This is a genomic window from Achromobacter sp. UMC46 (assembly GCF_014170335.1).
Lineage (GTDB): Bacteria > Pseudomonadota > Gammaproteobacteria > Burkholderiales > Burkholderiaceae_B > Achromobacter.
In genome coordinates this window covers 110,349-164,937 of record NZ_LZZS01000030.1, presented here as the reverse complement: position 1 = coordinate 164,937, position 54,589 = coordinate 110,349, and the positions used below count along the sequence as shown (strand labels likewise).

The following is a 54,589-nucleotide window of genomic DNA, read 5'->3' as shown; positions in this document are numbered from 1 at the left end:
GCCACGTCGCGCGCGCCGATCTGCAGCGGCACGATGTAGTTCATCAGCCCCGTGACCAGCGGCATGGCCACGAAAAAGATCATGATCACGCCATGCGCGGTGAAGATCTGGTCATAGTGGTGCGGGGGCAGGTAGCCGGCCGAATCGCCGAAGGCCACCGCCTGCTGCAAGCGCATCATGATGGCGTCGGCGAAGCCCCGCAGCAGCATCACGATGCCCAGGATCACATACATGATCCCGATCTTCTTGTGGTCGATGCTGGTGAACCATTCGTGCCACAGGTAGCCCCATTTCTTGTAGTAGGTGATGGAGCCCAGCACGACGATGCCGCCCACTGCCACCATGAAGAACGTGGCAAGCAGGATGGGTTCGTGAAAGGGGATGGCGTCCCAGGTCAGTCGACCGAAGATCAGCTTGATGAGGTCAGGTTGATCAGGCATCTCGATTCCAGCGTAAAGACCACAATTTCATGAAGCCCCTGCATCGGCCGGCCCGTGTCGCGACGGACTTGCGGCAAGCCGCTACAGCACGAGCCCTTCGGTGGACGTGCACATGGCGCCTACATACTTGCGCGGCGGCGTGCCGGTCAGGCCCAGGCGCTCGCGCGTTTCCGTGTCCAGCGTAGTGATGTTGAGCGCGCCCGGGATGCCCATGCCGCCTTGCGAGTCGATGGCCATCGCATCTTTCATGCACATGCGGTTGCCTTCGACGCAACGGTTCACGATGGCGTCGAACAGGCCGGGCGCGACCGAGGCGTAGTGCTGGACCGGGTTGCGTTCACTGGGTTGTTCAAGCTTCAGGTAGACGTCGCGGGTGAGCTTGCCGGTGGACGCGCGGGCGTCGGCCACCCACTTGTCGAAGCCCTGCTGGTCCAGGCCATGGAACTTGAAGCGCATGCCCGAGAAGCCCGATCCGCTGTAGTTGGCGGACAGGCCTTCGTATTCGCCGGGGTGGTTGATCACCGCGTGCAGCGTGGTCTGCATGCCGGGCATGGCGTAGATCTGGCCGGCCAGCGCCGGCACGAAGAAGGAGTTCATCACGGTGGACGACGTGATCTTGAACTGGATGGGGCGGTCGACCGGCGCGGCCAGCTCATTGACCGTGGCGATGCCTTGCTCGGGATACAGGAACAGCCATTTCCAGTCCAGCGCCACCACTTCGACGACAAGCGGCTTGGTGCCCGCCGGGACCTCGCGTCCTTCGGACAAGCGCGCAAGCGGCCGGTAGGGATCCAGTTGATGGGTGCTGACCCAGGTCAGTGCGCCCAGGGCGATGATGATCAGCAGCGGCGCGGCCCAGATCAGAAGCTCCAGCATCGTGGAGTGGTTCCATTCCGGGTCGTAGTGGGCCTCTTTGTTGCTGGCCCGATAGCGCCATGCGAACAGGAAAGTCAGGAAGATCACCGGCACGATGATCAGCAGCATCAAGCCGGTGGAGATGATGATCAGATTACGCTGTTGAAGCGCCACATCGCCTGATGGCGACAGCAGCACCGCATTGCATCCGGCGAGCAATGGCAGGGCGGCAATCAGGATCAATCCGCGGAGCCTGGTGAAGGACGGCATAGCCATACCTCGAAACGTAACCGTGGGAGGTAAACGCAACACTACGCTGGAAGCCGCGAAAAATCTAGGGTAAAAAGAACAAAAGTGTGCAAGGCAGTGGCGTATTCCGGACCTCCTACAGTGAGCAAACCCATGTCGACCACCACGCAATATCCCGGTCAGGCCCCTTCCGTTCCCGGTCCCGGGGCGACGGCCGGCGGGGCCAGCCATGCCAAGGTGGCCCCTGGTGAAATCGCCGTCGGCGTGGTGGTGGGACGCGCCTCCGAATACTTCGATTTCTTCGTGTTCGGCATCGCCTGCGTACTGGTTTTTCCGAAGGTCTTCTTCCCCTTCGAACCGCAGCTGGAAGGCACGCTCTGGGCCTTCGTCATCTTCTCTTTCGCGTTCATCATGCGTCCCATCGGCACCGCGTTGTCGATGGCGATCCAGCGGCGTTGGGGGCGCGCCACAAAGTTGACGGTCGCGCTGTTCCTGCTGGGAACGGCCACGGTGGGCATGGCGTTCCTGCCCAGCTACAACACCATCGGCGCGCACGCCATCACGCTGCTGGCGGTGTTCCGCTGCCTGCAGGGGCTGGCGTTCGGCGGGTCATGGGACGGGCTGCCGTCGCTGCTGGCGCTGAACGCGCCGCCCAACCGCCGCGGCTGGTATTCGATGATGGGCCAGTTGGGCGCGCCCGTCGGCTTCATGGTGGCCAGCGCGCTGTTCCTGTACCTGCACGTCACGCTGACCCAGGCCGACTTCCTAGAATGGGGCTGGCGCTATCCGTTCTTCGTCGCTTTTGCCATCAACGTGGTGGCGCTATTCGCGCGGCTGCGCCTGGTCGTCACCGAGGAATACACGCAGTTGCTGGAAGAGGGCGAACTGGAACCCATCAGCATCGCCGAGATGGTGCGCTCGCAAGGCTACAACCTGTTCATCGGCGCCTTCGCGGCGCTGGCCAGCTATGCGCTGTTCCACCTGGTGACGGTGTTCCCGTTGTCATGGATCGCCGTCAGCGCCACGCAACAGATCTCGGACGTGCTGATCGTGCAGATCATCGGCGCGGTGATCGGCATCCTGGGAACGGTGATGTCGGGCTGGCTGGCCGACCGCATCGGCCGGCGCACCACGCTGGGTCTGCTGGCCGTGCTGATCGCCGTGTTCGCGTTGTTCACGCCCTGGCTGCTGGGCGGCGGCCCGATGGGGCAGGACGCGTTCATCCTGGTGGGCTTCGCGCTGCTGGGCCTGTCGTATGGACAGGCGTCGGGCACGGTCACCGCCAACTTCACGCGCCGTTTCCGCTACACGGGCGCGGCGCTCACGTCCGATATGGCGTGGCTGATCGGCGCGGCCTTCGCGCCGCTGGTCGCGTTGGGGTTGTCGGCGCGCTTCGGGCTGGTGGCCGTCAGCGTCTATCTGCTGTCGGGAGCGGCGTGCACCTTGGTGGCGCTGCGCATCAACAAGGTGCTGGAAACGCGCGACTGAAGCGCCAAGGCCAGGGCGCTCAGCCGCCGAAGCCTTGCAGCACGTTCGCCACGTTGGTCCCCACATCGGCCACGGCATAGCCGCCTTCCATCGTGAAGACCGCGGGCAGGCCCAGGCTGGCCAGATGGCGGCCGACTTGCAGGTAGTCGGCGCTTTTCAGCTTGAACTTCGAGATCGGGTCGCCTTCAAAGGTATCGACGCCTAGCGCAATGACGACGGCGTCGGCCTTGAACGCGCGGATGGCGGCGACGCCTTGTTCCAGCGCGGCGGTCCATGCGGAAAATCCGGTGCCGGCGGCCAGCGGCAGGTTCAGGTTGGCGCCCAGGCCCGCGCCTTCGCCAAGTTCATCGGCATAGCCCAGGAAGAACGGGTATTCGGTCGTGGGGTCGCCATGGATCGACACCGTCAACACGTCGCCGCGAGCATAGAAGATGCTTTGCGTGCCGTTGCCGTGGTGATAGTCCACGTCAAGGATGGCCACGCGCTGCGCGCCCGCCTCGCGCAGGGCTTGCGCGGCCAGCGCGGCGTTGTTCAGGAAGCAGTAGCCGCCGAAGAAATCGGCGCCGGCGTGGTGGCCGGGCGGCCGCGTCAGGGCCATGGCGGCGCGCGGGCCGCCAGGCGCGGACACGGCACGCGCGGCATCGATGGCGCAGGCCGCGCCGGCCGTGGCCGCTTCCCAGGTGCCGGCCGTCAGCGGGCAGCCGCTATCGAACGAGAACAGGCCGACGCGCGCGGCGAAGTTGGTGGGCTCGATATCGTGGCGGAAGCCGCGTACCGGCCAGACCGAAGGCAGGATGTCGATGTCCGCGTTGGCCGGATCCAGTGCCACCCAGTCTTGCCAGGCGCTGGCCAGGAAGTCCACGTACCGCGGGGCATGCACGCGCTTGATCAGAGCCAGGTCGGGCGCGCCAGGGGCAAGCAGATCGCCGATGCCGCGTTGGCGCAGCGCGTCCAGCACGTATTCCAGCCTTGCCGGCGTTTCGTGGCAGGGGACCAGCTTGCCGCGGAACATCTCCTGGCGGCCAGCATGCTTGTCATGGACGGGGTTGTGGAAGATCTGCACGGCGTCGGGTCCTTGGGTTGTTCAACGCATTCTGTTTGACGGCACGAGCGCCACTATAGCGGCCGGAACGCATACCACGCCATGGCGGGCAGCTCGCGGAAAATGGAGTACGCGTCGCGCCATTCGGCGAAGCGCGGATAGCCGCCGCCGACTTCCGGCACGCCCTGGCGGCGCAGGGCCAGCATCGTGCGCGGCACGTGGAAATACTGCGTGACAGCCAGCGCGTGGGTATAGCCGTGTTCGTGCATATAGGCGCTGGCATGGCGGGCGGTGGCCCAAGTGTCGACGCCCGCGCTGTCGGTCACGATGCGGTCGCCGGGCACGCCGCGCGCCAGCAGGTAGTCGCGCATCGTGGCCGCCTCGTCGGCGCCGGCCGGGTCCACGCCGCCGCTGACGAACAGGACGCGGCATTGCGACGCCGCATAGCAATCGTAGGCGCGGTCCAGGCGGGCGGCGAGCCGGGGCGAAGGCTTGCCGTCGGCCTGCACGGTGTTGCCCAGCACGACGGCCACGTCGGCGGGGTGGGCGCTGGCCAGCAGCCCCGTGGCCGTCAGCGCGGCAGCGGCCAGCAGCAAGGCGGCCAGCGGCACGGCGAACAGCAGGAGGGGCAGGCGGCGGGCCGGACGGTATCGGACCGGGCGGGTAGCAGGCGGCACGCGGGGCGTCTTCGGAAAAAGGGGCTGCGCTTATTGCGCGGCGGGCGGCCGTTTGGGCAACGGGTAGTCGAACCCGATGTCGTTCGAGACGATCGGCTGGGCAAGATTGCCCGGGTCGGTCAAGACGGCGGCCGCACGGTACTTGCCGGGGGCCAGCGCCGGCAGGAACGGGACGCTGCCGTAGCCGTTGTCGTTCACCAGATAGGCCGGCTTGCCGTCTTCGTCCGGGGCCCAGACTACCGGGTCGCGGGCAAAGCCCAGCGGGTTGGCCGGGTGCAGCGTGTCGCCGTCGCGCTGATACAGCGGATGCACGATGCGGTCGCCTTGTGCGCTGGTCAGCAGCAGCCACACGCGCGGCGCCTTGAGGGCGGCTGGGGCGTCGCCGGTGTTGGCCACGCTGAGCATGAAGAGGCCGCCGTCTTCTCCATTCCAATCGGCCAGGGTGTCGGCAAGCTCCAACGCCAGGCCGCCTTGCGGCGCCGGCACCGCAAGCTGATGCTTGTCCACGCGCAGGTCGCCGTAGCGTATCCATTTCAGGACCTCGCCGGCCGTCTTGCTGGTGTAGCGCACTTGCAGCCAGTCGCGCGGGCGCAGCGCCACCACGTCCAGGTGCTCGCCTTCGGCGGCGGTCATCGCGGGCCGGTCGTTGACGTCGGGCGTGTCGTAGAGGTCCAGCTTGCCGACCGGCACGGTGCCGCCTTCCAGCGGCGATCCTTCGCCTTCGATGTCGATGCGCGCGATGGCGCCGTCTTCGCGGAACCGGTAGGTCAGTTCGGCTGGTTCGTTTTCCAGGCCGAACTGCGCCTGGGTGGTCCAGGTCGTGGCGTGCGCCGTGCCGTCGGGCCGCAGCACATATTCTTCGGTGCCATTGCTGGCGGCGCCGTAGCGGCAGCCTACGCGGATCAGGGCCTGCTTGTCGTCGATCACCGGGTTGATGAAGCCTCGGCAGGGGCTCGCGGGGTCGGGGTGCCGGATTTCCTGAAAGGCGCCGCTGGCGGGCCGGTACAGGAACAGGCGGGCGATGAGCTGCGTGCTGCCGCCGCTTTGTCCCAGCACCAGGTCGCGGTAGCCGTCGTGGTCGATGTCCACGGATTCCATCTGGTCGATGGCGTCGTTGTCGAAGCTGCCCAACAGTTGCTCGGGGCCGTTGCCGACGCGTACGGTTGCGCGCTGGTCGTCGCCGCCGCTGATCTTCACGATCGCCGACAGGCCGGCCTTGATGGGGTAGGGGAAGTCGCGCGGGGCGGCTTGCGCATGAACGCCCGCGCCTTGCGCCGCCAGCGTCGCCAACACGCCCGCAAGCAGTATCCGTTTCACGTGCTGTTTCACGCGCTTCCCCCAAGCTTCGAATCGAGTGGGGCAATATACCTCAGCGGATTGCGGGAAAACGAGCAGTGCGCCGCGGCGGGCGGTCCGTCATCCTGAGTAGAATTGAACGACGCGTATTGTTGACGGTTCGCGCCCGGCCGCCGTTCCGCCACTGCCCCATGAACTCTTCGTTTCCCATCCGTCAAGAATGTCCGCCGGGCGCCTGCATGTGCGACCGCGACCGGCTGCTGGCCGATCCGTCGGCGGATCTCCGCATCCTGCGGCTGACGAAAGAAGAAGAGAAGCGCCTGGTCGCGCGGCTGGAGAACATTCGCAGCCTGGATGACCTGCGGGCCATGCAAGGCCGTATTCAGGCGCAGCTGGGCATCGTGATCGTGATCACGCCCAGCGACAACGAGGTGCGCACGTCGCGCGGTATTTCGATTCAGCTGGAAGAGGCGCCGGGCCTGTGCCGCAAGACGCGCACCGCGTTGCCCGCCGCCATTCGGCGCGGCTTCGACAACACCCCTGAAATCGTCTATGCGCTGCTGAACGAGCGCGATCTGCTGAGCGGCACCTGATCAGGACGGCTTGCCGGGTTCGGGGCAGGGCGTAAGGGGCACGACGGCGGACGGCGTGCGGCCGGCTTCCGGCCGGGTCGCGGGCTTCTTGCCGCTGCGCACGGGGTAGGACAGCAGGACCGCGCTGCCCGCCGCCAGCTTGAGCGACGTCGCCGAGCCGTAGGCCACCGTCCAGCCGCGCACGGCCAGCGGCGCCAGCGTGTACTGCATGGCGGAACCGGGCGATACGTGCGCGACCTTACCCGCGAACAGTTCCTGCTGCGGTGTTTCCGCGCCGTCGACGGCGGTGTAGGTCACGATGCTGTCCAGCGCGGCCGATTCTTCATAGCGCGCCAGGATGGCCGTCTTGTACTTGCCGGGGGGAATGTCCGTCAGGCTGACGGTCAGGTTGTCCGTCGCCTGGCCGCCGGCATCCAGCCGGACGCCGGTGACGTCGACGCGCGCAAGCGGCGTCGTGCCCGTGTTGCGCACGCGCACGCTGTATTGCCCCGACGTGCCCGTCACCGTGCAGACGTCCACGCCGGAGGGGTTGGGGGTTGCCTGCGCGGGCGCCATGGGGCCTGCGGACAGCAGGGCCGCCAAGGTCAGGGTCAGGGCAGGGACAGATCGGGTGGGCACGGCACGCTCCTGGTGGGAGGCAGCGTGCCGGGTGGCGCGTTGCCAGCCTTATTACACCACTTGGCGTCCCGACGCCTCGGCCGCCTGCTGGCGCTTGCCCGCGAGCCAGTTCAGGATCAGCGCCAAGACCAGCAGGCCGACGATGACGAATCCCCAGACAATCCAGCCCAGCACCGAAATGACCGTGCCCAGGCTGCCGGCCACGGGCAGGATCTGGTTCAGGCCCTGAGCGGCCCAGACCAGGCCCCCTTGCAGCGACTGCAGCCAGGCGGGGTCGACCCACCCGGCGGCCCAGGCGGGCGCGACCCATTGCGAGGTGTCCAGTGCGGCTCCCGGCACCTGGGCGGTGGCGATGGTCGCCAGGACCCAGTCGGTCAATTGCAAGGTCAGCGCCACCAGCCCGGTCCAGAGTGCGGCAAGCACGGCAAAAGCGAGCCAGATGAATTTTTTCATTACAGAGGTACTCCGATTTCAAAAGAACGACCAGGATAGAGCCGATTCTATTTCTGAAAAACCAGCGCTGATGTGACAAACATTAAGAAAAAACCGAAGTCTTGGAATGTGCCAGCACCGCCTGGACCAGCGGATGGTGCTGGCCGCGGCGGTTGCGGATGGCGTGGATCTCTTCATGCACGTCGTCGCGGCGGGCCAGGGGACGCAAGCCGCGCAGCAGCCCGATGTCGTCGCCGCCCAGCCGGCTGAGCGGGAAAACGCCCAGGCCCCGGGCGGCAAACACCGACATCAGCGCGCTGTCTTCGAATTCGCCCACCACGTTGGGAAACACGCCTTGCTCGCTGAACCAGCGGTCCAGCGTCTGGCGCAGCACAGAATGGCCCGTGGGCAGCAGCACGGGCAGCCGTTCCAGGCAGCGGGGAAAGTCCAGCGTGTCGGCCTTGCGCACCAGCCGCGCGGGGCCGTACCAGTCCACGGGCGAGGACACCAGGCGGTCGCTGGTCAGGCGCAGGTTGGGGTTGGCGGGCGCGCCCTGGCCGGCCAGCACCAGGTCCAGGTGGTGCTGGGCCAGTTCGCCCAGCAGCTCTTCGACCTCGCCTTCGTGGCAGGTCAGGCGCAGGTCCGGGGTGTCCAGCACCGGTCCCAGCAGGGCGTGCGCGGCCAGCTTGGAGATGCCGTCGGACAAGCCCACGGACAGCCGGATGACGGGTTTGGTGGCGGCGGCGCGCACTTCCTGGGGCAGCACGTGGCCGATCTGGAAGATCTCTTCGGCCCGGGCGAACGCCGCTTTGCCGGCGTCGGTCAGCGTCACGCCCCGGCCGGCGGGCTTGAGCAACTGGTGACCCAGGTTCTTCTCAAGTTCGCGCACTTGGGCGCTGATGGTCTGGATGGCCATGTCCAGCCTTTCGGCGGCGCGGGAAAAGCCGCCTTCCTTGGCGACCATCCAGAAATAGTACAGGTGGCGGTAGTTCAGCATGTCTGACTCACTTCGGTTTTTTCGAACCTTAACTCACTTTCAGGCTGATTTCTCCGTTTGGTCAGGATCCGGATGATGGGCACCTTCGAACACAGCGGGGCATTCATGGACACTTTGATCACCTTCTTCATGGCCGATTTTCTGGGGACACCGACCTGGAGTTGGCTGCTATTCATCGGCATCGTCATCAGTTTGCTGGTCTTCGACCTGGGCGTGCTGCACAAGGATGACCGCGAAATCGGCGTGCGTGAAAGCCTGCTGCTGTCCGCCGGCTACATCAGCGCCGCGCTGCTGTTCGGCGCCTGGGTCTGGTGGCAGCTGGGCGCCGCCAGCGGCATGGCCTACTACACCGGCTTCATGATCGAAAAGTCGCTGTCGATGGACAACGTCTTCGTGATTGCGTTGATTTTCAGCTTCTTCGCGATTCCGCGCCAGTATCAACATCGCGTGCTGTTCTGGGGCATCCTGGGCGTGATCGTGCTGCGCGCCATCATGATCGGCCTGGGCGCCGCGCTGGTCAGCAACTTCGGCTGGCTGCTGTACCTGTTCGGTGCGTTCCTGGTCTTCACGGGCATCAAGATGTGGATGATCGCCGACCAGACGCCGGACATCGCCACCAATCCGATCCTGAAGTTCCTGAAGCGCCACATGCGTGTCACGGAAGGCCTGCGCGGCAATGCGTTCGTGGTGACCGAGACGGATCCGGCCACGTCGAAGAAGGTGCGTTTCGCGACGCCGCTGCTGCTGGCCCTGGTGCTGATCGAATTCGTGGACCTGGTGTTCGCGGTGGACTCCGTGCCGGCGATCTTCGCCATCACGACCGACCCGTTCATCGTCTACACCAGCAACATCTTCGCCATCCTGGGCCTGCGTGCGCTGTACTTCGCGCTGGCGGCGATGATCCACCGTTTCCACTACCTGAAGTACGCGTTGGCGCTGGTCCTGGTGTTCATCGGCACGAAGATCTTCCTGGTCGGCTTCATCGGCAAGGTGCCTGCCGCACTGTCGCTGGGCGTGACGTTCAGCCTGATCCTGGGCGGCGTGCTGTTCTCGCTGTGGAAAACCCGGTCGGCCGAATTGAAGACGCAGTAAGCCGTCAACGCATCGACGCAGTGAAAAACCCGCCGGCTGGCCCCGGCGGGTTTTTTTTCGTCAACCGGAAGCGGTGCGGGCAAGAAAGCCGGCGATGGCGAGCGCCGCCTCCGCGGGGGCGGCTTGCGGCAGGCAATGGAGTGGACCGCGCATTCTGCGATGGGCTGCCTTGGCTGATCATATTCATGAGATATGGCTACCCGCCTGTTTCTATATTTGTAATATGGATACGCCAGGCGTAGAGTCCAACCGTACACAAGCCGTCCGGCAAGGAGCCGTCATGAGCAACAACAGTTGGTCCGCCAAGCAGTACTCCGCATTTGAAAATGAACGCACCCGGCCGGTGCGCGACCTGGTGGCCGCCTTGCCCAACCCGTCCGTCGGCCTGGCCGTGGACCTGGGCTGCGGCCCGGGCAATTCCACCGAGGTGCTGGCCAACCGCTATCCCGATGCGCAGGTCACCGGCATGGACAGTTCGGAAGACATGGTGCAGGCCGCCCGCAAGCGCCTGCCCGCGCTGGACTTCGAACTGGCCGACATCGCCACCTGGGATCCGCCCCGGCAGTACGACGTGATCCTGGCGAACGCGGCGCTGCAGTGGGTGCCCGACCACGCCACGCTGTACCCCCGTCTGGTCGGCAAGCTGACGGCGGGCGGGATCCTGGCGGTGCAGACGCCCGACAACATGGAAGAGCCCGCGCACCGCCTGGCCCGTCAGGTGGCCGGCGAAGCGCCGTGGGCAGCGAAGACCGGCGGCGTGAAGCATCCGCCGCGCTATAGCGCCGCCTGGTACTACGAGCTGTTGAAGCCGCATTGCGGCGTGCTGGACGTGTGGCGCACGACCTATCACCATCCCTTGGCGGGTGCCGCCGCGGTGGTGGAATGGTTCAAGGGCACGGCGTTGCGCCCGTATCTGGACAAGCTGGACGCGGCTGAACAGGCAAGTTTCCTGGCGCGTTACCAGGCGCTGATCGCCGAGGCCTATCCGGCGCTTGCCGACGGCACCGTGCTGCTGCCGTTCCCGCGCCTGTTCATCGTGGCGGGGCCGAAAGCGGCCTGACACGCGCCGTCATGGCGACGCTGACCTACCGCTGCTAGGCGCGTACGCGCAGCCTCAGGCAGGCGCCTGCCCGTCCGACTTGTCCGCGAAGTAGCGGGCGGGCGTCTTGCCCAGCGTCTTCTTGAACATGGTGATGAACGCGCTGACCGATTCGTAGCCCAGGTCTTCGGCGGTGCGCTGCACGGACACGCCCGCAGACAAGCGCTGCAGGGCCAGGATGATGTGCAGTTGCTGGCGCCAGCGGCCGAAGCTCATGCCGACTTCCTGCTGCACCAGGCGCGCCAGCGTGCGTTCGCTCATGGCGACGCGCTTGCCCCATTGCGCGACCGTGCTGCGGTCGGCGGGATCTGCGTCCAGGGCGCTGGCGATCTGGCGCAGGCGGGGGTGGTCGGAGAGCGGCAGGTGCAGATGCTCAGTCGGCATGCGCGACAGCTGCTCCACCAGCACATCCGCCAACTTGCGGTTGGCGGCGGTGGTCGTGTCCGAGGGTGGCAAGTCGGCCAGGTGCACGATCAGTTCCCGCACCAAAGGCGAGATCGCCAGGGTGCAGCAGGCCGAAGGCAGTCCGGGCGTGCCGGCCGGGACGAACAGAAAGCAGACGCGTCCGTTGGCCGTGACGCGGTTGCTGTGCGGCACGCCGCCTGGAATCCACACCCCGCATCGCGGCGGCACCATCCACAGCCCTTGGGGGACCGAGCAGGTCACTCCCCCGCGTAGCGACAGCACCAATTGGCCCATGGGGTGATCATGGGTGGGCGATTCGCTGTCCTGCTCCGCCGCATGGACAGGCATGGCGAAGGTCCACTGCGCGGCGGCGTTGGGATCGAAGGCGGGCGGCGGGGAATGGGCGTGATGCATGGCGGTGACGCCGAGCGGGGCGGGTTGGCAGATTTTAAGGATAGTTTGTCATTGTCTCGAAATTCGGTAAAGCGCTCCGTGCGTAAGCTATGGCCTCTGAAATGCGGTTTTTTCCGCGTTTGCTTTGGATTCCACCGATTGCCGCCATGACTTACCTTCCTTCCCGCTCCCGCCCCGACAGCCGCCCGATGTTGCTGATCGCGGGCATGCTTTGCATCGCCATGGCCTTGCGTGCGCCCGTGACCGGCGTGGCGCCGCTGATCGGCATGATCCGCGAACAACTGGGCTTGTCGTCGACCGCCGCCGGCATGCTGATCACCTTGCCGTTGCTGGCGTTCGCGGTGGTGTCGCTGTTCGCGGCGGGGCTGGCACGCCGCTTCGGGCTGGAGCGCACGCTGTTCGGCGCGCTGCTGCTGATCGCGTTCGGCATCGTCGCGCGCACGCAGGGCGCGGCTTGGGGGCTGTATGCGGGCACGGCGATCATCGGCTCGGGCATCGCGATCGGCAACGTGCTGCTGCCCAGCCTGGTCAAGCGCGATTTTCCGCAGCGGGTGGCGGGCCTGACATCCGCCTACGTGCTGACGATGAGCATCGCCGCCGGCGTGGCCTCGGCCATCGCGATCCCGCTGGCCGGATTGTCGGCGGGCGGTTGGCGCTTTTCAACGCTTTGCCTGTTGGCGCTGCCCGCTGTCAGCGTGCTGCTTTGGCTGCCGCAGCTGGCCAATCACACCGCGCCGGCCGCGACGACCGCGCATGCGCCGCATGGCGGCCGACTGTGGCGTTCGCCGCTGGCCTGGCAGGTGACGCTTTACCTGGGTATCAATTCCTTCGTGTTCTACGTCGCCGTCAGCTGGCTGCCCGCCATCTTGCAAGATGCGGGCTATTCGGCGCAGCGCGCCGGCTCGCTGCACGGGCTGCTGCAACTGATGTCGGCCGGGCCCGCCTTGTTCCTGGCGCCGGTGGTGCGACGGTTGAAGGACCAGCGCGGCGCGGCGTTCTGCTCGGCGGCGGCGTCGTTCGTCGCCCTGGCCGGGTTGATCGCGGCCCCGGCCTGGGCCACGCTCTGGATCGTACTGCTGGGCCTGGGCACGGGCGGCGGCATCATCCTTGGCCTGGCATTCGTAGGCTTGCGGGCCAGCCATGCGCAGCAGGCCGCGGCGTTGTCCGGCATGGCGCAGTGCGTGGGCTATCTGTTCGCGGCGACCGGCCCGGCCGTGGTGGGGGCGCTGCATGACCGCCTGGGCAGCTGGAGCGTGGCGCTGGGCGCCTGCGCCGCGCTATGCGTGGCGATGGCGGTCATTGGCCTGTATGCCGGCCGCGCGATGCAGATAGGCGGATTCCGCGAGCATGCGGCGCGCGCCGCGCCGGCGGCGCAATGACTGTGGCCCCGGGGCGTCGCGCCGGTCAGGCGTGGGCTTTCCACAGGCGCACCAGCGTGTCGGGCGCATCGGCTTCCGGCACGTCGAAACTGACGGCCGTCTGGTCGTCCCGGTCCATCACCATTTCGATGTGGAAGTAGCGCTGGTCGCCGCCCGTTTGCGCGCATTCGGGCACGGCCATCGGCGCGGCGCGTTCCAGCGCGTCGCAGACGTCCTGGCGCACGCCGGGCGGGCAGGTCGACAGGTTGATGCTGCGGGGTTGCGACAGGCCGGGCAAGTAGGCCAGGCCGCCTTCGCGGCTTAGCCGCACCAGCAGCACAAGGTCCAGCGGAGGCAGCTCGATCATGACAGGACTCCCACGGCGGCCCAGGCCTGCGCGATGGCCTTCTGCACGGCCGCGCCCGAGCGTTCGGCGGCAACCGTCAGCGTCAGCGCGGCAAAGGCCTTGAAGTCGGCATCGTGGCGCAGGCGCTTGTCGCACAATGTGTCGTACCAGACCTGGCCCGCGCCTTTCCACGCCGGGCCGTCCAGCGTGGTGGCGGCCAGGAAGAAGGCGCGGTTGGGGATGCCGGAATTGATGTGCACCCCGCCGTTGTCGCGTGGGGTATCGGCGTAGTCGCGCATGTGCGCGGGCTGGGGATCCTTGCCCAGCAGCGGGTCGTCATAGGCGCTGCCGGGTTCCGCCATGGAGCGCAGTGCGCGGGCGCTGACCTTTTCGGTGAACAGGCCTGCGCCCACCAGCCAGTCCGCCTGCCGGGCCGTCTGGCCCAGCGCGTATTGCTTGACCAGCGCGCCGAAGACGTCGCACAGGGACTCGTTCAGCGCGCCGGACTGGCCCTGGTAGAGCAGGCCGGCTTCAGTATCGATGACGCCATGGGTCAGTTCATGGCCGATGATGTCCACCGCGATCGTGAAGCGGTTGAAGACTTCGCCGTCGCCGTCGCCGAACACCATCTGCGCGCCGTTCCAGAAGGCGTTGTCATAGTCTTCGCCGTAGTGCACGGTGCCGACCAGCGGCAGGCCGTGGCCGTCGATGGAGTGGCGCTTGTAGATGTCCCAGAACAGCTTGTATGTGGCGCCCAGATGCGCATAGGCTTCGTCCACCGCGGCATCGCCGCTGGCTGGCCGGCCTTCGGCGCGCGCCAGCGTGCCTGGCAGGGTCGTGGTGTTGTCGGCGTCGTGCACTGCCCGTTGCGGCGTGCCGGGGCGCGCGGGGTGGCGCGCCGGGGCCAGCGTGGCGCGCGGCGGCTGTCCGGCCATTTCGCGCAGGCCGCGTTGTTGCTGGTCGATGATCAGCGTCTTGACGGCGGGCATGCTGACGCGGGCGTCGGCATGCTGCGCCAGACGGTCCAGCACATAGGGCGGAATCACGCCGATCAAGGGGGTGGACTCGGAAGGACGTGGCATGGTCGGTCTCTGTCGTGGAAGCCGGGCCAGTGGCGCGGAGCAGGCAGGACTACGGTAGCAGATGGCCTTGGCTTGCGGACGTAACAGTGTGCGGCCTGTTGCGAGCACGGCCTACGCGGCGGCGGCTCGACAGGGATGCGTTGGCCCGGTAAGGTTGCGCGGTCCCGGTTTTCCGCCATTGATCCGCCGCCATTCACCCGCCGCCTTTGACATGTCACTGACTCCTTACCGCATCCAATCCATCGCGTTGACCGACACGCATCTGCTGTTGACGCTGGCCAGTGGCCACACGCTGTCCGAGCCGATCAAGCGCCATATCCGGCTGGAGAACGCGACGCCCGCGCAGCGCGGGCAGTGGCAGTTGGTGGATGACGGCTTTGGCGTGGTCTGGCCCGCGCTGCTTGCGCCGTCGGCCGAAGGCATGCTGAATGTGCTGGACTTGCTGTGGGACCAGCGCTACGAACAGGCGATGGCGGCGCTGGCCGCAGCCGAATGGCAGCTGGACCGCCTGCCGCTGGCCGACCAGGAACTGGTGGCGCTATGGCGCATGGAGGCCGACATCAACAATGGCGGCTTCATGCAGTTCCTGTGCAATTGGGGCGACCCGACCTGCCAGTTGGCCTTGCAGGCCCTGCGCAAGGCGGGCGCTACGCACATGCTGGCCGTGCTGTCGCGCATGCGCGGGCTGATCGACCGCTTCGAGGCATCGCCTGAAGTGGTTGAACTGAACGACATCTACGGCGCCATGACCGAGGCGGAGCAAGAAGAGATGGAGACGCTGGACCACGCGTTCTGGGACTATCCCGATCAACTGGCGCGGCTGGGATTGCAGCATTACGGCGTGAAGATCCAGCCTTAAGCGTCGGGCGTCCACGCTGCCGCCTGGCACTTTCCGGGCCGCTTTTCATGCGGATGAACGGTCAAATCCGGCAGTGGCGGTATGCTCGGCAACGTTCTGCAAAGTCTGGCAACACTCGTGCCCGTTGCGGGGGACCATCCGTCCCCGCCTCGGGATAGAATCCGATGCTTCTTTCCCGGGGGGGGACGCTCGATGAGGTATTTCCTGATCTTGGTTGGTGCCGCAGTAGTCGCCTACTTGCTGGCCCGCGGCATCGCGGCCGTGCTCTCGGACCGTAAACGTTCAAAAACAGATAGGGACTCCAAGTGAAGCCGACAGATATCCAGATGGTCAAGACGATCGGCGCGGTCAAGCCGCGCAGCATCAAGCTCGCCCTTGGCGCAGGCATTCTGTTCTTGCTGATCCTGTTCCTGGCGTTCGGTTCGTGGTTCCAGGTGGACCAGGGCGAACGCGGCGTCGTGCTGCGCAACGGCAAGCTGGTGCGCGTGTCCGAGCCGGGCCTGGATTTCAAGACGCCGTTCATCGACAACGTGATGACGGTGTCGGTGCGCGACCACACGTTCGTGTTCGAGAAGCTGGAGGCCTACAGCTACGACCAGCAGCCGGCGCACCTGCGCGTGTCGGTCACGTACCGCGTGCCGCCCGAGCACGTGGCCGAGCTGTACTCCGAATACGGCACCATCGGCAATCTGCAGATGCGCGTGCTGGAACGCAAGACGCCGGACGCCGTGAAGAACGTGTTCGGCCAATACACCGCCGTGCGCGCCATCCAGGAACGCCAGAAGCTGGGCCTGGACGTGAACAACGCCGTGTTGAAGACGATGGAAGGCGCGCCGGTGCAGGTGGTGGGCGTGCAGATCGAAGAAGTGGGCTTCTCGCAAGCCTATGAACATTCCATCGAGCAGCGCATGCTGGCCCAGGTGCAGATCGAAACGACGCGCCAGCAGAAGGAAACGGCGATGATCAACGCCGAGATCCAGGTGGTCAAGGCCAAGGCCGAAGCCGATGCGCGCCGTCAGCAGTTCACCGCCGAAGCCGATGGTATCCGCATGCGCGGCGACGCCGAAGCGGCGTCGATCCGCGCCAAGGCCGAGGCGCTGGCCGCCAACACCAACCTGGTGAGCCTGAACGCGGTCGAGAAGTGGGATGGCGTGCTGCCGTCCACGCAGGTGCCGGGCGCCGCGTTGCCGTTCATCGGCATCAAGTAGGCGTCGAAGGGCAGGGCTGCGCCGGCATGGGCGGGGCCGCCTGTCGCTGGCGCGTGAAGTCCATCAGGCTCTCGCCTGACAACGCCTTGCTGTAGTACCACCCCTGCACGATGATTTCGGCGGGGGATGCCAGCGCCATCAGCTGCTGGTCCGTTTCCACTCCCTCCACGATGATCTGCAGGTTCAATGCCTCGCAGAAGCGCAGCAGCCCGCTCATGACGAGGGCGCCGCGGTCGGAGTCTTGCGCGACGACGAAGCTGCGGTCGATCTTGACGGCGTCGATCTGGAATTGGTGCAGGTAGCTCAGGGCGGAATAGCCGGTGCCGAAGTCGTCGATGTACACCCGGGCGCCGATCGCATGCAGGCGATCGAACGCGGTGTGCAGCGCCTGGGCGTCTTCCACCAGCGCGTCCTCCGTCAATTCCACCGAAATCTGTCCGCCGGCTTGCGCCAGCACTTTGATCAGCTTCTCAAGATAGACCTCGGATGTCAGCGTGCCGGGCGTGATGTTGATGGTCATCGGCAGCATGAAATCGCATTTGCGCCATTGCAGGCATTGCAGCACCGCCTGCTTGGCCACCCATAGGTCCACCTCGCGCATCAGATCGGCCTCTGCAAGCCATCGCAGGAATTCCACGGGCGCCTGTTGCGTGCCCTCCGGGCCGGTGGCGCGCAGCAGGGCCTCGCAGCCGGTGCACAAGCCGCTGCGCAGCGACACCTGGGGCTGGAATTGCAGATAGAAATCGTATTGGCTGATCGCGCGGATACGGGCGTTTTCGGTGACCCGGCGCGCGCGGTCGGTGTAGGTCTTCACGATGGGGTCCTGCCCGTACAGCAGCGATTCCTCCTGCAGCCGGAGAAAGGTCGTGTCCATCGATTTGAAGTAGACGGCCGCGCTCTCGTGGCGCTTGCGTTCCTGCGCCAGGATGAACGGCGCATACAGGCAGATGCCGATGCCGACCAGCGCAAGCTGCAGCACCACCCCGCCCAGGCTGTCGCCGGCGGCGATGTAGGCGTTGAACAAGACGGGCGAGGTCAGGGGCAGCGCTGTCGCGGCGGAAGGCAGCCAGCCCAGGTGCACCACGGCCAGCGCGATGACGACGTTGGCCACCGGCGCCAGGATGAACGGGACAAGCAGGCGCGGGTTCAGGATCAGGGGCAGCCCGAACAGCAGGATTTCATTCACGTTCAAGAGCGCCACGGGCAGGCTGGCCAGCGCCAGCACCCGCAGCGGTTCGCTGCGCGAGAACATCAGGATGGCGACTACCAGCGACATCGTGGCGCCGGACCCGCCGATGAAGACGAAGGCGCCAAGCAGGGTGCCGTTCAACGCATACATGCCCTCGTAGCCGGCGGCGTGGCTGACGGCGTTCAGCTGGGTGGCTTGGTCCATCACGCTCATGACGGGCGCCATCGCGTGGTACCCGTGTATACCGAAGAACCACAGCAGGGAGTCCAGTCCGGCGGTCAGTACGCCCGATGTGAAGGGGCTGTTCAGCGAAGCCAGGTCCAGCGGGATGTTGAATTGCGCGACGCCCGGAATGCTCAGCGCGGCGGACAGCACCAGCACGACCAAGCCCGCCGTCAGCAGGCCGGGCACCACCATGTTCAGCGTGTCGCGGACGTTTTCACTGAGCAGCCCGTCGGGCGCCAGCCACGTCCAGCGCTGCCGGTGCAGCCACGCCATCAACGGCACCGTCAGCAAGGGCGAGATGATCGCGATGAAGAGCACCAGGGTGGCGGCCGCCAAGGGGTAGGGCGCCATCAGGCCTTCGGCGATCACCACGTACGACAGGCACAGGAACGCGGTGGGCAGGTGGGGCACATGATGGCGGAACGACAGCATGTAGCCGATGGAGGCGCCGACAAGGATCGGCATGATGCCGGTCAGCTTGTCGTGGACCCCGGTCAGCAGTTCGACGATGGCGACAGGCAAGCCCAGCTGGCGGGCGACGACGGACAAGACCAGGAACAGCGCGGTGACCAGCAGGCAGGGCAAGGTCCACAGCAGGCCTTCCCGGATGGCGCGCAAGGAGCTGGCGGTCGCTAGCGCGGCCAGCCGGTCTTTCGGGTAGCGCAGCGACGTCGATTTCGGCATGGCGGTCTGCCCAGGAGTCCCAGCAAGCGAATAATTCCGCTCCCGTGTTTGTAAGAATGTTTTGCCACATCCTAGTCCTTGTTTTCCCGGTTTAGCAATCGATATGCCGAGGAATCCTAGGGATTCCCCTCTGTCAACAATTGCAAAGCAGGTGCAAGGTGGCAGTACAGGCTTGATGGGGCGCTATACGATCAAGCGGTTGCTCGCCCGTTTCGCGGGGCAGGCGCACCGGCCAATAAGTTTCAATAAGGAGACATGGATGTCTCAGTTGGATTGGACGTCCGGCGATACCGCGCCGGATCGGCAGGGCTATTACGAAACACGGTTCGACACGGGACGCACTGCCATCACGCTGTACAGCGTGCTGGGTTGGATGCCGGTGAAGACACCCGGCAATATGGTGAGCTGGCGGCCCCTGCCGCCCGCCGCCGAGAAAGAAGAGGCCGAACGCCACATACAGGAGATCCGGGCGGCGCAAAGCCATATCCCCATGGATTATTAGCGGACCCCACGCGATGTGGCGGGCGCGCGACGGTGTGGTTGCGATAATGAGAATTATTTGTAAAATTCGCAGCCTTGCCGTCATCCGCCGCCCGATTGGTCCATGTCCCGCCCTTCCTCGCCCCGCACCGGCTGATCGACCGTTGGCGGCGGCAGGACCGCGCGGAACACATCCCGCTGGACGCGTTGGGCGAGGCCGACCAGCTGGTCCTGGACGATCCGGACCGCCGTTGCGCGCCTCTCGCCTGGCGGACGATCTGGCCAAAGTCCTGGCAGAATTGCCGCCCAAGTGCCGCGAGGCCTTCGTGCTGAACCGTATCGAAGGCTGGACGCAAGCCGAGGTGGCGGAGCATATGGGCCTGTCTAAGAATATGATCGAGCGCTATGTCATGCGCGCCATTGAACATGTGCGCGACCGGCTGCGTGAATACAATCCATGACCATGTCATTTCCGAACGATCGCGACGAGCAGCGCGAGCCGGCCACCGCCGCGTGGTGGTTCGCGCGCTGGCATTCGGGCGAGCTGACGCGTCGCGACCGGCGCGAGTTCGCCCGATGGCGCCGCGCCCATCCGGATGCCGCGCGCGAGTTCGACCGCTTGCAGCAACTGGGATCGGCCGCCGCCGGATTGCCGCGCGATCAGGTGCGGGGGCTGCTGGGCGGCCAGGTGCCCGCGCGTCCGCGGTTGCGCCGCGAGCGCCGGTTCGCGTTGCGCGCGGCCATGGCCTGTGCGGCGCTGGCGGCCGTGGCCTGGGGCGTCTGGTGGAGCCTGCCCGCGGAGGCGCCGTCGTTCACCACGATGGTCAGCACCGAACGGGGAGAGCGCCGCCAACTGACCTTGCCGGATGGCTCCGTGCTGGAGATCAACGGCGGCACGCACGCGCAGGTGAAGCTGTATGCGGGGCGCCGCCAGGTCGAACTGGAGCGCGGCGAAATCAATTTCACGGTCAGCGCCGATGCCGCGCGTCCGTTCATCGTGGACGCAGGCAGCGGCGTGGTCCGCGTGACGGGCACGGTTTTCGACGTGCGCCGCGATGCGGATCAGGTGGCCGTGCTGGTGGCATCCGGCACGGTGCAGGTATCGGGCGGCCATTGGTGGAACCTGGGCCGCGCCGTGCTGCGCGCGGGGCACGGCATCAAGGTGCCGGGCAGCGGCGCGATCGGCGTGCCCGCGCCCGCCGATGTGCAGACGGCCACGGCATGGCGCGAAGGGCGCGTGGTGTTCAACGACGCGCCGCTTTCAGATGTGGTGCGCGAGATGAACCGTTATCTGGCCACGCCGCTGCGGCTGGCGGACGACAAGGCGGGCCGCCTGCGGGTGTCGGCGTCGTTCACGCTGGACCGCCCCGAAGCGCTGGTCGACGCCTTGCCGGCGGTGGCGCCGGTGCGCCTGACGCCGCGGCCCGGCGGCCCCATCGACATCAACGCGAATTGAGCGCGCTCCGCGCCGTTACAAAATAAATAGGAATGAGATTCGGGTTTATCTGCGGTTGAAGCGTTCTACGAAGGAAGGCGCATGCGCCGCACGCCGGGCGTCGGAAGAAGCGCTGCGCAGCCTGCTGCAAGGCACCGGCGTGGCGTACCGCTGGCAGGGCGACAGCATCATCCTGTCGCGCGACGGCGGCGTGGCCAGCCTCAGCGTCAGGGACGGCACGAACGGCGTATCCGATTCCACGCCGGCGCGGTACACCCATTTGGGCGCGCCCGCCGCCTTGTCGCCGTCGTTCTTGCTGTCGGGCGTCGAGGTCAGCACGGCATCCAGCAGCATCGCGCCGCCCAGCACGCGAACGCCGCGCACGGGTTCGCCCATGACCGAGAACTCCAGCCCGCGGTTGCGCTGTTCGCCGTTCACGGAATACAGACGCGTGGCGGGGTCCACGCCCACGCCGGGCGTCGTGGCGCTCTTGTCGCAGGAATTGCTGACGCCATTGGTGTAGTCGGTCACGTCCACGCGCTGGTGCCGGATGCCGCCCATGATCTGCAGGCGGCCGTCCAGCACCGTCACTTCATGCTGGATGGCGGCGGTCGAGAACGTGACGCGCACGCCGGCTTCCCCCGTGGTCGAGCGGGTCTCGGCCGGACGGTATGAGAAGTATTCGATGAAGTCGCCTTGCGAATTGCTGATGACGGGTTCGGGCGACAGGATGTCGCGCTGCGAATGCTGCCCGCCCACCGCCGCGTAGGCGGTCACGTTCGGCGTGATGTCCACTTCGCCGCGCAGCATGCCGTACTGGGTTTTCGAGTTGGCGTAAGTCCATTTCTGCGTCGGGTTGACGTCTTTGCCAGGCGGCTTCGTGATGCGGGTGGGCCCCGCCAGCGCGCACAGGCATCGGTCACGTCGGGATCACCGGGGGAAGACAGCAGCAGCACCAGGTGAGTGGCCGCCTGGTTCACCACGGCAGGCGGCAACGGCGCCGCTGCCGCGTCGCGTTGGAACAGGGGGCGGCCGCCGGCGCCGGCGTTCATGCGTAGACCGCCTGATAGCAATGGGCGATGGCCTTCACCATGTCTTTCTGCACCACGTTCAGCGTGAGCTTCATGTGGTCGGCGATCTGGCGGTAGCTCATGCCTTCCAGCTGGGCCATCAGGAAGACGCTGCGCGCGCGGGCGGGCAGGTCCGCCAACACGCGCGAGATCGCCGACAGGGCTTCGACCACCAGGGCGCGCTCTTCTTCCGACGGCTGCACGGCGTCCGGCTGGCTGGCCAACGCATGCAGATAGCTGCGTTCCAGCGCCAGGCGGCGGTAGTAGTTGGCCGTCAGCCGGGCCGCCACGGTGGTGAGATACACGCGGGGTTCGCGCACGCTGGCGACGGAACCCGCGCACAGGATGCGTTCGAACACGTCGAGGGTCAGATCGGCGGCGTTGTCGGCGTCGCCGCCGAGCTTGCGGCGCAGCAGGTCCAGCAGCCAGCGGTGGTTGTCGTGGTAGAGGCGGCTCACGTCATTGTCAGGCCCGGTGCCTGCCCCGATGCAGTCGCTCCTCATGCTGCTCCCCAGTACGAATTTGCGGTTCTTGTAAACAGATCGAAGATAATTATAATTGCGAATCATTTTCATTTTGTGTGGATATCTGGCGGCGACGCCGGGGCGCAACGTCATGCCTTCCTCTTCATTCGCCCCTCGCGTCGAGGTGCAATCCGTCTATCTGGCCCACCACCAATGGTTGCGGGGCGTGCTGCAGCGCAAGCTGGGCAATGCGTCCGATGCGGCCGACGTGGCGCACGACACGTTCGAGCGGCTGATCCGCGCCAATGTGCGCGAGCCGCTGGGCGAACCGCGCGCCTATCTGCGCACGATCGCCACGCGGCTGCTGATCGGCCGCGCGCGCCGGGCGGCGCTGGAGGCGGCCTATGCCGAATCGCTGGCGTTGCAGCCGGCCGCAGTGGAACCGTCGGTGGAATCCCGCGCGTTGATCCTCGAAGCGCTGGAACAGGTCTGCGAATTGCTGGACAGCCTGCCGGCCACCAGCCGCCGCATCTTCTTGATGGCGCAGATCGACGGCATGTCCTATGCCGACATCGGCCAGCAACTGGGCCTGACGCCGAACGCCGTGCAGAAATCGCTGGCGCGCGCGCTGGTGCATTGCTACACGGTCGTCTACGGGTGAGCCGCGGCCTGATGGACAGCGCCAGGCTGCTGCGGCCGCATGCGCCGGAAGCGGGGCGAATCGATCCCAAGATCATCCGCCAGGCCGCCGATTGGTGGGCGCGCCTGCGCGAGGACGCGACCGACGCCCACCGCGCGCGTTTTGAGCTTTGGCGCCAGGCGCAGCCGGCGCATGAATTGGCCTGGCAGCGGATGAGCGCGCTGACGCGCGATGTGGCCCTGGGTGTGACCGAGGCGGGCAGCGGCGTCGCCGCGCGCACGTTGCGGCAGGCGCCGCTGATCCAGTCGCGCCGCAACGCGATCCGCTGGATGGTGTCGGCCGCCGGCCTGGGCCTGGGCGCGTGGGCGGTGGGCGAACGCGGCACGGCCCGCCGCCTGACCGCTGACCTGCGCACCGGTACCGGCGAGCGGCGGGCGCTGACCTTGCCGGACGGCACGCTGCTGGAATTGAACACCGGCAGCGCGGTGGACCTGCGCTATACCGCCAGCCAGCGGGAACTGGTGCTGCGGGAAGGCGAGATCCTCGTGACCACCGCGCAAGACGCGCAAGGCCGGCCGTTCACCGTGCGTACGCGCTGCGGCGTGCTGACGCCGGTGGGTACTCGGTTCCTGGTGCGCGATCTGGATGACGGGCGGTCGATGCGGGTGGCGGTGCTGGAGGGCGCGGTGGATGTGCGGGGCCTGGATCCGGCCGATGCGCCCCGGCGCGTGCCGGCCGGCGGACAGGCCGATTTTTCGGCGGCAGGCGGCTTTGCGGCCGGCCCGCTGGAACCCGCGACGTCCGCCTGGCTGACCGGCATGCTGATCGCCGACGAATTGCCCCTGTCGGACTTCCTGCGTGAACTGGGGCGCTATCGCCCCGGCGTCTTGCGCTGTTCCGACGAGGCCGGCGCCCTGCGGGTCGTGGGCGCGTTCCCGCTGGCCGATAGCGACAAGGTGCTGGCCATGCTGCAAGAAGTGCTGCCCGTTCGCGTGCGCCGCTACACGCGCTACTGGGTCGCCGTGGGCCTGGCGTGAGGCGGGCGGTGCCGTGTCTGGCATCTGATTTGTAACTGGAACGGCGTAAATCCCGACCTCGCGCTTCATGTAAGGAAAGCAGCCCGGACGAACTCCCTCCGAGGCTGCGCCGAACCTTCATGAGCCAGGAAATCCCTTCATGTCTTCTCGTCCTGCCCGCGCCGCGGCCCTTGCCCGCTTCTCCTTGCCCCGTACCCGTCTGAGCGCCGCGCTGCGCCTTGCGCTGCCCGTCGCCGCGTCTGCCGCGCTTGCCGCGCCGTGGCCGTCCGCCGTGCACGCCCAGGCAGCCGCCGGCCAGCAGGGCGTTGCCTTCAGCATTCCGGCGGGCCCGCTCAGCGCGGCGCTCGGGGCCTTCGGCGTGCAGGCCGGCGTCATGGTGGCGTCCGATCCCGCGTTGACGGCCAGCGCGCGGACCGACGGCGTGTCGGGCACGTATCCGGTGGGCGCCGCGCTTGAGCGCTTGCTGGCGGGCACGGGCCTGCAGGCGGTGGCACGCCCCGAGGGCGGTTACCGGCTGCGCCAAGCGCCGCAGCCGGGGCAGGCTGCGACGCTTGCGCCGGTGACCGTGACGGGCGGCTACAACGCCACCACGGACGGGACCGCGTCGTACACGTCGCCCGCCGTCACCATCGGCAAGTCCACCCAGGCCCTGAAGGACATTCCGCAGTCCATCACCGTGCTGACCCGTCAGCGCATGGACGACCAGGACATGACGAGCTTGCCCGACGCCATCAACAACACGGCGGGTATGGTGGGCGTGCAGGGCGTGGGGCCGGGCGTGGCGATCAATGCGCGCGGCTTCCCCGTGGACCTGCTGCAATACGACGGCGTGGCGCTGCTGCGCAACAGCTACAGCCTGGGAAACTGGGAGCAGGATTCGCTGGTGTTCTACGACCGCGTGGAAATCCTGCGCGGCGCGGCCGGCTTGCTGCAGGGCGCGGGCAGCCCGGGCGGCGCGATCAACCTGGTGCGCAAGCGCGGCGGGGCGGAGCCGTCTGTGGTCATCACCGGCAAGGCCGGGTCGTGGGACCACTACGGCTTGCAACTGGACGCGGGCGGCCCGTTGAACGCGGCGGGCACGTTGCGCGGACGCGTGGTGGTGGACGAAGACCAGAGCCGTTCCTATGTCGACTACGCCTGGGACAAGACGCGCAACCTGTATGCCGCGCTGGACTACGACGTGACCGAGGACACCACCGTGGGCATCGGCATCAGCAACCGCTACAGCCGTTCGCGGCCGATGTTCGTGGGCTATCCGCGCTACGAGGACGGCGGCGACATCGATCTGCCGCGCTCGACCTTCACCGGGTCCACCTGGAACCGCGCGAAGAACGACCAGACCATCTTCAATGCCGACGTGACGCACCGCTTTAACGACGCATGGCGGTTCAGGCTGGCCGGCGTCGCGATGAACGAGAAGAACTCGACGGTGCACCAGCGCGTCGTCGGCCCGATCATGCCGGACGGCAGCGGGATGGACTACGGCAATTTCGGCGTGGACTTCAAGAGCAAGCAGCGCGGGCTGGACATGTCGGTCAGCGGCAATTTCACCGCGCTGGGCATGGAGCAGGAAGTGGTGGTGGGCGCCGCCTACTCCAAGCTGACCACGGCCGACCGTTTCACGCGTGCCTGGGAATCCGGCGGCAACATTTTCGATATCGACCACCATCGCCCGTGGCAGGACATCGACAGCATCGCCGCGGCAAGCGGCTATGACTCGCGCAGCAGCTACGACATCCGCCAGAAGGGCCTCTACGGCACGTGGCGCGTCAAGCCCACCGAATCGCTGGCGCTGATCGGCGGCGGCCGCGTGGGCTGGTACGACTACGGCTATACCGCCCGCGGCGCCACCACCACCTCGACCACGTCGGGCAAGTTCATTCCCTATGTCGGCCTGGTCTACTCGCTGACCGACAACTGGTCCGCCTACACCAGCTATACCACTGTGTTCGAACCCCAAACTGCGCGCAGTCTGGACGGCAGTCTGCTCAAGCCGATCGAGGGCAACAACTACGAAGTGGGGGTGAAGGGCGAGCTGATGGACGGCCGCGTCAATACGTCGCTGGCGGTGTTTCGCTACGACCACAAGAACCGCGCGGTCAACGACTACGACGCCGGCTTCGCGTGCGACGGCTGGTATTGCTCGCGCGCCTCAGGCAAGGTGCGCAGCCAGGGCGTCGAGGCCGAGGTCTCGGGCGAAGTGGTCAAGGGCCTGGAGCTGTACGCCGGCTACACCTACAACACCACCAAGTACCTGTCGGACCCCGACAACCAGGGCGCGGTCTTCAACACCTGGACACCCAAGCACATGCTGCGCCTGTGGGCCAACTACAAGCTGCCGGGCATGATGAACCGCGTGAGCGTGGGGGCCGGCGTCAACACGCAGACCGACACGATCAGTTCGGACCGCGAGTTCAAGCTGGCCGGGTTCACGGTCTGGAACGCGCGCGTGGGCTACCAGGCCACGCCGGAACTGAGCTTCGCCCTGAACCTGAATAACGTGTTCGACAAGAAGTACTACGTGCCGTCCTACAACACGCTGTCGGGCAACAACTACTACGGCGAGCCGCGCAACGTGATGTTGACGGTGCGCTACGCGCCCAAGCTGTAGTGCGTCGTTGATCGTGGTCCGCGCGGGGCTACCCGCGCATCAACGCATGGACCTGGCGCGCCAGGTCTTCCAGTGCGAAGGGTTTGGGCAGGATGGGCAGGGCGGGTTCCAGCGCGGATGCATCGCCGCCATCCAGGCCCGAGCCCGTCATGATCAGCACCTTCATCCCGGGCCGCAGCCGGCGCGCGGCGTCGGCGATCTGATGGCCGTTGATGCCGCCGGGCAAACCCAGGTCGCAGATCAGCAGGTCCAGTGGTTCGGGCGACGCCAGGCGGCGCAAGGCGGCGGCGCCGTCTGCCGCTTCGGCCACCGCGTAGCCCAGTTCTTTCAGGGACTCGGCGGCCACGGCCAGCACGGCGGCGTCGTCCTCCGCGATCAAGATGGTTTCGCCGCGGGCCGCGGTCGGCGGCGCGTCAAAAGCGGCTTGCTCCAGCGCGGCCATCGCGCCCTGGTGGCGGGGGAAGTACAGCGTCATCGCCGTGCCTTCGCCCGGCCGAGAACTGACCTGCACCTGGCCGCGCGATTGCCGGACGAAGCTGTACAGCATCGACAGGCCCAACCCTGTCCCCTGGCCCGCCGATTTGGTCGTGAAGAAGGGTTCGAAGATGCGCTGCACCGTGTCGGGCGCCATGCCGCAGCCGGTGTCCGTGACGCGCAGCACCAAGTAGTCGCCCGGCGCCAGCCCGCGTTCCTGGGCCTGCCCGGCATCCAGCACGACGTTGCGCGTCGCGATGCCCAGCGTGCCATGCCCCGGGATGGCGTCGCGCGCGTTCAGGCACAGGTTGAGCAGGGCGTTTTCCAACTGATGCCGGTCGACCCAGGCCGGCCACAGGTCCGGTTCGCAGGCCAGGTCCAGCGTGATGCCGGGGCCGATGCTGCGGCGGATCAGGTCTTCCATGCCGGCGACCAGACGGTTGACGTCGGTGGCCTTGGGGTCTTGCGGCTGGCGGCGCGAGAAGGCCAGCAGGCGATGGGTCAGCGCGGCGGCTTTCCGGGCGCCGCTTTGGGCTACGTCGATATGGCGTTCCAGGTCGTTGTGGCGTTGCTGGGCCAGCCGCATGCCCAGCAATTCCAGGCTGCCCGAGATGCCCATCAGCAAGTTGTTGAAATCGTGCGCCAGGCCGCCGGCCAATTGCCCGACGGCTTCCATCTTCTGGCTTTGGCGCAACGTGTCTTCGGCCTGCCGCAACGCCTCGGCCTGCGCCCGTTCGGCGTTGACCCGCGAGGTGGTTTCAATGACCGTGTCCATCATGCCGACCACTACGCCGTGCTCGTCGCGCACCGGGCTGTAGCAGAAGGTGAAGGTGGCGTCTTCCGCCTGGCCCGACCGCTGGATCCGCAACGGGTAGTCTTCGATGAACGTAGCTTCGCCGGCGAAGGCACGCTCGGCAATGGGGCCGATCAGCGGCCATGCCTCGTGCCAGATTTCGCTGAACGGGCGGCCCAGCGCATCGGGCTTGGTGCCCAGGATCGGCGCGAAGGCGTCGTTGTACAGCGTGATCAGTTCGCGGCCCCAGACCAGGCAGCAGGGGAAGCGGGACGACATCACCATGCCGGTGGCGACGCGCAGGGCGCCGGGCCACGCGGTGATGGGCCCAAGGGGCGTGGATGCCCAATCGAAGTCAGCGACCCGCAAGCCCATCTCGCCGCCGCCAGCAAGGAATGAAGGCATGGATGAGTCGTTCTGCATGGTGGTGTCGACGGTGGCCGGGGGGGTGATTGATTCTATCCGACGGCGCGCCGCGGAAAGGACAATTCGATAAGGAGGAAGGAAGGCGGAAGGGGCGGGGGCCGGGATAAGATAAAATAGAAATCGTTCCCATTTACATATTGTTATCAGGTGCGCCTTGCCTCCGTCCGACCTGCTGCCCGCCGATACCGTCACGAAGCTCTATCGTGAGCATCACGGCTGGCTGTCGATATGGTTGCGCAAGAAGCTGGGCAACTCGTTCGATGCCGCGGATCTTGCCCACGATACCTTCGTGCGGGTGATGACCGGCCGCCGCAAGGATGGCATGGGCGCCGAACCGCGCGCGTTGCTGACGCATATCGCGAAGGGGCTCGTGGTGGACCATTGGCGCCGACGCGCGTTGGAAGACGCCTATCTGGCCGTGGTGGCGCAGTTGCCCGCGCCGGAAGCGCCGTCGCCGGAAGTGCGGGCGCTGATCCTTGAAACCCTGCACGCCATCGACGCCACTTTGCGGACCCTGCCCGCGAAGACGCGCGAGATCTTCCTGTTGTCGCAGTTCGACGGCATGGCGTATGCCGACATCGCCGCATGCCAGCGGGTGTCGCTGGCGACCGTCAAGCGGCACATGCAGAAAGCGCTGACCGCCTGCCTGATCGCCTATCAGGTCCACGCGGCATGAACGCGTCGATCGACCCCGCGATCCTGGAAGAGGCGGCCGGCTGGCTGGTGCGCTTCCAATCCGAAACCCTGTCCGCCTCCGACCAGGCCGCCTTCGACCGGTGGCGGGGCCGCAGCGCCGCGCACGGTGCCGCGTGGGCGCGGGTGGAAGACATGGTCCGGGGATTCGGCCAGGTGCCGCCCGCGATCGGCCGCGACACGCTGCGCCGCCTGGACCGGCCCGGCCGGCGCCAGGCGATCCGCGCGCTGGGGGCGTTGCTGGTGCTGGGGCCGGCGGCCTGGGCCGGGTGGCGCACGCTGCCGTGGCGCGAATGGGCAGCGGACGTGCATACGGCCACGGGCGAGCAGCGGCACATGGAATTGGCCGACGGCACCCGGCTGGTGCTGAACACGGCCAGCGCCGTCGATATCCTCTATACCCCCGAACAGCGCGTGCTGTGGCTGCGCGCCGGCGAAATCCTGCTGACGACCGGCCGCGATCCGGCGCCCGCCTACCGCCCCTTCATCGTGCGGACGTCGCAGGGCTCGATCCGCGCGTTGGGCACACGCTTCATGGTGCGAGATGAAAGCGCCAGCATCCGCGTGGCGGTGTTCGACGGCGCGGTCGAAATCCAGCCCCAGGACGCAGGCGTTGCCGCCGTGGTGCTGCCGGCGGGGCAGCAGACGGTATTCAACGCCCACGAGGTGGAACCCCGGGCGGCGGCCGATGCGGCATCGGCGTCCTGGGAGCAAGGCATGCTGGCCGTGCGCAATTGGCGGCTGGCCGATCTGGTGGACGAGCTGGCGCGCTATCGCCCGGGCATCCTGCGCTGCGATCCCGCCGTGGCGGGGCTGCGGGTCTCGGGCGCGTTCCCGCTGTCCGACACCGACGGCAGCCTGCGTCTGCTGGAGAAAACGTTGCCGGTGCGGATCAGCCGGGTGACGCCGTTCTGGGTCACCGTCGCGCCGCGCGCGGCCGTTACAAATTAATTGCCGAGCCGTTGACACTTTTTCCCGCTTCGTCCGGTGTACCGGGTGAATCGTCGCGACACGCGAGCGTCACCCCGTCCCCTACGAAGGATCGTTTCATGGTTTCCCGAATTTCCCGTTCGTCGCGCCTGCCCCGTAGCAAGGCCGTCCTGTCGCCGTTGGCGGCGATGTTGCAGGCTTCCGGCATGGGAGTGATGCTGCTGGCCGTGGCGGGGGCGCCGGCGCCTGCCGCGGCGGCCGACGCCGCAACGGCCGATGCGGCGTCAGCCGCCGCCGTGCGCAAGTCCTACGCCATCGCCGGCGGCCCGCTGGGCGATGTGCTGGCTCAGTTCGCGGCGGCGGCGGGCGTGCCGCTGTCCTTCGATCCGGCAATGGTGGCGGGCAGGCAAAGCGCGGGCCTGACGGGCACCTACACGGTGCGGGAAGGCTTCACGCGATTGCTGAGCGGGTCGGGCTATGCCTTGGCCGAACAGGGGGCGGGCGCCTATTCCCTGCGCAAGCTTCCGGCGGGCGAAGGCGCGGGCGAGGCCGCGACCCTGCTGCCCAGCATCACCGTCGCGGGCGCGGGCGTCAGCCCGTCGGCCTTGCCGGCCGAGTTCGCCGGCGGCCAGGTGGCGCGCGGCGGCCGCCTGGGGTTGCTGGGCAACCGCGATGTGATGGACACGCCGTTCAATGTGACGAGCTACACCTCCGAGCTGCTGACCAACCGCCAGGCCGTGACCCTGGCCGACGCGTTGAACGCCGAACCCTCGGTGCGCTTCACGGGCCAGATCGGCGGCGTGACGGATTCGTTCTATATCCGCGGCTTTCCGATCGGCGAAGGCAACCTGGGTGAAATCGCATTCGACGGCGTCTATGGCGTGGCGCCCAACTATCACGTCTTCACCGATTACATCGAGCGCGTCGAAGTGCTGAAGGGGCCGGCCGCGCTGCTGTACGGCATGTCGCCCAACAGCGGCGTGGGCGGCGTGATCAACATGGTGCCCAAGCGGTCGCTGCCGGAAGACCTGACGCGCGTGTCCGCCGACTACGTGGGCGATTCGCAATTCGGCGCGCGGGTGGATCTGAGTCGACGCTTTGGCAATGACGGCGAATGGGGCGTGCGCGTCAACGGCATGCATCGCCAGGGCGACACACCGTTGGACAACCTGTCTTCGCGGACCGACATCGGCGCCTTGTCGCTGGACTATCAGGGCGAACGCCTGCGCGCGTCGCTGGACCTGCTGACGCAGAACGAAAAAGTCGACGCTCCGACGCGGCCGTTCCTGATCGCCAGCGGCATCGACGTGCCGCAGGCCGCGGACGGCCGCCGCAATGCGACCCAGCCCTGGGGCTGGTGGAAGTCCGACGGCCAGTCGGCGCTGCTGCGCGTGGAATACGACATCAGCGACCGCCTGACGGTATTCGCCGACGCGGGCGGATCGGACACGGTGGTGTCGCGCTTGTCGGACCAGACGCCCACGATCGTCAACAGCGCCGGCGACACGCTGGTCACGCCGAACAACTTCCGCTTCGAGGTGAACCGCAGCACGTACAACGCGGGCCTGCGCGCCAAGCTGGATACCGGGCCGGTGCGGCACGCCGTGAGCGTCATGGGCAGCATGTACAGCGATCGCAACCTGCAGGCCAGCGTGTCGGGCACGCCGCTGACCTCCAACATCTATCGCCCCATCACCCGTCCCGAACAGAATATTCCTGCGCCGGCCAACGTGCCCAAGGTGTCGTCCTCGGACCTGTCCGGCGTGGCGCTGGCCGACACGATGAGCATCCTGGACGAGCGCGCGCAGCTGACGCTGGGCGTGCGCCAGCAACGCATCGAATCGCGCAACTTCAACGGTACGACCGGTGTGCGCACCGTCAGCTACGACGAAAGCGCCACCACGCCGCTGGCGGGCCTGGTCATCAAGCCCTGGAACAACGTGTCGCTGTACGCGAACTACATCGAAGGCCTGAGCAAGGGCGACGTGGCGCCCGCCACCGCGTCGAACGCCGGCCAGGTGTTCAAGCCTTATAAGGCCAAGCAGAAGGAAGTGGGCGTGAAGGTGGATCTGGACGACGCGATGCTGACGTTCAGCGCGTTCGAGATCACCAAGCCCAGCGGCCAGCTGACCAACGGCGTGTACGGCGCCGACAGCGAACAGCGCAACCGCGGCCTGGAACTGAATCTGTCCGGCGAACCGGTGCGCGGCCTGCGCCTGCTGGGCGGCGTCACCTACCTGGACGCGGAACTGACGCGCACCAACAACCCGGCCACGGTGGGCAACCAGCCGGTGGGCGTGCCGAAGTTCTCGGCCAACCTCAGCGCGGAATGGGATACGCCGTGGGTGGCGGGCCTGACGCTGACGGGCGGCATGATGTACACGGGCCGCGAATACGTGAACCAGGCCAACACGCAGTCGGTCCCGTCATGGACGACGTTCGACGTGGGCGCGCGCTATGCCACCAAGATCCAGGGCAAGGACGTCACCTTCCGCGCCAACGTCGTCAACGTGACCAACCGCGCCTATTGGTCGGGCGTGGCATCCTACGGCACGGTGTCGCAGGGCGTGCCGCGCACGCTGATGTTGTCGGCGTCGATGGACTTCTAAACCTCCGCTGTCCGCCGCCGCCGCCCGCGCCGTCTCGCCTCAGGCGCGGCGGCGGGCGAACACCATGCAGACCGGGCTGCCGACGCGTAGCGTGTAGCCGTCGGGCGTCAGCGCGCCGTCCTGCGCATTGACGCGAAAGCGTACCAGCGTGTCGCTGTCTTCGTTCAACGCGAACAGGAAACGGCCGTCGGGCGACAGCGTGAAGAAGCGCGGCGTCTTGCCGCCGCATGCGGCGTGCTGCACGGGCGTCAGGCGGCCGTTGGCCGGGTTCACGCGAAATACCGCGATGCTGTCGTCGCCCCGGTTCGACACATACAAATGGCAGCCGTGCGCGTCCAGCGCGATGCCGGCGGCGCGGCTGTTGCCGGTATAGGTGTCGGGCAGCGTGGGCAGTACCTGGAAGGGTTGCAACGCGCCGGCCGCCAGCGTGTAGGCGGCCACCGTGTTGTCCAGTTCGTTGACGACGTAGAGCCAGCGGCCGGCGGGATGGAACGCCGCATGCCGGGGGCCCGCCCCTTCGCGCGTGGCGGCCACGCAGGCGGGTTCGGCGCCGACGCCGCCGTCCTCCAGCGCATAGAGGAACACGCGGTCCAGGCCCTTGTCCGGCACCACCACGTAGCGGCCGGACGGATCCACCAGGTTGTAGTGCGGTTTGGCGAAGGGCTGTTCCTTGCGGTGCGGACCGGGTTCGCCGGACATGGGCACCGACTGCGCCACGGATGCCAGTGCGCCGTCGCCGTCGACGGGCAGCACGGCCAGCGTGCCGGTCAGGTGGTTCGACACCATCAGGTATCGGCCCGAAGGGCCCAGCGCCAGATGGACGGGGTTGCGGCCCTGGCAGTCCTGTTGCCGCCACGGCGTCAGCGCGCCGCTGCGCGGATCGCGTTGCAGGGCGCTGACTTCATGGCTGTCGCCATGCACGGTGTACAGCACGGGAAGCGTGGGATGCGGCAGCAGATACGAGGGGTTGACCAGGCCGCCGACGACTTGCGTCAGGGTCAGCGTGCCGGTGTCCGGGGCGTAATCGAAAACGCTGATGCCGTCGCCGCGGGCATGGCGCTCCCGCGTCGTGCGGGAACCGATGTAGACGTGCATGGCCCTAGCCTCCCAGGATGCCGCTGATGCGGGTGAGGTTGTCCAACGTGCTGCGCAGGTGGCTGGACAAGGCCGCGGCGGCCTCCTCGTTGCGTTCGCGCTCCAGCAGGTCCAGGATTTCCAGGTGCTGGTCGCAGTGCTGCTGGTAGCGGCTGCGGTCTTGCATGGACCGGTACGACAGCAGGCGGCGGACGCGGTTGACGCGCTTGATCGTGTCGATGAAGAACGGGTTGCCGGACGCCTCCACCAGCGATTCATGGAACCGCACGCCGCGTTCGTGCAACTGGTCGGCGGTGTCCGTGGCGATGCCGCCGTCCAGCAGATGCCTTTCCGCTGCCCGGCACCGTTCGATCACGCTTTTCTCGATGCGGAACGTGGGTTCCAGCAAGGCCGCCGGTTCCAGCGCAAGACGCAAGCGGTACGACTGCAGCAGGCTGTCCGGCGTGGTCATCATGGACGAGAATTCCCAGCCGTAGCCGGGCCGCCGCTGCGCCCAGCCTTCTTGCGAGATGCGGGCCAGCAGCGCCTGCGTCTGCGCGTTGGTCAAGGCATAGCGCACGCGCAGTTGGGCCTCGCTGCACTGCATGGGCAGTTCGCCACGCAGCAGCTCGTCGGCCAGCTTGAAATAGCTGTGCGTCACGATGTCGTCGGCGGATGGCGGGGCAAGGCCCGCCTGCGCATCGGGCAGAGCGTCGAAGTCCTGCTGCAGGAAGTAGCCGCGATTAGGCTTGCGCGCCACGATGCCGTGCTGCTCCAGGATGCCCAGGGCGTCGTTGACCGGCGAGCGCGACAGCCGCAGCCGGTCGGCCAGCTTCTGCGCCGTCAGATGCGCGCCGCCGGGCAACCGGTCTTGCCGGATCAGGTCCAGAATTTTCGTGACGGTGTTGGTTTGCGCGCTCATGGGGTCGGGGATGGCCGGAGGGTGTCCGATAGGATAGCGGGAATGACGCCGCCCATCCGCAACAAACGCACGTCCAACTGGGTCTCGACCGCCGCCGTGGCGTGCAGCGCGTCGACGCGGCCGTCGGCCCGCAGGATGCGGACCGGCACGGCGATGCGCGGCGCCAGCGTATCCGCCGGCGCATCGATCTCGATGCGGTCGCCGGACCGCACGCCCAGCGTGGTCGGCGTGACGCCCTCGGGCAGCCGCAAGGGCAGGATGCCCATGCCGATCAGATTGGACCGGTGGATCCGTTCGAAGCTGACGGCCAGCACGGCGCGGATGCCCAGCAGGCGCTGCCCTTTGGCCGCCCAGTCGCGCGAGGACCCGGTGCCGAAGCGCGCGCCGGCCAGCAGCACCACCGCTTGCTGTTCCTGGCGGTAGTGTTCGGCGGCTTCCCAGATGGGTTCCAGGCGACCGCTGCCCGCATGCAGGGTATGGCCCACGGGGGCGTCTGGACAGAGCAGGTTCGAGAGGCTCTTGCTGTAGAACGCCGCGCGCATCATCACTTCCCAATTGCCGCGCCGGGAGGCGAACACGTTCAGGTCATGGCGGTCGTCGCCGCGCGCCACCAGGAAGTCCGCGATCAGGCTGTCTGGCGGGATGGCGCTGGCGGGCGATAGGTGGTCGGTGGTCACGTCGTCGCCCAGCACCAGCAGCGGATGCGCGGCGTAGCGGCCCAATTGGCTGCCGGCGCCGGCCGAGGCGAATGGCGGACGCCGCAATGCCGTGGACGCGGCGTCCCACGGAAAGCGGGGTGTATCCGGCGATTGCAGCGCCTGCCAGGCCGGGTTGGCGCTGGCGACCTTGAAGGCGGCGCGGAAGTCGGCGGGCCGCAACCCCAGTGCCAGCGCGGCGTCGATATCGGCCTCGTCCGGCCATAGGTCGCGCAAGTGCACCGGCTGGCCGTCGGCCGTGGTCTGCACCGGTTCCCGGCTCAGGTCGCGCTCGGCGTCGCCGGCCAGCGCGAAGGCGATGACAAGCGGGGGCGACATCAGAAAGCCCAGGTCCAGGTCGGGGTGGATGCGGCCGGTGAAATTGCGGTTGCCCGACAGCGCGGCCACCGGATGGATCGCGCCGGCCGCCATGGCCTCGCGCACGCCGTCGGGCAGCGGACCGGAATTGCCGATGCAGGTGGTGCAGCCATACCCGACGATGTCGAAGCCGACCGCGGCCAGGTCGTCCAGCAGGCCCGCGCGCGCCAGATAATCCGCCGCAGCGGGCGAGCCCGGGCCCAGCGATGTCTTGACCCAGGCCGGCACGCGCAGGCCGGCCTGGCGCGCCTTGCGGGCCAACAGCCCGGCCGCCACCAGCAGGCGGGGGTCCGACGTGTTGGTGCAACTGGTGATGGCGGCGATGGCGACGGGATAGCGGGGCAGGCCGCTGCCCGCGGCCGGGGTGAAGTCCAGCGCGGACAGGATGGCGCGGGTCTGGCCGAAGGGATGCAGGTCCTGCGGGCGCTTCGGGCCGGCTACATGCATCTGCACACGGTCCAGCGCGATTTCGATCACGCGCGTGTAGCGCGGCGTGGCGTCCGGGTCCAGCGCGATGCCCGTGCGTTCGGCATAGGCCGCGATGCGCGCGATGTGGGCCTCGGTGCGTCCGGTCTGGCGCAGGTAGGCAAGCGTTTCGCCGTCGATGGGAAAGTAGCCGGTGGTGGCGCCGTACTCGGGCGCCATGTTGGCCACCACGCATCGGCTGCCGGCCGACAGCGTGCTCACGCCCGGCCCGAAGAATTCCACGAATTCGCCTGAAACGTCGATCGCGCGCAGCCGCTGCGTCACCGTCAACGCCAGGTCGGTGGCGGTGACGCCCGCCGTGAGCGCACCTGTCAGGCGCACGCCGATCACGTCCGGAATGCGCAGCAGGGTGGGCATGCCGAACATGACGGTCTGCGCCTCCAGGCCGCCCACGCCCCAGCCCAGCACGCCGATGCCGTTGACCATCGGCGTGTGGCTGTCGGTGCCGATCATCATGTCGGGATACAGGATGCCGTCATCGCCCTGGCAGACCACGCTGGCCAGTTGCTCCAGGTTGATGGTGTGCATGATGCCGGTGCCCGGCGGATGGATGCGCACGTTCGACAAGGCCTTGGACGCCCAGCGCAGGAAGCGGTAGCGCTCGGCGTTGCGGCGCAATTCAAGATCCAGGTTGCGCGTGGCGGCATCGGGCCGGGCGTAGGCCTCGACGGCCAGAGAATGGTCCACCGACACGTCCACCGGCAGCACGGGGTTCAGCACGGCGGGGTCCACGCCGGCCTCGGCCAGCGCGTCGCGCATCGCCGCGATATCCACCAGCGCGGGCGTGCTGGTGGTGTCGTGCATCAGCACGCGGCCGGGCTGGAACGCGATCTCGGCGTCGCTGGTGCCGTGGGCCAGCCAGCCGAACAACGCAGCGACGGCGGTGTCGCGCTCGTCGCCCTGCATGTTGCGCAGCGCGTTTTCCAACAGCAGGCGCAGCACGACGGGCAGGCGGAAATAGTCCGCGCCGAATAGGGCCGGCAGGTCCAGACAGGCATGGGCGGCCCCGTCCAGCGTGAAGCGGGCGTGGCGCAGCAGGGCATTGGTGTTTTCCATAGCTGCCAGTTTTGCATATTGAATCTATAAAATGCAATTAAGTAAAAACCCGGCCGCCATCCGGACAGGCCGATCAGGAGACAAACCATGCCCCGCATCCGATTCCTTGCCGCCGCCCTGGCGGTGGCCGCCTTCCTTCCGTTGCCCTTCGCCCGGGCTGCCGACGCCGGCCGGCCGATCAGTCTGATCGTGCCGTTCGCCGCCGGCGGCGGCGTGGACGGCATGGGCCGCCTGTTGGCCGAACGGCTGCGCAGCGACATGCCGCAGGGCGTCGTGGTCGAGAACAAGCCTGGCGCCAGCGGCATGCTGGGCGCGCAGACGGTCGTGCGGTCGACGCCGGACGGCACCACGATGCTGCTTGGCTCGGCGGGGGAAACCGCGATCAATCCGCTGGTCTTCAAGGGCAAGATGCAATACCAGCCGGAAAAAGACCTGGTGCCGATCGCCCTGGTCGCCCGCGTGCCGAACGTGCTGGTCGCCAACCCCAAGCTGCCGGTGGCCAATGTGGAGCAGCTGGTGGCCTATGGCCGCGCGCATCCCGACAAGCTGACCTATGCGACCAGCGGCGTGGGCAATCCGCAGCATCTGAACGGTGAACTGCTGCAGTCGCTGGCGGGAATCAAGATGGTCCACGTGCCGTACAAGGGCGCATCCGCGCAGCTGGTGGATGTGGCCGCGGGCAGCGTGGACCTGACCTTCGTCAGTCTGGCGGGCGCCTTGCCCTTCATCAAGAGCGGCAAGGTCAAGCCGCTGGCGGTCACGTCCGCCACGCGCGCGTCGTTCGCGCCGGACATTCCCGCCGTGGCCGAATACGCACCCTTGAAGGACTATGCGCTGGAGAACTGGTTCGGCGTGTTCGTCCCGGCGGGCACGCCGCCGGAAGCGCAGCAGAAGCTGGCCGCCGCGATCGGGCGCGCGCTGCGCGACGAGAAGTTCGTGGCCAGCATCCGTGAACTGGGCGGGGAAGTGCAGCCCATGAGCCAGGACGAATTCCGCGCATTCATCAAGGCGCAGACGGCGGTATTTGCGAAGGTCGTGGCCGACGGCCACATCACGGCGGAAAACTGAGGGCGGCGCGCGTTAGCGCAACGCGGTATCCAGGGCGCAAAGTGCAGGCGGGATCGCCGCCAGCAACCGTGCCTTGCCCACGCCGTCGCGCGCCTGCACCGACAAGCCGTGCAGCACGACGGCGTAGTAGTCCCCCAGCGCCTGCACGTCGGTGCCGGGCTTGAGTTCGCCGTTCTGCGCGGCCTCTCCAATTCGGTCGATGATGCCTTGCGTGCGGTCTTTCCGATGTGTGGCAAGCCATGCCATGACGTCTTCGTTTTCCGACGCGTAGTTGGTGGCGGCGCTGACCACCATGCAACCTTGCGGCCGGCCACGCCGGGTGTAGGTCAGCACCGCATCCGTCAGCATGTTCTCGATGGCGCCGCGCACGTCTCCGGCAGCCGCAAGCGCCTTCTCCGCAAACGACCCGTCGCCCGCTTCGTATCGCGCCACGGCTTCGCGGAACAGTTCCTGCTTGGATCCGAAGGCCGCATAAAGCCGCGCCGACGCCAGCCCCGTCGCTGCCACCAGATCCGCCATCGACGTGCCTTCATAGCCGTGTTTCCAGAACGCCAGCATCGCTTGCTGCAGCGCTAGGTCGCGGTCGAATTCTCTGGGTCTGCCTGCCATCACGGTCTCGGTGGAATGAACTGGATGCAGTGTACCGCCCGCCCTCGCATTTGCGCCGCGGCCATTTATCGCCTATTCTTTGTCGATCGACAAACAATTAAGGATTCGATATGAAGACGATCAAGGGACCCAGCCTGCATCTTGCGCAATTCAGCGACGCCACGGCGCCTTTCAACAGCTTGCCGGCCATCGCGGAGTGGGCAGCGGGCGTGGGTTTCAAGGCCTTGCAGATCCCGGCGTGGGACAAGCGGTTCTTCGATGCCGAGACGGCTGCGGCCAGCCAGGACTATTGCGACGACGTCACGGGCACGCTGGCCGAGCACGGGCTGGTCGTCAGCGAACTCACCACGCACATCTTCGGCCAGTTGCTGGCGGTGCATCCGGCTTACGACGCGATGGTCGACGGCTTCGCGCCGCCGGAGGCGCGCGGCAATCCGCAGGCGAGGACGGCCTGGGCAAAACAGGGGTTGTTGAATGCGGCCCGCGCCTCGAAGCGGCTGGGCCTTGGCGACATGGGCACGTTTTCGGGTTCTCTGGCGTGGCCATACCTGTTCCCGTTCCCGCAACGGCCTGAAGGCTTGATCGAGACGGCCTTCGACGAACTGGCGCGCCGCTGGCTGCCGGTGCTGAACGCGTGCGACGAGCAAGGCGTGAACCTGTGCTTCGAGATCCATCCCAGCGAAGACCTGCACGACGGCATCACGTTCGAGATGTTCCACGAGCGCGTCGGCGGCCACGCCCGCTGCGCCATCCTCTTCGACCCCAGCCACTTCGTGCTGCAGCAGCTGAACTACCTGGAATACCTGGACATCTACAAAGACCACATCCGCATGTTCCATGTGAAGGATGCCGAGTTCAACCCCACGGGACGGCAAGGCATCTACGGCGGCTACCAATCGTGGATCAACCGGGCCGGGCGCTTCCGCTCGCTGGGCGACGGGCAAGTGGACTTCAAGTCGATCTTCTCGAAACTGGCGCACCACGACTATGCGGGCTGGGCCACGCTGGAATGGGAATGCTGCCTGAAAGACCAGGAGACGGGCGCGCGCGAGGGCGTCGAGTTCATCAACCGCCACATCATCCCCGCCACGTCGAAGGTGTTCGACGACTTCGCGGGCGCCGCTATCGATAAGCAACAGATCCATGCCCTGCTGGGCATGGCGTAACCGTGGAAAGCAGAATCATGACGCACTCGATCTCCACCTTCTTCACCACCGCCGACGCCGTCAGGCACCAGTACGTGCTGGTGGACGGCGCCCGCCTGCATTGCGCGGTCATGGGCGACGGTCCGCCGGTACTGTTGATTCCCGGGTGGCCGCAAACGTGGTTCACGTGGCGCCACACCATGAAGTCATTGGCGCAAGCGGGCTATACGGCGATCGCCGTGGACCCGCCCGGCACGGGCGACTCCAGCCGTCCCGCCCAGGGGTATGACACGGGCGCGGTCGCCAGCGTCCTGCATCGCCTGATGGGACAGCTGGGCCACACGGCTTACCAAGTCGTCGGCCACGACATTGGCATGTGGGTGGCGTACGCCATGGCCAGCGACTTCCCCGAGGCCATCCGCCGCCTGGTGCTGACCGAGGCCGTGATTCCCGGCCTGGCGCCCGCGCCGCCGATATTCGTGCCGCCCGCGGACAATATCTTCCTCTGGCATTTCATGTTCAACCAGGTGCTAGACCTGCCGGAGGCGCTGATCGCCGGCCGCGAACACGCGTACTTGGGCTTCATCTTCGACAAGTGGTCTCACCGGCGCGACCGCGTCGCCGCCGACGTCTACATCGACGCCTATTCGGCGCCGGGCGCCTTGCGCAGCGGATTCGCTTACTACCGCGCCATTCCCGAGACGATCCGCCAGAACCAGGAGCGCGCCAAGGTCCGCCTGCGCATGCCCGTGCTTGCCATCGGCACGGAACACGCCACCCGCGACGCGCCGCTGATCACGATGCGCGACAACGCGACCGACCTGACCGGCGTGATCATTCCGGATTGCGGCCACTTCGTCACGGAAGAGTGCCACGAGGCGTTCTCCGAACACCTGCTGGCCTTCCTGTCGCGGGAGGGCTGAGCGTGCCGGTCGATCCCCATATCAACGCGTTCTTGACGCGCTTGTCCAGCACCGCCGCGCCGCTGGTGCTGGAAGAGGTTCGCGCCGCGACCGAGGTCGGCCTGCGCGCCTTGCAGGGCGAGACGGAAGCCGTGGACGCCGTGGCCGACCACGAGGCGAGCGGTCCGGCTGGCCACCCGCTGCGGATCCGCTCCTATGTGCCGGCAGGCCGCGCGCAGGACGACGCCTTGCCCGCCATCGTGTTCGCGCATGGCGGCGGATGGTTCCAATGCTCGCTGGACCTGTACGACAATCCTTGCCGGGCCTTGGCCAACGCCACGCAGTGCAAGGTGTTTTCAGTGGACTACCGGTTAGCGCCCGAGAACAAGTTCCCGGTACCGGTCGAAGACGTTTACGCCGGGCTGCAGTGGGTCAGCGGCAACGCCGCGCGGCTGGGCATCGATGCATCGCGCATCGCCGTTTGCGGCGACAGCGCGGGCGGCAACCTGGCGGCCGCCGTCGCGATCATGGCGCGAGACCGCGGCGGGCCGGCCATCGCCCACCAGTTGCTGCTCTATCCGGTCATGGACTACGCCTTTTCGACGCAATCCTATCAGGCGTATGGCCGCAACTTTTTCCTGACCGAAGAGATCATGCGCTACTGCTGGTTCACGTATCTGCTGAACGAGTCGGACGGCGCGTTGCCGTACGCGTCGCCCCTGCGGGTGCCGACGACGACGGGGCTGCCGCCGGCCACCGTGCTGGTCTGCGAGTTCGATCCCCTGCGGGATGAGGGCGAGGCCTATGCGCGCCGCCTGCGCGAGGGCGGGGTCGCCGCGCAGGACCATCGCTTGCCCGGCATGGTCCATGCCTGCATCCACATGTCGGGGCTGACGCCGGCGGCCAGGCGCTTGTTCGAACTGGCGGGGCAGGCGATGCGGATGGCGTTTGCGGCGAGCGGGGCGGAAGGGGCGGGTAGCGATTCCGCCTTCACGGCCCGTCGTGCAGCAGCACTTGCAGGCCGGTCCGGTCCCCTGAACGCACCCGGCTGACCGCCTGCCTGGCCGTCAGGCGGTAGATGTCGCGCGCGCCGTGAACGGGGCGGTGCGATACCGCGATCACGGCCGCGTCGCCCAGGCCCAGGGGCAGCACCATCGGGCGCGACTGCATGCGGGGGCGCTGCTCGGTCATGATGAATTCGCCGCCCGTGAAATCCACGCCCGGCTCCGACAGCAGCGCGACCAGCTGCAGCGGAAAGACATGGGCGCCGTCGGCATGCTGGATCAAGGGCTGATAGCCGCCGGCGCCCAGGCGATGCAGGCCGGACAGGCCCCGCGTCTGGCCGGCTTCGCGGTTGCGCCGCGTCCAGGCCGCCAAGTCGTCTGGATACGGCGAGTCGGGATCCTGCTCACCCTGTTGCAGCGCGGCAGCCCAACGCCGGGCGATGGGCAGGCACTGCCGGTAGAGCGCCGCGCGCAGCGGTTCGAATTCCGCCGGCGTGGCGCCGGTCCGCGCCAACCGCCGCGCGGCGTCCTCCGGGAAAAAGCCGGGCAGCAGCGCCCAGCCTTCAGCGTCCAGGTCCTGGGCGGCAAGGTCCCAATCGTAATCAGGCAAGGAAATGGGGGCAGGTGTCATCGCGGGGGCAAAGGCAGTCGCAGACGGACAGCATAGGGCAGGGGCGGGGCGCGCGTCACTCCGTTGCTTGCGGCGGACCTGGGCGCGGTCTCCGGTCGCGGCCGGGCCTTGAAGTATGCTTGACGGCTTCACGAACCCCCTTTTATGCCGCTCGCAATGACTGATTTCCCTTTTGACGCCGTGCTGTTCGATTGTGACGGCGTGCTGGTTGATTCCGAACCGATCACCAGCGGTGTGCTGACCCGGATGCTGAACGAATTGGGTTGGGACATCACGCACGATGAGACGATGCGCATCTTTACCGGGAAAGCCGTCAGGGACGAATTGCCGCTGATCGAGTCGCATACCGGAGCCAAGCTGGGTCCCGATTGGTTCGACGAATTCCGCCAACGCCGCAATGCCGCGCTGGACCGCGACCTGCTGGAAATTCCCGGTGCGCCGGACGCCGTGCGCGCCCTGCATTTGACGCTGGACGGCCGGATCGCCGTGGCCTCGGGCGCCGACCGCCGCAAGGTGGAGCTGCAACTGGAAAAGGTGGGGATCGCCCAGTGCTTTGACGGGCGCGTTTTCAGCGGTCATGAAATGCCGCGCAGCAAGCCGTTTCCGGATGTCTACCTGGCTGCCGCCCAGGCGCTGGGCGTGGACCCCAAGCGTTGCGCGGTCGTGGAAGACACCGTCACCGGCGCCACCGCCGGCGTGGCAGCGGGCGCGACGGTGTTCGGCTACAGCCCCGACGCCAACGGCCATAGCGGGGCCGAGGCCCTGCGCAGCGTGGGCGTGGCCCACGTGTTCACCGACATGCGCCAACTGCCCGCGCTGCTGGCGGGCTGGCAGGCCGGCGCGCGCTAAGCGCCGCGGTCCGCGGCCAACTACGCGCCGTCAGCGCGCGTGGTTGGCGTATTGCTCGCCGCCGTCCAGGTCGATCACGGTGCCGCTCAGGTAGCCGGCGCGCGGCGACGCGCCGAACACGATCATGTCAGCCACTTCCTCGGGCTCCATCAGGCGGCCGAACGGCAGATCCGATAGCGTTTCCTGCCACCGCGTCTCGTCGCCCCAACGGGCCTGGGCGCGTTGGCGGGCCAGCGTCAGCACGCGGTCGGTGCGCGTGCGCGACGGGTTCACGCCGAAGACGCGCACGCCGTGACGCGGCGCGTCGCCGCCCAAGGCACGGGTAAAGGCGATCAGCGAGGCATTGGCCGACGCGCCGCAGATGTAGTCCGCGCGCGGCGCGGCGCCCGCCATGCCGATGATGTTGGCGATGACGCCGGCGCCGGCTTCGCGCATGGCCGGGTAGTAGTGGCGGGCCAGGTTGATGTAGCCATGCACCTTCAAGTCCCAGCCGGCGCGCCAGCGCTCATCCTGCACCTGGTCCAGCGCGCCGCCCGGCACCGCGCCCGCGTTGTTCACCAGCACGTCGATGGGGCCGGTGTCCTTCGCCAGCTTTTCGGCGGCGCCGGGCAACGCCAGATCCAGCGCCACCGCCTGGGCGTCGCGGCCGGTCTGTTGGCGGATCGACGCCGTAGCTTGATGCAGCGCGGCGTCATCGCGCGCCACCAGGATCGGTTCAGCGCCTTCGCGGGCGAATGCGACGGCGCACGCCAGGCCGATGCCTTTGGATGCGCCCGTGATGAGCACGCGTTTTCCGGCCAGCTGCAAGTCCATGAAGCGCTCCTGTCGATTGACGCCCGCCCGTGCGGGACACGCCTAGGTTGTAAACCAGTTGCGTGCCGGGTGCCAGCCTGAACGCCGCATGGCGCATCCGCCTGCGCGCCTGCTATGCTGAATCCACCTGTTCCACAAGGATGCGGCGATGTCGGAAATCTGGCTTGAGATCTGGACCACCGTGCGTAGCGAATTCGCGGACATCCCTGATGTCGGCGAAGCCACGCGCATCGTGCTGCGGCTGGGCATGGCCGTGATACTGGGCGGCCTGCTGGGCTACGAGCGCGAACGCAGCGGCAAGGCCGCGGGCCTGCGCACCCACATGCTGGTGGCGCTGGGCGCGGCGATTTTCGTGCTGGTGCCCTTGCAGGGCGGCATGCAGGTAGGCGACATCAGCCGCGTGCTGCAAGGCGTGATCGCCGGCATCGGCTTCCTGGGCGCGGGCGCGATCATCAAACTGAGCAACGAGCGCGAAATCCGCGGGCTGACCACGTCGGCCAGCATCTGGATGACCGCCGCGATCGGCGTGGCCGCAGGCATGGGCCGCGAAGCCACGGCGCTGGTCAGTACCCTGATGGCCTTGTTCGTGCTGGCGGTGCTGCGGCGCGTGGAAGCGCGCATTTCCTCGCGGCAGGAAAAATCCCTGATCACCCCGGACGGCAAACCGGGGGGCAATACCTGAAGGGAGCCGCGCAGGTCAGCTGCCGCCGGACACGTCGATGAACGAGCCGCTGGTGTAGCCGGCTTCGTCCGAGAACAGCCACAGCACGGCGCCCGCCACTTCCTCGACCGAGCCGCCGCGGCGCAGCGGAATCACGTTTTTCAACCGGTCCACGCGGCCGGGTTCGCCGCCGCTTGCGTGCATGTCGGTGTAGATGGTGCCCGGGCGCACGCCGTTCACGCGGATGCCCTCAGGCGCCACTTCCTTGGACAGGCCGATGGTCAGCGTATCCAGCGCGCCCTTGGACGCCGCATAGTCCACGTACTCATTGGGCGAGCCCAGGCGCGCGGCGGCGGACGACACGTTGACGATGGCGCCGCCCTGGCCGCCGTGGCGCGGCGACATCCGCCGCACGGCCTCGCGGGCGCACAGGAAGGCGCCGATGACATTGGTCGACAGCACGCGCAGCAGGCGGTCGGCGTCCATGTCGTCCACGCGCATCTGCTTTTCCAGGATGCCGGCGTTGTTCACCAGCGCATCCAGGCGGCCCAGGCGCTCGTCCAGCGTGCGGAACATCTGCAGCACCTGGTCTTCCTGCGAGACGTCGGCCTGGATGGCCTCGGCCTGGCCGCCGTGGCGCCGGATGTCGGCCACGACCGCGTCGGCGGCGTCAGAATGGGTGCGGTAGTTGACGCCGACGGCGTAGCCACGGCGGGCGGCCAGTTTGGCGACGGCGGCGCCGATGCCTCGGCTGCCGCCGGTGACGAGCATGACTTTGGACATGGTGTTCTCCTGCATGACTGCCACGTTAGCAGAACGGCGGTTCAGATCCAGACGTCGTTCGGGGCGCTGCGCGCGCCGCCCTGGTCGCCGGTGTTCACGACGCCACAGGGTTCGATCAGCATCAGGTGGGTCTCTTGCCGCGCGCAGGGCTTGTGCTCCACGCCTTTGGGAATGACGGTCATGTCGCCGGGGCCCAGGTCAATGTGGCCGTCGCGCAATTCGATCCGCAACCGGCCGCTGACGACGATGAAGGTCTCGTCGGTATCCGCATGGCTGTGCCAGACGAAGTCTCCTTGCACCTTGACCACCTTGAACTGGTAGTCGTTCATCTGGGCGATGACCTTGGGCTGCCAATGCTCTGAGAACAGCGACAGCTTGCCGGCGATATTGATGGCGGGAATGGGGGACATGGCGTGGACTCGGAAAGGGGGGGACGCCTGCAGCATAGGGCGCCCGGCCGCGCGCCGTCTTGTACGTTCTTGCAGGTTTCCGGGCGCTGGCGGCATGCTGCCGCGGGTCCGCCGACACGCCGCCGGGGACGAACGGCAGCGGCCGCCCGCCCAGGATCTGCTGGATCAGCGCGGGTTCGACATAGATCATGCGGGTGGGGATCCAGTCCTGCTTCGGTTTGGCCGACGTCTGGCGGACGCGGGGCAGGGGTTACTTCTTCACCTGCACCAGTACGAACTCGTTGCCGTACAGGTCGATGAAGTGGGCGTAGACGGTGGTGTCGTCGTGGACGGGTTCTTTGGTGAAGCGCACGCCCCGCGCGGCGAACTGGCTGTGGTCGCGCACCACGTCGTCGGTGTAGAACACGCCCACCGGCTGGCCGCCGGTCTGGTCGCCGACGCGGTCGCGCTGCGCCTGGGTCAGGGCTTGCAGCAGCCAGACGCCCACCGCGGGCTGTGCCGGCAGGCGCAGGTGCACGTACCGTTGCTGGCCCACGGGCATATCAGCGAACACCTCCATGCCGAGCTTGTCTTGGTAGAAGGAAATGGCGGTGTCGTAGTCGTTCACGAGAAGGACGAGACGGCCCAGCGAATGCATGTCAGGACTCTCTTTGAGGTTAAGCGTGCGGCTATGCTAACCCGCCGGCGGCCCTTTTCCGTCAGTCGGCCTCGCGCAGCAGCCGCAAGCCCACCAGGGGGTAGCGGGTTTCCTGGGTATTCCAGTTGCGGTAGGACGACCGGGTGTACAGCGCCCAGGTGTGCCAGGAGCCGCCGCGGCGGACCCGCACATTGCCGCTGTCGGGGCCTTTCGGGTCGTCCGTGGGCGAGTGCGCGTAGTAGTCCTCGCCATACCAGTCGGCCACCCATTCCCAGGCGTTGCCGTGCATGTCGTACAGGCCGAAGGCGTTGGGCGCGTAGCTGGCCACCGGCGCGGTGAAGGCGTGGCCGTCGTGGCGCGCCGACGCGAACGCCTGCCATTTCGGCCAGAGCGGTTCGGCGTCGGCGTCAAAGCCGTTGCCGGCGTCGGGCATGCCGGCCGGGTCGTCGCCGTTCTGGTAACGGGTGCGGGTGCCGGCGCGGCAGGCGTATTCCCATTCGGCTTCGGTGGGCAGCCGGTAGACGCGGCCCTCCTTCTGGGTCAGCCAGCGGGCCAGGGCCTCGGCGTCGTTCCAGCTGATGTTGACGACGGGGTGGTCGTCGGATTGGGCAAAGCCGGGGTTGCGCCACGAATAGCGGCGGTCGCGGCCTTCGAAGGCATCGCCGCTTTCGGACCGGGCGGGGTCGTAGGCGGCGTTGTAGCCATAGCCGCCGGTGCCGTCGGCCTCGGACTCGGGCATATAGCCGGAAGCCTCGATGAATCGCCGGAATTGGCCCACCGTGACTTCCGTGCGTTCCAGGTAGAACGGGCGGGTGATGCGCACGGTGTGCACGGGCGCCTCGTCGAACAGCTGGGCGAATCGGTCCTTGGGATATTGCGGGTAGTCGCGAGCCAGGGTGTCGGCGGCTTCGTCGCTGCCCATCTGGAACGTGCCGGCGGGGATGGCGACGAACGTCATGCCCAGCGAATTCTCGATCACCGCAGGCGGATCAATGGCGGGTGCGGCCCGCAGCGGGGCCGATAGCAGCGAGGCTGAAAACAGGAAATTGGCGAGCAACAGGCAGGGACGGATATGCATGGGAAGTCGCGGGCGCGGGGGGCGCAGGGCCAGGGGTGCGACATAGTAGGGCCGCCGCGTCCCGCCGGCCAGACGCGGGGAACCCTCATGCGCAGAGGGGCTTAGCCCGCCTTGCGCAAGGTGAAGTTGATGCGGCGGCTGCCCAGCTTGGGGTGCGGTAGATCCTTCATCGGCATCACGCCGTGATAGCGCAGCCGGTCCACGCCGCCCCAGACGACCACGTCGCCGTGCAGCAAGGGGACGCGCAGAGTCTTGTCCGAACGCGCATTGCCGCCGAAGAGGAACAGGGCGGGCATGCCCAGCGACACGGAGACGATGGGCGCGTCGTAATCGCGTTCATTCCTGTCCTGGTGCAGCGACAGCCGCGACCCGGGCTCGTACCGGTTGACCAGGCAGGCGTCCGGCGCAAAGCCGGGGAAGCCCGCATCGGCCGCCGCGGCTTGCGCCAGTTGAAGGAAGGCCGGCGGCATGTCCGGCCAGGGCTGGCCATTTAGCGGGTCGATGCGCGCATAGCGGTAGCCGTGCGCGTCCGTCGTCCAGCCCCATTGCCCGCAATTGGTCAGCGCCACCGACATGGTGTAGCCACCGGGCGTCTGCATATTCCGGAAGGGCGATTGCGCGGCGACGGTGTCCACGCCGTGCAGCAGCGCCTCGGCGAACGGCAGGGCGAAACCTCGCAGCACGAAGGACTGCGGGCCGATCGCCTCGCGTCCGCTTTGCGCGGTGTCGTCGTCGCCAAACAGGTCCAGCGTCGTCGTCATGGTCATTGGGCGTCGTGGAAAATCAGGCCCAGCGTGTGGCGCCGGCCGCTGCGCAGGGCGCTGACGCCGTGCCGCATGGCGGTCTTGCGCCAACCGCGCGCGCCGGGCACCGGCCGGTGGTTCACGGTGAAGACCAGCGCGTCGCCCTGTTGCAGCGGCAGCACTTCGGCCCGCTGCTCGCGGCTGCCGGTTTCCGTCATCACGAATTCACCGCCCGTGAAGTCTATGCCCGGCTGCGACAGCAGCACCGCCACCTGCAGGGGAAACACGTGCTCGCCGTACAGGTCTTGATGCAGGCAGTTGTAGTCGCCCGGGCCGTATTCCAGGATCAGCGGCGTGGGGCGGCATTGGCCGGCGTCGTGGCAACGCCGCAGGAAGGCGGCATGGTCGGGGGGGTACTGCACGGCGATGCCCAGTTGCCGGTTCCAACGGTTCGCGATCGGCGCCAGCCGCGGATACAGGGCGGAGCGCAGGTGCTGCAGCAGCGGCGGCAGGGGATAGGAAAAGTACTTGTACTCGCCTCGGCCGAAGCCATGCCGCGCCATCACGATACGGCTGCGGTAGCCGTCCGCCGCCGAATAGCCGGCGGCCAGCGACGCGCACTGCGCGGGCGTCAGCAGGCCTGGCGCGATGGCGTTGCCGTGCGCATCCAGCGATTCGGTGATCCGGGCCCAATCCAGGTCGGGCAAGGGGGCGGCGGGCAGGGATTCCATGGAGGCAGGCAGCCGGGCAGGCGAAAGGACAGGGGAAAAACCAGTCTACGCCTGCCCGCGGTTACGCGAACTCCGCTTGTTGCGCGGGGCTTAAAGCAGCGGCTCCAGCGGCAGCAGCGAGACGAACCAGACGGAAAACCGCTTCCACGCCGTGGTACCGGGTTCGGTGTCGTGGCGGATGGTTTCCCCGTTGCGCTGTTCCAGCCAGTACAAGTCGCCCTTGTCGTCCAGGCAGACGCGGTAGGCCACCTTGGGAAGCTCGTTCTTGAAAGCGTCGGCGATGCGTCCCGCCAGCGTCGGGCTGTCGATCACAAAGCCCAGTTCCGTATTCAAGGTGGCGGAGCGGGGGTCGAAGTTGAACGACCCGACGAAGATGCGCTCGCCGTCCACCGCGAAGGTCTTGGCGTGCAGGCTGGACCCCGAGCTGCCGAAGGGCCCCATGCTCTTGTTGCGCTCGACCTCGCCCGCCATGCGTTTCATCTCGAACAACGCCACGCCGCTGGCCAGCAGGTCCTTGCGGCGCTTGGCATAGCCGGAATGCACTACGGCGACGTCGGTCGCTTCCAGGGCATTGGTCAGCACCTGCACCTTGACGCCGCTTTTGGCCAACTTCGCGAAGGCTTCCGTGCCGGCGGCCGTGGGCACGAAATATGGCGACACCAGTTCCAGGTCGGTCCTCGGGGCGCCGATGATTTCATGTAACTGGTGCGGCAGCATCGCTTCGGGCGGCGCGGTGCCCAGCGTCTTGCGCGGGTCGTCGCTGACCATCCGCGTGTCGGCCCATTCCAGGCTGAGCTCGCCTTGCAGCAACTGCCGGATGAAGGGCAGCTGCCGCATGGCGTCGGCATAGGCGGCGGCCTCGGGCGACCCTTCCACCTTGCCGGCCCGTTCCTCCAGCGCTTGCAGCGCGCCGGCTTCGGCCTTTTTCAGCAGCCGGTCCACGGGGTAGGCGGACTCGCTGGCCCAGTACCGGTCGAAGTCCATCGATACGTCGTTGACCGCCGCGCCGATCGCCAGCACGTCCAGGTCCGTGAACAGCACGCCGTTGGCCGCCCCGAAGTATTCGTCGCCGATATTGCGCCCGCCGATGATGGTGGCCTGGTTGTCCGCCGTGAAGGACTTGTTGTGCATCCGCCGGTTCAGGCGGCTGAAGTCCGTGAGGTAGCCCAGCGGCTTCGGCCAGCGCAGCACAAAGGGGTTGTACAGGCGGACCTCGATATTGGGGTGCTCGTCCATCGCCGCCAGCACCGTGTCCAGCCCCGACGTGCCATTGTCGTCCAGCAGCAGGCGCACGCGCACGCCGCGGTCGGCCGCCGCGTGCAGGGCTTCCAGCAGCATCGTGCCCGTCATGTCGTCGTGCCAGATGTAGTACTGCACATCCAGGCTGCGCTCGGCCGCGCGCGCCAGCATCATGCGGGCGGCGAAGGCGTCATACGCATCGGGCAGCGGGTGGATACCCGACTTGCCGGGGTGGGCCGCCGCCAGCGGGGAGATGCCGCGGCCCAAGGGCGTGGCGGCCGATTGCTCGGGCGTCAGCGCCTGGGATTCGCTGCGCTTGTCCAGCGGCGGCAAGCTGCATCCGCTTAAAAACGAAAGGCAGAGGGCGGTCATAAGTAGGGGTTTGGCCAAAAGCATGCCCGTATTGTGCCGAAAAAAGCGGAACCCACCCGGGCTTGATGATTTTCCATATTTGGAATAAATTCCCTGAAATGGAAAAAACAACGATTGATGGCGATCTGGACCGGCGCATCGCCCAGCGCTTGAAGGCGCTGCGGCAAGAGCGCGGCTGGTCTCTGGACGAGCTGGCCGGCCTGGCCGGCGTCAGCCGCGCCACGCTGTCGCGGCTGGAAAACGCCGACGTCAGCCCCACCGCCAGCGTGCTGGGCAAGCTGTGCGCGGCCCATGGCCTGACCATGTCGCGGCTGATGATGATGGTGGAAGACGATTTCGTGCCGCTGGTGCCCGAACGCGAACAGGCCTTGTGGGTCGACGACAGCGCGGGTTTCCGGCGGCGTTCGGTGTCGCCGCCCGCGCAGCAGCTGGCCGGCGAAGTGCTGGCGTGCGAACTGGCGGCGGGGGCGCGCATCGCCTACGACCAGTCGCCGCGGCCGGGCCTGGAGCATCACCTGCTGATGCTGGAAGGCGAACTGCACATCACCGTCGACGGCCAGACCCATGCCCTGGCGCCGGGCGATTGCCTGCGTTACCAGCTGTTCGGCGCCAGCCTTTTCCTCACACCGCCGCATTGCGGCGCCCGCTACCTGCTCTTCATCGTTTGAACCGCCATGTCCAAAGACCACGCATCCCTTGAACTGACCCTGCTGACGGCGGATGACGCCGCCGCCCATCTGCCCGCGCTGGGCGAACTGCTGCACGCTTGCGTGCAAGGCGGCGCCAGCGTCAGCTTCGTCCTGCCGTATTCGCCCGACGAGGCGCAAGCCTTCTGGCGCGCCAAGGTGTTGCCGGCGGTGGCCGGCGGAAAACTCGCATTGTGGGTGGCGCGGCAGGACGGCCGTATCGCCGGATCGGTGCAATTGGACAGCGACACGCCGCCCAACCAGCCGCATCGCGCCGAGGTGCGCAAACTGCTGGTGCACCCCGATTACCGCCGCTGCGGCATCGCCCGGCGCTTGATGCGCGAAGCGGAAGCGCATGCGGTGCGCATCGGCCGCAGCCTGATCACGCTGGATACGCGCACCGGCGACAGCGCCGAACCCTTATACGCGTCGCTGGGCTACGTGACGGTCGGGCAGATCCCGGATTTCAGCCGCGACCCGCATGACGCGGGCAAGCTGGATGCGACGACCATCATGTACAAGCGGATTTGACGGTCACTCAGTCCTGGATAAAGCCTCGGAGAAAATAACGGGGCGTGACTGCTTATAGAATCACATCAGATAGATGGTCGTCGGAGAAAGTAATGCTGGTGCGCTACAACGGCAGCGATCACGAACATGGGAATCCACTCGACAAAGTACGTAAAATTCCGCATTGTTGCCACATCCACAGAGCCACCCAGCTACATGGAGGCTGGCCGAAAAGCCGAACACTATGCAGAGGCTACGACCCGCTACACAAATGTGAACGGCGCGCTGCTTGCACTGCTATCAGACTGCAACGTGGGTGGTCTGGGCGCTCTGCATAATCCAAACCAACCCTCGCTATTTGAAGATCGTGACTCGTCGGTTGTGTCCGCCGAGTGCCGAATTGAGGGATACGTGGTTCCCGGCGTGCCGGATGCCGAGAACGATCCGGTCGATTACTTCATAAAGACGAGCAGACGGCCGCTATTTGTTTTTGGCGTATTGAATCGATGATCGTGCACACCGACATGGATGATGTTCCCAGATTGGACTCCAAACGGCTCATCACAGCAGCGAACGACATCGTCCCCTCAATTACCGATAGGGCCGCCATTGTGCAGAAAATTCAGCACAGGCTTGCTGCCTAGCAACAAGAAAGCCACCTTAAGGGTGGCTTTCTCGTTTGCGTGAATCTACGAAGCAAGGCTGTCGTGTCCGGCAGCATTGCCGATAATCAAGCCAGCGGCTTGATCCCCACGCTGTATGGAGGCGCGTTGCCGCGTGCGGCGGCCTTGATCTTCAGCATCGAGCCGCCGGGGGTGAATTCGAAGTCCTGCAGCGGCACTTCGAACCATTGGTGGAAGCTGGTGCGGGAAAACTCGGGCACCCAGACCTTGGCGCGGCGGGCGTCGCAGTGGAACTCCACCAGCGTGCGGTCGATGCCCAGGGGCCGGGTGTTGCCGATGCGGTAGCTGACGCGCAGTTCGGCGCTTTCGGTCGAGCCGGGGCGCCAGGTCAGGCCGATGGATTCCATGAATTGTTCAATCGCCTGAATGCCGCGATACATAGCTGACTCCGAATGCTGTCGGGCGCTGCGCGCCCACGAAAATCCGCCGCGTGCGGCGGCGGGAAACAGACGGATTATCCGACATTCCGGGGCAGGCTGCCCAATCGCCGTCTCGGGCGGGGCGCGGCGGGCGCCCTCCCGCGAGCGACGGCGGGCCTCAGGTGCCGGTTTTGGCGCAGAACGCCAGGATGGCGTCGGCGACGGCCTGCGGGGCTTCGCGCTGCGGGAAATGGCCCACGCCGTCCAGCACGCGGCGCGCGTAGCCGCCCTGGAAGAACGCCTCCTTGCCCTCCGAGGACGCGGGCTGATTGCAAGCGTCGGCGCCGCCATGCAGCACCAGCGTGGGAACGGTCAGCTCCGGGGCCGGCGTGAGCAATGCCGTGTCGGCCAGGTAAGTGGGGTCGCCTTCCGCATAGCCCCAGCGGTGGCGGTAGGAATGCAGCACCACGTCGGCCCAGTCGGGGTTGTCGAAGGCCTGCACGGCTTCGTCGAAATCCTCCGGCGAGTACCAGGCGCCCGGCGACCACGTGTCCCACATCATGCGGGTGAATTCGCGGCGGTTGTCGCGCACGGCTTTGGCGCCGCGCGGCGTCGCCATGAACCAGTGATACCAGTAGTTGCGGGCCTGGGCCAGCGACAGCGTCTGATTCGGGTCGTTGGTGCCGTAGCCGACCGACAACAGCACCAGTTGCGCCGCCACGCCGCGCCGCAGGCCGCAGGCGTTGGCGGCGGCGCGCGCGCCCCAGTCGTGGCCCGCCAGCAGCGGCTGGCGCAAGCCAAGCGCGTCGATGAAGTCCAGCAGGTCGCGTCCCAGCGCCGCAAGCTCGCCGCTGCGCGGCGTGGCGGCGTCCCGGAAGCGCGTGGGGCCGAAGCCGCGCAATGCGGGGCACAGCACGCGGTAGCCGTCCGCGGCCAAGCGCCCGGCCACGGTGTTCCAGCTCTCGGGGCTGTCGGGCCAGCCATGCATCAGCACGGCGGTGCGGGATCCGGAGGGATTCCATTCCAGATAGGCGATATCCAGCAGCGGGGTCTGGATCCAGGCGTAGGCGGACATGATGCGGTTCCTTGTGGCGGTGACGGTGCTGTCACGATAGTGCCCCGGCTTGTCATGATTCTTGATGAATAAGCGTCTATTATCAATAAATCATGAATATAAGGACGGCAGGCATGGATAGCCCGAACGACTCCGCCGGCGCGGTGCTGGACCTGACGCTCCTGCGCACGTTTTTGGAGGTGGTGGACAGCGGCGGCTTTGCGTTGGCCGCCGATGTGCTGTCCTTGACACCGTCCGCCGTCAGCGGCCACATCAAGCGCCTGGAGGTACTGGCGGGCGCCATCTTGCTGGACCGCACGACGCGCAGCTTCGAAGTGACGCCGGCGGGCGAGACGCTGTATGCCTATGCGCGCAACATCGTCGACCTGGAACGCGAAGCGCGCGCCCGCTTGAGCGGTACGCGCCTGAAGGGGCGCTTGCGCATCGGCTCGTCCGAGGATTTCGCGGGCGCGTGGCTGGCCGAGGTGCTTCAGGCGTTCCACCGTGGTCATCCGGAAGCCTCGATCGAGCTGAAGGTGGGCGTCACCGCGGACCTGCTGCGCCAGCAGGCGCGCGGCAAGCTCGACGTGGTGTTCGGCAAGCAATGTTCGCGCGTGCAGGACGAGGGCGAACTCTTGTGGGAAGAAGACCTGGTGTGGGCGTGGGGCGAGGACAAGCCATGGAAGCCGGGGCGGCAGGTG

55 protein-coding genes and 1 pseudogene (2 of these 56 only partly in view) are annotated in these 54,589 nt (G+C 67.2%); 25 read left to right on the top strand and 31 right to left on the bottom strand.

What is annotated here, in order from left to right; all coding sequences use genetic code 11:
* Positions 1-440 carry the beginning of a cytochrome o ubiquinol oxidase subunit I gene (gene cyoB, locus A9973_RS20870; RefSeq protein WP_183015573.1) on the bottom strand. The gene continues 1,564 nt to the left of window position 1, outside the view, so only the first 440 of its 2,004 coding nucleotides appear in the window; it begins with the start codon at positions 438-440; the stop codon falls past the left edge of the window.
* Positions 441-521: 81 nt separating this feature from the next.
* A complete protein-coding gene (cyoA, locus tag A9973_RS20865; protein WP_183015572.1) occupies positions 522-1,565 on the bottom strand; it encodes a ubiquinol oxidase subunit II in 1,044 nt (347 codons plus the stop codon).
* 132 nt (positions 1,566-1,697) lie between these two features.
* Between cyoA and A9973_RS20860 the strand changes: the two genes are divergently transcribed.
* A complete protein-coding gene (locus A9973_RS20860; RefSeq protein ID WP_183015571.1) occupies positions 1,698-3,032 on the top strand; it encodes an MFS transporter in 1,335 nt (444 codons plus the stop codon).
* A 19-nt stretch (positions 3,033-3,051) separates the two neighbouring features.
* On the opposite strand, the gene A9973_RS20855 is transcribed toward A9973_RS20860, so the two are convergent.
* The 3 genes from A9973_RS20855 to A9973_RS20845 are packed head-to-tail and all read right to left on the bottom strand — an operon-like array spanning position 3,052 to position 6,068.
* Positions 3,052-4,095 carry a histone deacetylase family protein gene (locus tag A9973_RS20855; RefSeq protein WP_183015570.1) on the bottom strand — a complete coding sequence of 348 codons (1,044 nt, stop codon included), beginning with the start codon at positions 4,093-4,095 and terminating at the stop codon, positions 3,052-3,054.
* A 53-nt stretch (positions 4,096-4,148) separates the two neighbouring features.
* Entirely contained in the window at positions 4,149-4,751 is a 603-nt protein-coding gene (locus A9973_RS20850) for a YdcF family protein (protein WP_370539518.1), read from the bottom strand.
* A 30-nt stretch (positions 4,752-4,781) separates the two neighbouring features.
* Entirely contained in the window at positions 4,782-6,068 is a 1,287-nt protein-coding gene (locus A9973_RS20845) for an SH3 domain-containing protein (protein WP_183015569.1), read from the bottom strand.
* 170 nt (positions 6,069-6,238) lie between these two features.
* On the opposite strand from A9973_RS20845, the gene A9973_RS20840 reads away from it, so the two are divergent.
* Entirely contained in the window at positions 6,239-6,640 is a 402-nt protein-coding gene (locus A9973_RS20840; protein ID WP_183015568.1) for a hypothetical protein, read from the top strand.
* Here the strand turns inward: A9973_RS20840 and A9973_RS20835 are convergent, their stop codons facing one another.
* From A9973_RS20835 to A9973_RS20825, 3 genes are all read right to left on the bottom strand, one after another.
* A complete protein-coding gene (locus A9973_RS20835; RefSeq protein ID WP_183015567.1) occupies positions 6,641-7,258 on the bottom strand; it encodes a hypothetical protein in 618 nt (205 codons plus the stop codon).
* A 51-nt stretch (positions 7,259-7,309) separates the two neighbouring features.
* Positions 7,310-7,711, bottom strand: coding sequence for a hypothetical protein (locus tag A9973_RS20830; protein WP_183015566.1), 402 nt, complete (start codon positions 7,709-7,711; stop codon positions 7,310-7,312).
* A gap of 82 nt (positions 7,712-7,793) precedes the next feature.
* Positions 7,794-8,687, bottom strand: a complete 894-nt coding sequence (locus A9973_RS20825; protein WP_183015565.1) for a LysR family transcriptional regulator — start codon at positions 8,685-8,687, stop codon at positions 7,794-7,796.
* 105 nt (positions 8,688-8,792) lie between these two features.
* Here A9973_RS20825 and A9973_RS20820 point away from each other — a divergent pair, with 105 nt between their 5' ends.
* Both A9973_RS20820 and tam read left to right on the top strand, forming a co-directional pair.
* The gene (locus tag A9973_RS20820; protein WP_183015564.1) at positions 8,793-9,779 is read left to right on the top strand and encodes a TerC family protein; all 987 of its coding nucleotides are present in this window, start codon (positions 8,793-8,795) and stop codon (positions 9,777-9,779) included.
* Positions 9,780-10,059: 280 nt separating this feature from the next.
* On the top strand, positions 10,060-10,839 hold the full coding sequence (gene tam / locus A9973_RS20815; RefSeq protein WP_183015563.1) for a trans-aconitate 2-methyltransferase: 780 nt from the start codon (positions 10,060-10,062) through the stop codon (positions 10,837-10,839).
* A 54-nt stretch (positions 10,840-10,893) separates the two neighbouring features.
* Here tam and A9973_RS20810 read toward each other — a convergent pair whose 3' ends face one another.
* Complete coding sequence (locus A9973_RS20810; protein ID WP_183015562.1) at positions 10,894-11,697, bottom strand: helix-turn-helix domain-containing protein; 804 nt, start codon at positions 11,695-11,697, stop codon at positions 10,894-10,896.
* Positions 11,698-11,843: 146 nt separating this feature from the next.
* Here A9973_RS20810 and A9973_RS20805 point away from each other — a divergent pair, with 146 nt between their 5' ends.
* Positions 11,844-13,076 carry an MFS transporter gene (locus tag A9973_RS20805; RefSeq protein ID WP_255469249.1) on the top strand — a complete coding sequence of 411 codons (1,233 nt, stop codon included), beginning with the start codon at positions 11,844-11,846 and terminating at the stop codon, positions 13,074-13,076.
* A 25-nt stretch (positions 13,077-13,101) separates the two neighbouring features.
* On the opposite strand, the gene A9973_RS20800 is transcribed toward A9973_RS20805, so the two are convergent.
* A complete protein-coding gene (locus A9973_RS20800; protein ID WP_183015561.1) occupies positions 13,102-13,422 on the bottom strand; it encodes a protealysin inhibitor emfourin in 321 nt (106 codons plus the stop codon).
* Entirely contained in the window at positions 13,419-14,483 is a 1,065-nt protein-coding gene (locus A9973_RS20795; protein ID WP_183015560.1) for a M4 family metallopeptidase, read from the bottom strand. The genes A9973_RS20800 and A9973_RS20795 overlap by 4 nt, the downstream gene beginning before the upstream one ends.
* A 211-nt stretch (positions 14,484-14,694) precedes the next feature.
* Here A9973_RS20795 and A9973_RS20790 point away from each other — a divergent pair, with 211 nt between their 5' ends.
* Both A9973_RS20790 and A9973_RS20785 read left to right on the top strand, forming a co-directional pair.
* Entirely contained in the window at positions 14,695-15,342 is a 648-nt protein-coding gene (locus A9973_RS20790) for a DUF4375 domain-containing protein (RefSeq protein ID WP_183015559.1), read from the top strand.
* Between the two features lie 326 nt (positions 15,343-15,668).
* The gene (locus A9973_RS20785; RefSeq protein WP_183015601.1) at positions 15,669-16,550 is read left to right on the top strand and encodes a prohibitin family protein; all 882 of its coding nucleotides are present in this window, start codon (positions 15,669-15,671) and stop codon (positions 16,548-16,550) included.
* On the opposite strand, the gene A9973_RS20780 is transcribed toward A9973_RS20785, so the two are convergent.
* A complete protein-coding gene (locus A9973_RS20780; protein ID WP_183015558.1) occupies positions 16,543-18,648 on the bottom strand; it encodes a PTS sugar transporter subunit IIC/EAL domain-containing protein in 2,106 nt (701 codons plus the stop codon). The two genes, A9973_RS20785 and A9973_RS20780, sit on opposite strands and share 8 nt — an antisense overlap.
* Before the next feature lie 259 nt (positions 18,649-18,907).
* Between A9973_RS20780 and A9973_RS20775 the strand changes: the two genes are divergently transcribed.
* The 3 genes from A9973_RS20775 to A9973_RS20765 all read left to right on the top strand — a co-directional run bounded on the left by A9973_RS20775 (position 18,908) and on the right by A9973_RS20765 (position 20,584).
* The gene (locus A9973_RS20775; RefSeq protein ID WP_183015557.1) at positions 18,908-19,150 is read left to right on the top strand and encodes a hypothetical protein; all 243 of its coding nucleotides are present in this window, start codon (positions 18,908-18,910) and stop codon (positions 19,148-19,150) included.
* Positions 19,151-19,379: 229 nt separating this feature from the next.
* On the top strand, positions 19,380-19,589 hold the full coding sequence (locus tag A9973_RS31240; protein ID WP_255469248.1) for an RNA polymerase sigma factor: 210 nt from the start codon (positions 19,380-19,382) through the stop codon (positions 19,587-19,589).
* Complete coding sequence (locus A9973_RS20765) at positions 19,586-20,584, top strand: FecR domain-containing protein (protein WP_183015556.1); 999 nt, start codon at positions 19,586-19,588, stop codon at positions 20,582-20,584. The genes A9973_RS31240 and A9973_RS20765 overlap by 4 nt, the downstream gene beginning before the upstream one ends.
* Positions 20,585-20,629: 45 nt before the next feature.
* Here A9973_RS20765 and A9973_RS20760 read toward each other — a convergent pair whose 3' ends face one another.
* Both A9973_RS20760 and A9973_RS20755 read right to left on the bottom strand, forming a co-directional pair.
* Entirely contained in the window at positions 20,630-21,373 is a 744-nt protein-coding gene (locus tag A9973_RS20760; RefSeq protein WP_183015555.1) for a hypothetical protein, read from the bottom strand.
* 238 nt (positions 21,374-21,611) lie between these two features.
* Positions 21,612-22,091 (bottom strand): sigma-70 family RNA polymerase sigma factor, encoded by a 480-nt coding sequence (locus A9973_RS20755; protein ID WP_370539517.1) that lies wholly within the window; start codon positions 22,089-22,091, stop codon positions 21,612-21,614.
* A gap of 157 nt (positions 22,092-22,248) precedes the next feature.
* On the opposite strand from A9973_RS20755, the gene A9973_RS20750 reads away from it, so the two are divergent.
* The 3 genes from A9973_RS20750 to A9973_RS20740 all read left to right on the top strand — a co-directional run bounded on the left by A9973_RS20750 (position 22,249) and on the right by A9973_RS20740 (position 26,385).
* Positions 22,249-22,758, top strand: coding sequence for a sigma-70 family RNA polymerase sigma factor (locus tag A9973_RS20750; protein WP_183015553.1), 510 nt, complete (start codon positions 22,249-22,251; stop codon positions 22,756-22,758).
* An 11-nt stretch (positions 22,759-22,769) separates the two neighbouring features.
* Positions 22,770-23,774, top strand: a complete 1,005-nt coding sequence (locus A9973_RS20745) for a FecR domain-containing protein (protein ID WP_183015552.1) — start codon at positions 22,770-22,772, stop codon at positions 23,772-23,774.
* 139 nt (positions 23,775-23,913) lie between these two features.
* Positions 23,914-26,385, top strand: a complete 2,472-nt coding sequence (locus A9973_RS20740; RefSeq protein WP_183015551.1) for a TonB-dependent siderophore receptor — start codon at positions 23,914-23,916, stop codon at positions 26,383-26,385.
* Positions 26,386-26,413: 28 nt separating this feature from the next.
* Here A9973_RS20740 and A9973_RS20735 read toward each other — a convergent pair whose 3' ends face one another.
* On the bottom strand, positions 26,414-28,057 hold the full coding sequence (locus A9973_RS20735; RefSeq protein WP_183015550.1) for an ATP-binding protein: 1,644 nt from the start codon (positions 28,055-28,057) through the stop codon (positions 26,414-26,416).
* Positions 28,058-28,232: 175 nt separating this feature from the next.
* Here A9973_RS20735 and A9973_RS20730 point away from each other — a divergent pair, with 175 nt between their 5' ends.
* From A9973_RS20730 to A9973_RS20720, 3 genes are all read left to right on the top strand, one after another.
* Complete coding sequence (locus A9973_RS20730) at positions 28,233-28,754, top strand: sigma-70 family RNA polymerase sigma factor (RefSeq protein ID WP_183015549.1); 522 nt, start codon at positions 28,233-28,235, stop codon at positions 28,752-28,754.
* Positions 28,751-29,722, top strand: a complete 972-nt coding sequence (locus tag A9973_RS20725) for a FecR domain-containing protein (RefSeq protein WP_183015548.1) — start codon at positions 28,751-28,753, stop codon at positions 29,720-29,722. The genes A9973_RS20730 and A9973_RS20725 overlap by 4 nt, the downstream gene beginning before the upstream one ends.
* A gap of 98 nt (positions 29,723-29,820) precedes the next feature.
* Positions 29,821-32,310 carry a TonB-dependent receptor gene (locus A9973_RS20720; protein WP_183015547.1) on the top strand — a complete coding sequence of 830 codons (2,490 nt, stop codon included), beginning with the start codon at positions 29,821-29,823 and terminating at the stop codon, positions 32,308-32,310.
* Positions 32,311-32,349: 39 nt separating this feature from the next.
* Here the strand turns inward: A9973_RS20720 and A9973_RS20715 are convergent, their stop codons facing one another.
* Genes A9973_RS20715 through acnA form a run of 3 tightly spaced genes read right to left on the bottom strand, consistent with a single transcriptional unit; the run spans position 32,350 to position 36,921 of the window.
* Positions 32,350-33,405, bottom strand: a complete 1,056-nt coding sequence (locus A9973_RS20715; protein WP_183015546.1) for a lactonase family protein — start codon at positions 33,403-33,405, stop codon at positions 32,350-32,352.
* Between the two features lie 4 nt (positions 33,406-33,409).
* Complete coding sequence (locus A9973_RS20710; protein ID WP_183015545.1) at positions 33,410-34,306, bottom strand: GntR family transcriptional regulator; 897 nt, start codon at positions 34,304-34,306, stop codon at positions 33,410-33,412.
* Positions 34,303-36,921: an aconitate hydratase AcnA gene (gene acnA / locus A9973_RS20705; RefSeq protein WP_183015544.1), complete on the bottom strand. Its 2,619-nt coding sequence runs from the start codon at positions 36,919-36,921 to the stop codon at positions 34,303-34,305. Before acnA ends, A9973_RS20710 begins: the two co-directional genes overlap by 4 nt.
* A gap of 87 nt (positions 36,922-37,008) precedes the next feature.
* Here acnA and A9973_RS20700 point away from each other — a divergent pair, with 87 nt between their 5' ends.
* Positions 37,009-37,989: a tripartite tricarboxylate transporter substrate binding protein gene (locus tag A9973_RS20700; protein WP_183015543.1), complete on the top strand. Its 981-nt coding sequence runs from the start codon at positions 37,009-37,011 to the stop codon at positions 37,987-37,989.
* A 12-nt stretch (positions 37,990-38,001) separates the two neighbouring features.
* On the opposite strand, the gene A9973_RS20695 is transcribed toward A9973_RS20700, so the two are convergent.
* Complete coding sequence (locus tag A9973_RS20695; protein ID WP_183015542.1) at positions 38,002-38,598, bottom strand: TetR/AcrR family transcriptional regulator; 597 nt, start codon at positions 38,596-38,598, stop codon at positions 38,002-38,004.
* A gap of 110 nt (positions 38,599-38,708) precedes the next feature.
* Here A9973_RS20695 and A9973_RS20690 point away from each other — a divergent pair, with 110 nt between their 5' ends.
* The 3 genes from A9973_RS20690 to A9973_RS20680 are packed head-to-tail and all read left to right on the top strand — an operon-like array spanning position 38,709 to position 41,697.
* Positions 38,709-39,764, top strand: coding sequence for a sugar phosphate isomerase/epimerase (locus A9973_RS20690; RefSeq protein WP_183015541.1), 1,056 nt, complete (start codon positions 38,709-38,711; stop codon positions 39,762-39,764).
* A 17-nt stretch (positions 39,765-39,781) separates the two neighbouring features.
* Positions 39,782-40,666 carry an alpha/beta fold hydrolase gene (locus A9973_RS20685; protein ID WP_183015540.1) on the top strand — a complete coding sequence of 295 codons (885 nt, stop codon included), beginning with the start codon at positions 39,782-39,784 and terminating at the stop codon, positions 40,664-40,666.
* A 2-nt stretch (positions 40,667-40,668) separates the two neighbouring features.
* A complete protein-coding gene (locus tag A9973_RS20680; RefSeq protein WP_183015539.1) occupies positions 40,669-41,697 on the top strand; it encodes an alpha/beta hydrolase in 1,029 nt (342 codons plus the stop codon).
* Here the strand turns inward: A9973_RS20680 and A9973_RS20675 are convergent.
* Positions 41,636-42,280, bottom strand: coding sequence for a 2OG-Fe(II) oxygenase (locus tag A9973_RS20675; protein ID WP_183015538.1), 645 nt, complete (start codon positions 42,278-42,280; stop codon positions 41,636-41,638). The genes A9973_RS20680 and A9973_RS20675 overlap by 62 nt on opposite strands.
* Before the next feature lie 156 nt (positions 42,281-42,436).
* On the opposite strand from A9973_RS20675, the gene A9973_RS20670 reads away from it, so the two are divergent.
* Positions 42,437-43,129 (top strand): HAD family phosphatase, encoded by a 693-nt coding sequence (locus A9973_RS20670; RefSeq protein WP_183015537.1) that lies wholly within the window; start codon positions 42,437-42,439, stop codon positions 43,127-43,129.
* Between the two features lie 30 nt (positions 43,130-43,159).
* Here the strand turns inward: A9973_RS20670 and A9973_RS20665 are convergent, their stop codons facing one another.
* On the bottom strand, positions 43,160-43,942 hold the full coding sequence (locus A9973_RS20665) for an SDR family oxidoreductase (protein ID WP_183015536.1): 783 nt from the start codon (positions 43,940-43,942) through the stop codon (positions 43,160-43,162).
* A gap of 148 nt (positions 43,943-44,090) precedes the next feature.
* On the opposite strand from A9973_RS20665, the gene A9973_RS20660 reads away from it, so the two are divergent.
* A complete protein-coding gene (locus A9973_RS20660; RefSeq protein WP_183015535.1) occupies positions 44,091-44,624 on the top strand; it encodes an MgtC/SapB family protein in 534 nt (177 codons plus the stop codon).
* A gap of 15 nt (positions 44,625-44,639) precedes the next feature.
* Here A9973_RS20660 and A9973_RS20655 read toward each other — a convergent pair whose 3' ends face one another.
* From A9973_RS20655 to A9973_RS20620, 8 genes and pseudogenes are all read right to left on the bottom strand, one after another.
* Positions 44,640-45,386: an SDR family oxidoreductase gene (locus tag A9973_RS20655; protein ID WP_183015534.1), complete on the bottom strand. Its 747-nt coding sequence runs from the start codon at positions 45,384-45,386 to the stop codon at positions 44,640-44,642.
* A 41-nt stretch (positions 45,387-45,427) separates the two neighbouring features.
* Positions 45,428-45,796 (bottom strand): cupin domain-containing protein, encoded by a 369-nt coding sequence (locus tag A9973_RS20650; RefSeq protein WP_183015533.1) that lies wholly within the window; start codon positions 45,794-45,796, stop codon positions 45,428-45,430.
* A gap of 88 nt (positions 45,797-45,884) precedes the next feature.
* Positions 45,885-45,989, bottom strand: a pseudogene (locus A9973_RS31235) (AraC family transcriptional regulator); the annotation flags it as partial.
* A 57-nt stretch (positions 45,990-46,046) separates the two neighbouring features.
* On the bottom strand, positions 46,047-46,433 hold the full coding sequence (locus tag A9973_RS20640; RefSeq protein WP_183015532.1) for a VOC family protein: 387 nt from the start codon (positions 46,431-46,433) through the stop codon (positions 46,047-46,049).
* Positions 46,434-46,494: 61 nt separating this feature from the next.
* The gene (locus tag A9973_RS20635; RefSeq protein WP_183015531.1) at positions 46,495-47,511 is read right to left on the bottom strand and encodes a formylglycine-generating enzyme family protein; all 1,017 of its coding nucleotides are present in this window, start codon (positions 47,509-47,511) and stop codon (positions 46,495-46,497) included.
* A gap of 101 nt (positions 47,512-47,612) precedes the next feature.
* Positions 47,613-48,272, bottom strand: coding sequence for a DNA oxidative demethylase AlkB (gene alkB / locus A9973_RS20630; RefSeq protein ID WP_183015600.1), 660 nt, complete (start codon positions 48,270-48,272; stop codon positions 47,613-47,615).
* Between the two features lie 2 nt (positions 48,273-48,274).
* Entirely contained in the window at positions 48,275-48,985 is a 711-nt protein-coding gene (locus tag A9973_RS20625; protein WP_183015530.1) for a 2OG-Fe(II) oxygenase, read from the bottom strand.
* 90 nt (positions 48,986-49,075) lie between these two features.
* Entirely contained in the window at positions 49,076-50,620 is a 1,545-nt protein-coding gene (locus A9973_RS20620) for a phospholipase D family protein (RefSeq protein WP_220805590.1), read from the bottom strand.
* 74 nt (positions 50,621-50,694) lie between these two features.
* On the opposite strand from A9973_RS20620, the gene A9973_RS20615 reads away from it, so the two are divergent.
* Both A9973_RS20615 and A9973_RS20610 read left to right on the top strand, forming a co-directional pair.
* Positions 50,695-51,264 (top strand): helix-turn-helix domain-containing protein, encoded by a 570-nt coding sequence (locus tag A9973_RS20615; protein WP_183015529.1) that lies wholly within the window; start codon positions 50,695-50,697, stop codon positions 51,262-51,264.
* Between the two features lie 6 nt (positions 51,265-51,270).
* A complete protein-coding gene (locus tag A9973_RS20610) occupies positions 51,271-51,813 on the top strand; it encodes a GNAT family N-acetyltransferase (RefSeq protein WP_183015528.1) in 543 nt (180 codons plus the stop codon).
* Between the two features lie 709 nt (positions 51,814-52,522).
* Here A9973_RS20610 and A9973_RS20605 read toward each other — a convergent pair.
* Both A9973_RS20605 and A9973_RS20600 read right to left on the bottom strand, forming a co-directional pair.
* Complete coding sequence (locus tag A9973_RS20605; RefSeq protein WP_006222567.1) at positions 52,523-52,855, bottom strand: hypothetical protein; 333 nt, start codon at positions 52,853-52,855, stop codon at positions 52,523-52,525.
* A gap of 157 nt (positions 52,856-53,012) precedes the next feature.
* The gene (locus tag A9973_RS20600; protein WP_183015527.1) at positions 53,013-53,909 is read right to left on the bottom strand and encodes an alpha/beta fold hydrolase; all 897 of its coding nucleotides are present in this window, start codon (positions 53,907-53,909) and stop codon (positions 53,013-53,015) included.
* Between the two features lie 113 nt (positions 53,910-54,022).
* Between A9973_RS20600 and A9973_RS20595 the strand changes: the two genes are divergently transcribed.
* Positions 54,023-54,589, top strand: the 5' portion of a protein-coding gene (locus A9973_RS20595; protein WP_183015526.1) for a LysR family transcriptional regulator. 321 nt of this gene lie beyond the right edge of the window; 567 of the gene's 888 nt are visible here — the first part of the coding sequence; its start codon is at positions 54,023-54,025; its stop codon lies beyond the right edge, outside the window.

Excerpts from the sequence above, each read along its gene's own strand:
- A9973_RS20615 (WP_183015529.1), top strand. The coding sequence starts at position 50,695 with ATGGAAAAAACAACGATTGATGGCGATCTGGACCGGCGCATCGCCCAG.
- A9973_RS20810 (WP_183015562.1), bottom strand. The coding sequence starts at position 11,697 with ATGCATCACGCCCATTCCCCGCCGCCCGCCTTCGATCCCAACGCCGCC.
- A9973_RS20700 (WP_183015543.1), top strand. The coding sequence starts at position 37,009 with ATGCCCCGCATCCGATTCCTTGCCGCCGCCCTGGCGGTGGCCGCCTTC.
- A9973_RS20760 (WP_183015555.1), bottom strand. The coding sequence starts at position 21,373 with ATGCTGCGCGGCGAAGTGGACATCACGCCGAACGTGACCGCCTACGCG.
- A9973_RS20695 (WP_183015542.1), bottom strand. The coding sequence starts at position 38,598 with ATGGCAGGCAGACCCAGAGAATTCGACCGCGACCTAGCGCTGCAGCAA.
- A9973_RS20820 (WP_183015564.1), top strand. The coding sequence starts at position 8,793 with ATGGACACTTTGATCACCTTCTTCATGGCCGATTTTCTGGGGACACCG.
- A9973_RS20625 (WP_183015530.1), bottom strand. The coding sequence starts at position 48,985 with ATGGAATCCCTGCCCGCCGCCCCCTTGCCCGACCTGGATTGGGCCCGG.
- A9973_RS20805 (WP_255469249.1), top strand. The coding sequence starts at position 11,844 with ATGACTTACCTTCCTTCCCGCTCCCGCCCCGACAGCCGCCCGATGTTG.
- A9973_RS20670 (WP_183015537.1), top strand. The coding sequence starts at position 42,437 with ATGACTGATTTCCCTTTTGACGCCGTGCTGTTCGATTGTGACGGCGTG.
- A9973_RS20650 (WP_183015533.1), bottom strand. The coding sequence starts at position 45,796 with ATGTCCCCCATTCCCGCCATCAATATCGCCGGCAAGCTGTCGCTGTTC.
- A9973_RS20860 (WP_183015571.1), top strand. The coding sequence starts at position 1,698 with ATGTCGACCACCACGCAATATCCCGGTCAGGCCCCTTCCGTTCCCGGT.
- A9973_RS20605 (WP_006222567.1), bottom strand. The coding sequence starts at position 52,855 with ATGTATCGCGGCATTCAGGCGATTGAACAATTCATGGAATCCATCGGC.
- A9973_RS20665 (WP_183015536.1), bottom strand. The coding sequence starts at position 43,942 with ATGGACTTGCAGCTGGCCGGAAAACGCGTGCTCATCACGGGCGCATCC.
- A9973_RS20660 (WP_183015535.1), top strand. The coding sequence starts at position 44,091 with ATGTCGGAAATCTGGCTTGAGATCTGGACCACCGTGCGTAGCGAATTC.
- A9973_RS20775 (WP_183015557.1), top strand. The coding sequence starts at position 18,908 with ATGTCTCAGTTGGATTGGACGTCCGGCGATACCGCGCCGGATCGGCAG.
- tam (WP_183015563.1), top strand. The coding sequence starts at position 10,060 with ATGAGCAACAACAGTTGGTCCGCCAAGCAGTACTCCGCATTTGAAAAT.
- A9973_RS20610 (WP_183015528.1), top strand. The coding sequence starts at position 51,271 with ATGTCCAAAGACCACGCATCCCTTGAACTGACCCTGCTGACGGCGGAT.
- A9973_RS20725 (WP_183015548.1), top strand. The coding sequence starts at position 28,751 with ATGAACGCGTCGATCGACCCCGCGATCCTGGAAGAGGCGGCCGGCTGG.
- A9973_RS20825 (WP_183015565.1), bottom strand. The coding sequence starts at position 8,687 with ATGCTGAACTACCGCCACCTGTACTATTTCTGGATGGTCGCCAAGGAA.
- cyoA (WP_183015572.1), bottom strand. The coding sequence starts at position 1,565 with ATGCCGTCCTTCACCAGGCTCCGCGGATTGATCCTGATTGCCGCCCTG.
- A9973_RS20780 (WP_183015558.1), bottom strand. The coding sequence starts at position 18,648 with ATGCCGAAATCGACGTCGCTGCGCTACCCGAAAGACCGGCTGGCCGCG.
- A9973_RS20800 (WP_183015561.1), bottom strand. The coding sequence starts at position 13,422 with ATGATCGAGCTGCCTCCGCTGGACCTTGTGCTGCTGGTGCGGCTAAGC.
- A9973_RS20790 (WP_183015559.1), top strand. The coding sequence starts at position 14,695 with ATGTCACTGACTCCTTACCGCATCCAATCCATCGCGTTGACCGACACG.
- A9973_RS20735 (WP_183015550.1), bottom strand. The coding sequence starts at position 28,057 with ATGCCTTCATTCCTTGCTGGCGGCGGCGAGATGGGCTTGCGGGTCGCT.
- A9973_RS20765 (WP_183015556.1), top strand. The coding sequence starts at position 19,586 with ATGACCATGTCATTTCCGAACGATCGCGACGAGCAGCGCGAGCCGGCC.
- A9973_RS20690 (WP_183015541.1), top strand. The coding sequence starts at position 38,709 with ATGAAGACGATCAAGGGACCCAGCCTGCATCTTGCGCAATTCAGCGAC.
- A9973_RS20685 (WP_183015540.1), top strand. The coding sequence starts at position 39,782 with ATGACGCACTCGATCTCCACCTTCTTCACCACCGCCGACGCCGTCAGG.
- A9973_RS20830 (WP_183015566.1), bottom strand. The coding sequence starts at position 7,711 with ATGAAAAAATTCATCTGGCTCGCTTTTGCCGTGCTTGCCGCACTCTGG.
- A9973_RS20655 (WP_183015534.1), bottom strand. The coding sequence starts at position 45,386 with ATGTCCAAAGTCATGCTCGTCACCGGCGGCAGCCGAGGCATCGGCGCC.
- A9973_RS20740 (WP_183015551.1), top strand. The coding sequence starts at position 23,914 with ATGTCTTCTCGTCCTGCCCGCGCCGCGGCCCTTGCCCGCTTCTCCTTG.
- A9973_RS20710 (WP_183015545.1), bottom strand. The coding sequence starts at position 34,306 with ATGAGCGCGCAAACCAACACCGTCACGAAAATTCTGGACCTGATCCGG.
- A9973_RS20715 (WP_183015546.1), bottom strand. The coding sequence starts at position 33,405 with ATGCACGTCTACATCGGTTCCCGCACGACGCGGGAGCGCCATGCCCGC.
- A9973_RS20795 (WP_183015560.1), bottom strand. The coding sequence starts at position 14,483 with ATGCCACGTCCTTCCGAGTCCACCCCCTTGATCGGCGTGATTCCGCCC.
- A9973_RS20600 (WP_183015527.1), bottom strand. The coding sequence starts at position 53,909 with ATGTCCGCCTACGCCTGGATCCAGACCCCGCTGCTGGATATCGCCTAT.
- acnA (WP_183015544.1), bottom strand. The coding sequence starts at position 36,921 with ATGGAAAACACCAATGCCCTGCTGCGCCACGCCCGCTTCACGCTGGAC.
- A9973_RS20785 (WP_183015601.1), top strand. The coding sequence starts at position 15,669 with ATGGTCAAGACGATCGGCGCGGTCAAGCCGCGCAGCATCAAGCTCGCC.
- A9973_RS20640 (WP_183015532.1), bottom strand. The coding sequence starts at position 46,433 with ATGCATTCGCTGGGCCGTCTCGTCCTTCTCGTGAACGACTACGACACC.
- A9973_RS20675 (WP_183015538.1), bottom strand. The coding sequence starts at position 42,280 with ATGACACCTGCCCCCATTTCCTTGCCTGATTACGATTGGGACCTTGCC.
- A9973_RS20720 (WP_183015547.1), top strand. The coding sequence starts at position 29,821 with ATGGTTTCCCGAATTTCCCGTTCGTCGCGCCTGCCCCGTAGCAAGGCC.
- A9973_RS20750 (WP_183015553.1), top strand. The coding sequence starts at position 22,249 with ATGCCTTCCTCTTCATTCGCCCCTCGCGTCGAGGTGCAATCCGTCTAT.
- A9973_RS20620 (WP_220805590.1), bottom strand. The coding sequence starts at position 50,620 with ATGCTTTTGGCCAAACCCCTACTTATGACCGCCCTCTGCCTTTCGTTT.
- alkB (WP_183015600.1), bottom strand. The coding sequence starts at position 48,272 with ATGACGACGACGCTGGACCTGTTTGGCGACGACGACACCGCGCAAAGC.
- A9973_RS20745 (WP_183015552.1), top strand. The coding sequence starts at position 22,770 with ATGGACAGCGCCAGGCTGCTGCGGCCGCATGCGCCGGAAGCGGGGCGA.
- A9973_RS20840 (WP_183015568.1), top strand. The coding sequence starts at position 6,239 with ATGAACTCTTCGTTTCCCATCCGTCAAGAATGTCCGCCGGGCGCCTGC.
- A9973_RS20635 (WP_183015531.1), bottom strand. The coding sequence starts at position 47,511 with ATGCATATCCGTCCCTGCCTGTTGCTCGCCAATTTCCTGTTTTCAGCC.